The organism is Sinorhizobium psoraleae, assembly GCF_013283645.1.
GTDB lineage: Bacteria > Pseudomonadota > Alphaproteobacteria > Rhizobiales > Rhizobiaceae > Sinorhizobium > Sinorhizobium psoraleae.
Genome location: NZ_JABEKV010000005.1, coordinates 166,241 through 221,512 on the forward strand (window position 1 = coordinate 166,241; position 55,272 = coordinate 221,512).

54 protein-coding genes (2 of these 54 only partly in view) are annotated in these 55,272 nt (G+C 61.3%); 32 read left to right on the forward strand and 22 right to left on the reverse strand.

Features of this window, described 5'->3' with window-relative positions; translation table 11 throughout:
- A protein-coding gene (locus ILFOPFJJ_RS26275) for an ABC transporter ATP-binding protein (RefSeq protein WP_173513500.1) crosses the window boundary here: on the forward strand, positions 1-105 show its end. The gene continues 1,710 nt to the left of window position 1, outside the view; the window shows 105 of its 1,815 coding nt (coding positions 1,711-1,815); its start codon lies off the left edge, out of view; it ends in the stop codon at positions 103-105.
- A 247-nt stretch (positions 106-352) separates the two neighbouring features.
- Here ILFOPFJJ_RS26275 and ILFOPFJJ_RS26280 read toward each other — a convergent pair whose 3' ends face one another.
- Both ILFOPFJJ_RS26280 and ILFOPFJJ_RS26285 read right to left on the reverse strand, forming a co-directional pair.
- Positions 353-730, reverse strand: coding sequence for an Atu4866 domain-containing protein (locus tag ILFOPFJJ_RS26280; RefSeq protein ID WP_173513501.1), 378 nt, complete (start codon positions 728-730; stop codon positions 353-355).
- 23 nt (positions 731-753) lie between these two features.
- The gene (locus ILFOPFJJ_RS26285) at positions 754-1,812 is read right to left on the reverse strand and encodes an aldo/keto reductase (protein WP_210267584.1); all 1,059 of its coding nucleotides are present in this window, start codon (positions 1,810-1,812) and stop codon (positions 754-756) included.
- A 98-nt stretch (positions 1,813-1,910) separates the two neighbouring features.
- Here ILFOPFJJ_RS26285 and ILFOPFJJ_RS26290 point away from each other — a divergent pair, with 98 nt between their 5' ends.
- The 4 genes from ILFOPFJJ_RS26290 to queE all read left to right on the forward strand — a co-directional run bounded on the left by ILFOPFJJ_RS26290 (position 1,911) and on the right by queE (position 4,904).
- A complete protein-coding gene (locus tag ILFOPFJJ_RS26290; RefSeq protein WP_173513503.1) occupies positions 1,911-2,801 on the forward strand; it encodes a LysR family transcriptional regulator in 891 nt (296 codons plus the stop codon).
- Between the two features lie 302 nt (positions 2,802-3,103).
- On the forward strand, positions 3,104-3,814 hold the full coding sequence (gene queC / locus ILFOPFJJ_RS26295) for a 7-cyano-7-deazaguanine synthase QueC (protein WP_173513504.1): 711 nt from the start codon (positions 3,104-3,106) through the stop codon (positions 3,812-3,814).
- Positions 3,814-4,170 carry a 6-carboxytetrahydropterin synthase QueD gene (gene queD / locus ILFOPFJJ_RS26300; RefSeq protein ID WP_173513505.1) on the forward strand — a complete coding sequence of 119 codons (357 nt, stop codon included), beginning with the start codon at positions 3,814-3,816 and terminating at the stop codon, positions 4,168-4,170. The genes queC and queD overlap by 1 nt, the downstream gene beginning before the upstream one ends.
- On the forward strand, positions 4,167-4,904 hold the full coding sequence (queE, locus tag ILFOPFJJ_RS26305) for a 7-carboxy-7-deazaguanine synthase QueE (RefSeq protein WP_173513506.1): 738 nt from the start codon (positions 4,167-4,169) through the stop codon (positions 4,902-4,904). Before queD ends, queE begins: the two co-directional genes overlap by 4 nt.
- A 118-nt stretch (positions 4,905-5,022) precedes the next feature.
- Here queE and ILFOPFJJ_RS26310 read toward each other — a convergent pair whose 3' ends face one another.
- Positions 5,023-6,837: an ABC transporter ATP-binding protein/permease gene (locus ILFOPFJJ_RS26310; RefSeq protein ID WP_173513507.1), complete on the reverse strand. Its 1,815-nt coding sequence runs from the start codon at positions 6,835-6,837 to the stop codon at positions 5,023-5,025.
- A 608-nt stretch (positions 6,838-7,445) separates the two neighbouring features.
- On the opposite strand from ILFOPFJJ_RS26310, the gene ILFOPFJJ_RS26315 reads away from it, so the two are divergent.
- The 14 genes from ILFOPFJJ_RS26315 (at position 7,446) to ILFOPFJJ_RS26380 (ending at position 20,131) form a co-directional block, all read left to right on the forward strand.
- On the forward strand, positions 7,446-7,697 hold the full coding sequence (locus ILFOPFJJ_RS26315; RefSeq protein WP_173513508.1) for a helix-turn-helix domain-containing protein: 252 nt from the start codon (positions 7,446-7,448) through the stop codon (positions 7,695-7,697).
- A 304-nt stretch (positions 7,698-8,001) separates the two neighbouring features.
- Positions 8,002-9,327, forward strand: coding sequence for an ABC transporter substrate-binding protein (locus tag ILFOPFJJ_RS26320; protein WP_173513509.1), 1,326 nt, complete (start codon positions 8,002-8,004; stop codon positions 9,325-9,327).
- 191 nt (positions 9,328-9,518) lie between these two features.
- Positions 9,519-10,487: a carbohydrate ABC transporter permease gene (locus tag ILFOPFJJ_RS26325; protein ID WP_173513510.1), complete on the forward strand. Its 969-nt coding sequence runs from the start codon at positions 9,519-9,521 to the stop codon at positions 10,485-10,487.
- Positions 10,484-11,437 (forward strand): carbohydrate ABC transporter permease, encoded by a 954-nt coding sequence (locus ILFOPFJJ_RS26330; protein ID WP_173513511.1) that lies wholly within the window; start codon positions 10,484-10,486, stop codon positions 11,435-11,437. Before ILFOPFJJ_RS26325 ends, ILFOPFJJ_RS26330 begins: the two co-directional genes overlap by 4 nt.
- Entirely contained in the window at positions 11,434-11,646 is a 213-nt protein-coding gene (locus tag ILFOPFJJ_RS26335; protein ID WP_173513512.1) for a hypothetical protein, read from the forward strand. Before ILFOPFJJ_RS26330 ends, ILFOPFJJ_RS26335 begins: the two co-directional genes overlap by 4 nt.
- A 3-nt stretch (positions 11,647-11,649) precedes the next feature.
- Positions 11,650-12,747, forward strand: coding sequence for an ABC transporter ATP-binding protein (locus ILFOPFJJ_RS26340; protein WP_173513513.1), 1,098 nt, complete (start codon positions 11,650-11,652; stop codon positions 12,745-12,747).
- Positions 12,740-13,747 (forward strand): ABC transporter ATP-binding protein, encoded by a 1,008-nt coding sequence (locus ILFOPFJJ_RS26345; RefSeq protein WP_173513514.1) that lies wholly within the window; start codon positions 12,740-12,742, stop codon positions 13,745-13,747. Before ILFOPFJJ_RS26340 ends, ILFOPFJJ_RS26345 begins: the two co-directional genes overlap by 8 nt.
- Positions 13,748-13,796: 49 nt before the next feature.
- Positions 13,797-15,431 carry a dihydroxyacetone kinase subunit DhaK gene (locus ILFOPFJJ_RS26350; protein ID WP_173513515.1) on the forward strand — a complete coding sequence of 545 codons (1,635 nt, stop codon included), beginning with the start codon at positions 13,797-13,799 and terminating at the stop codon, positions 15,429-15,431.
- Positions 15,432-15,590: 159 nt separating this feature from the next.
- A complete protein-coding gene (gene dhaL / locus ILFOPFJJ_RS26355) occupies positions 15,591-16,214 on the forward strand; it encodes a dihydroxyacetone kinase subunit DhaL (RefSeq protein ID WP_173513516.1) in 624 nt (207 codons plus the stop codon).
- On the forward strand, positions 16,211-16,609 hold the full coding sequence (gene dhaM, locus ILFOPFJJ_RS26360; RefSeq protein WP_173513517.1) for a dihydroxyacetone kinase phosphoryl donor subunit DhaM: 399 nt from the start codon (positions 16,211-16,213) through the stop codon (positions 16,607-16,609). Before dhaL ends, dhaM begins: the two co-directional genes overlap by 4 nt.
- On the forward strand, positions 16,609-16,953 hold the full coding sequence (locus tag ILFOPFJJ_RS26365; protein WP_173513518.1) for an HPr family phosphocarrier protein: 345 nt from the start codon (positions 16,609-16,611) through the stop codon (positions 16,951-16,953). The genes dhaM and ILFOPFJJ_RS26365 overlap by 1 nt, the downstream gene beginning before the upstream one ends.
- Complete coding sequence (locus ILFOPFJJ_RS26370) at positions 16,937-18,550, forward strand: putative PEP-binding protein (RefSeq protein ID WP_173513519.1); 1,614 nt, start codon at positions 16,937-16,939, stop codon at positions 18,548-18,550. Before ILFOPFJJ_RS26365 ends, ILFOPFJJ_RS26370 begins: the two co-directional genes overlap by 17 nt.
- Positions 18,551-18,961 carry a hypothetical protein gene (locus ILFOPFJJ_RS26375; RefSeq protein WP_173513520.1) on the forward strand — a complete coding sequence of 137 codons (411 nt, stop codon included), beginning with the start codon at positions 18,551-18,553 and terminating at the stop codon, positions 18,959-18,961. It abuts the gene before it with no gap.
- Between the two features lie 174 nt (positions 18,962-19,135).
- The gene (locus ILFOPFJJ_RS26380; RefSeq protein WP_173513521.1) at positions 19,136-20,131 is read left to right on the forward strand and encodes a dihydroxyacetone kinase subunit DhaK; all 996 of its coding nucleotides are present in this window, start codon (positions 19,136-19,138) and stop codon (positions 20,129-20,131) included.
- Between the two features lie 18 nt (positions 20,132-20,149).
- On the opposite strand, the gene ILFOPFJJ_RS26385 is transcribed toward ILFOPFJJ_RS26380, so the two are convergent.
- Together ILFOPFJJ_RS26385 and ILFOPFJJ_RS26390 are read right to left on the reverse strand one after the other, a co-directional pair.
- On the reverse strand, positions 20,150-20,515 hold the full coding sequence (locus tag ILFOPFJJ_RS26385) for a response regulator (RefSeq protein WP_173513522.1): 366 nt from the start codon (positions 20,513-20,515) through the stop codon (positions 20,150-20,152).
- On the reverse strand, positions 20,512-23,805 hold the full coding sequence (locus ILFOPFJJ_RS26390) for a PAS domain S-box protein (RefSeq protein ID WP_210267575.1): 3,294 nt from the start codon (positions 23,803-23,805) through the stop codon (positions 20,512-20,514). Before ILFOPFJJ_RS26390 ends, ILFOPFJJ_RS26385 begins: the two co-directional genes overlap by 4 nt.
- A gap of 199 nt (positions 23,806-24,004) precedes the next feature.
- Between ILFOPFJJ_RS26390 and eglC the strand changes: the two genes are divergently transcribed.
- Positions 24,005-25,402 (forward strand): endo-1,3-1,4-beta-glycanase EglC, encoded by a 1,398-nt coding sequence (gene eglC / locus ILFOPFJJ_RS26400; protein ID WP_173513523.1) that lies wholly within the window; start codon positions 24,005-24,007, stop codon positions 25,400-25,402.
- 59 nt (positions 25,403-25,461) lie between these two features.
- Here eglC and ILFOPFJJ_RS26405 read toward each other — a convergent pair whose 3' ends face one another.
- Both ILFOPFJJ_RS26405 and ILFOPFJJ_RS26410 read right to left on the reverse strand, forming a co-directional pair.
- Positions 25,462-26,451, reverse strand: coding sequence for a sugar-binding protein (locus tag ILFOPFJJ_RS26405; RefSeq protein WP_173513524.1), 990 nt, complete (start codon positions 26,449-26,451; stop codon positions 25,462-25,464).
- 48 nt (positions 26,452-26,499) lie between these two features.
- Positions 26,500-27,480: an NAD-dependent epimerase/dehydratase family protein gene (locus ILFOPFJJ_RS26410; RefSeq protein WP_173513525.1), complete on the reverse strand. Its 981-nt coding sequence runs from the start codon at positions 27,478-27,480 to the stop codon at positions 26,500-26,502.
- 257 nt (positions 27,481-27,737) lie between these two features.
- On the opposite strand from ILFOPFJJ_RS26410, the gene ILFOPFJJ_RS26415 reads away from it, so the two are divergent.
- Positions 27,738-28,478, forward strand: a complete 741-nt coding sequence (locus tag ILFOPFJJ_RS26415) for an ATP-binding cassette domain-containing protein (RefSeq protein WP_173513526.1) — start codon at positions 27,738-27,740, stop codon at positions 28,476-28,478.
- 64 nt (positions 28,479-28,542) lie between these two features.
- A complete protein-coding gene (locus tag ILFOPFJJ_RS26420) occupies positions 28,543-29,541 on the forward strand; it encodes an ABC transporter permease (RefSeq protein ID WP_173513527.1) in 999 nt (332 codons plus the stop codon).
- Between the two features lie 12 nt (positions 29,542-29,553).
- Here the strand turns inward: ILFOPFJJ_RS26420 and ILFOPFJJ_RS26425 are convergent, their stop codons facing one another.
- A complete protein-coding gene (locus tag ILFOPFJJ_RS26425) occupies positions 29,554-30,798 on the reverse strand; it encodes a S41 family peptidase (protein WP_173513528.1) in 1,245 nt (414 codons plus the stop codon).
- A 217-nt stretch (positions 30,799-31,015) separates the two neighbouring features.
- Between ILFOPFJJ_RS26425 and ILFOPFJJ_RS26430 the strand changes: the two genes are divergently transcribed.
- Entirely contained in the window at positions 31,016-31,501 is a 486-nt protein-coding gene (locus ILFOPFJJ_RS26430) for a DUF1772 domain-containing protein (RefSeq protein WP_173513607.1), read from the forward strand.
- A 227-nt stretch (positions 31,502-31,728) separates the two neighbouring features.
- On the opposite strand, the gene ILFOPFJJ_RS35215 is transcribed toward ILFOPFJJ_RS26430, so the two are convergent.
- From ILFOPFJJ_RS35215 to ILFOPFJJ_RS26450, 4 genes are all read right to left on the reverse strand, one after another.
- Complete coding sequence (locus ILFOPFJJ_RS35215; protein ID WP_246299791.1) at positions 31,729-32,013, reverse strand: hypothetical protein; 285 nt, start codon at positions 32,011-32,013, stop codon at positions 31,729-31,731.
- Positions 32,014-32,089: 76 nt separating this feature from the next.
- Positions 32,090-33,220 carry a site-2 protease family protein gene (locus ILFOPFJJ_RS26440; protein WP_173513529.1) on the reverse strand — a complete coding sequence of 377 codons (1,131 nt, stop codon included), beginning with the start codon at positions 33,218-33,220 and terminating at the stop codon, positions 32,090-32,092.
- A 159-nt stretch (positions 33,221-33,379) separates the two neighbouring features.
- The gene (locus tag ILFOPFJJ_RS26445) at positions 33,380-33,682 is read right to left on the reverse strand and encodes a cupin domain-containing protein (RefSeq protein ID WP_173513530.1); all 303 of its coding nucleotides are present in this window, start codon (positions 33,680-33,682) and stop codon (positions 33,380-33,382) included.
- A 180-nt stretch (positions 33,683-33,862) separates the two neighbouring features.
- Positions 33,863-34,900, reverse strand: coding sequence for a substrate-binding domain-containing protein (locus ILFOPFJJ_RS26450; RefSeq protein ID WP_173513531.1), 1,038 nt, complete (start codon positions 34,898-34,900; stop codon positions 33,863-33,865).
- 134 nt (positions 34,901-35,034) lie between these two features.
- Here ILFOPFJJ_RS26450 and ILFOPFJJ_RS26455 point away from each other — a divergent pair, with 134 nt between their 5' ends.
- The 6 genes from ILFOPFJJ_RS26455 (at position 35,035) to ILFOPFJJ_RS26480 (ending at position 41,256) form a co-directional block, all read left to right on the forward strand.
- On the forward strand, positions 35,035-36,063 hold the full coding sequence (locus tag ILFOPFJJ_RS26455) for a Gfo/Idh/MocA family oxidoreductase (protein ID WP_173513532.1): 1,029 nt from the start codon (positions 35,035-35,037) through the stop codon (positions 36,061-36,063).
- Positions 36,064-36,075: 12 nt separating this feature from the next.
- Complete coding sequence (locus tag ILFOPFJJ_RS26460; protein ID WP_173513533.1) at positions 36,076-36,978, forward strand: sugar phosphate isomerase/epimerase family protein; 903 nt, start codon at positions 36,076-36,078, stop codon at positions 36,976-36,978.
- Positions 36,979-37,036: 58 nt separating this feature from the next.
- Complete coding sequence (locus ILFOPFJJ_RS26465; RefSeq protein ID WP_173513534.1) at positions 37,037-38,266, forward strand: ABC transporter substrate-binding protein; 1,230 nt, start codon at positions 37,037-37,039, stop codon at positions 38,264-38,266.
- A 130-nt stretch (positions 38,267-38,396) separates the two neighbouring features.
- On the forward strand, positions 38,397-39,299 hold the full coding sequence (locus ILFOPFJJ_RS26470) for a carbohydrate ABC transporter permease (RefSeq protein WP_173513535.1): 903 nt from the start codon (positions 38,397-38,399) through the stop codon (positions 39,297-39,299).
- Positions 39,296-40,123: a carbohydrate ABC transporter permease gene (locus ILFOPFJJ_RS26475; RefSeq protein ID WP_173513536.1), complete on the forward strand. Its 828-nt coding sequence runs from the start codon at positions 39,296-39,298 to the stop codon at positions 40,121-40,123. Before ILFOPFJJ_RS26470 ends, ILFOPFJJ_RS26475 begins: the two co-directional genes overlap by 4 nt.
- Complete coding sequence (locus ILFOPFJJ_RS26480) at positions 40,120-41,256, forward strand: ABC transporter ATP-binding protein (RefSeq protein ID WP_173513537.1); 1,137 nt, start codon at positions 40,120-40,122, stop codon at positions 41,254-41,256. The genes ILFOPFJJ_RS26475 and ILFOPFJJ_RS26480 overlap by 4 nt, the downstream gene beginning before the upstream one ends.
- Positions 41,257-41,339: 83 nt before the next feature.
- Here the strand turns inward: ILFOPFJJ_RS26480 and ILFOPFJJ_RS26485 are convergent, their stop codons facing one another.
- The 9 genes from ILFOPFJJ_RS26485 to ILFOPFJJ_RS26525 form a co-directional block, all read right to left on the reverse strand.
- A complete protein-coding gene (locus ILFOPFJJ_RS26485; RefSeq protein WP_173513538.1) occupies positions 41,340-42,095 on the reverse strand; it encodes a FadR/GntR family transcriptional regulator in 756 nt (251 codons plus the stop codon).
- A 20-nt stretch (positions 42,096-42,115) separates the two neighbouring features.
- Positions 42,116-43,084 (reverse strand): galactofuranose ABC transporter, permease protein YjfF, encoded by a 969-nt coding sequence (yjfF, locus tag ILFOPFJJ_RS26490; RefSeq protein WP_173513539.1) that lies wholly within the window; start codon positions 43,082-43,084, stop codon positions 42,116-42,118.
- The gene (locus tag ILFOPFJJ_RS26495) at positions 43,081-44,106 is read right to left on the reverse strand and encodes an ABC transporter permease (protein WP_173513540.1); all 1,026 of its coding nucleotides are present in this window, start codon (positions 44,104-44,106) and stop codon (positions 43,081-43,083) included. Before ILFOPFJJ_RS26495 ends, yjfF begins: the two co-directional genes overlap by 4 nt.
- Positions 44,103-45,620 (reverse strand): galactofuranose ABC transporter, ATP-binding protein YtfR, encoded by a 1,518-nt coding sequence (gene ytfR, locus ILFOPFJJ_RS26500; protein WP_173513541.1) that lies wholly within the window; start codon positions 45,618-45,620, stop codon positions 44,103-44,105. Before ytfR ends, ILFOPFJJ_RS26495 begins: the two co-directional genes overlap by 4 nt.
- Positions 45,621-45,770: 150 nt before the next feature.
- Positions 45,771-46,733 (reverse strand): galactofuranose ABC transporter, galactofuranose-binding protein YtfQ, encoded by a 963-nt coding sequence (ytfQ, locus tag ILFOPFJJ_RS26505; RefSeq protein WP_173513542.1) that lies wholly within the window; start codon positions 46,731-46,733, stop codon positions 45,771-45,773.
- Between the two features lie 136 nt (positions 46,734-46,869).
- Positions 46,870-47,916 carry a glutathione synthase gene (locus ILFOPFJJ_RS26510; RefSeq protein WP_173513543.1) on the reverse strand — a complete coding sequence of 349 codons (1,047 nt, stop codon included), beginning with the start codon at positions 47,914-47,916 and terminating at the stop codon, positions 46,870-46,872.
- A gap of 9 nt (positions 47,917-47,925) precedes the next feature.
- A complete protein-coding gene (locus ILFOPFJJ_RS26515; protein WP_173513544.1) occupies positions 47,926-49,803 on the reverse strand; it encodes a flavohemoglobin expression-modulating QEGLA motif protein in 1,878 nt (625 codons plus the stop codon).
- Complete coding sequence (locus tag ILFOPFJJ_RS26520; protein WP_246299792.1) at positions 49,800-50,624, reverse strand: N-formylglutamate amidohydrolase; 825 nt, start codon at positions 50,622-50,624, stop codon at positions 49,800-49,802. Before ILFOPFJJ_RS26520 ends, ILFOPFJJ_RS26515 begins: the two co-directional genes overlap by 4 nt.
- 155 nt (positions 50,625-50,779) lie before the next feature.
- Positions 50,780-50,992, reverse strand: coding sequence for a hypothetical protein (locus ILFOPFJJ_RS26525; protein ID WP_173513546.1), 213 nt, complete (start codon positions 50,990-50,992; stop codon positions 50,780-50,782).
- 112 nt (positions 50,993-51,104) lie between these two features.
- Between ILFOPFJJ_RS26525 and ILFOPFJJ_RS26530 the strand changes: the two genes are divergently transcribed.
- Complete coding sequence (locus ILFOPFJJ_RS26530) at positions 51,105-51,326, forward strand: carboxymuconolactone decarboxylase family protein (protein WP_173513547.1); 222 nt, start codon at positions 51,105-51,107, stop codon at positions 51,324-51,326.
- A gap of 183 nt (positions 51,327-51,509) precedes the next feature.
- On the opposite strand, the gene ILFOPFJJ_RS26535 is transcribed toward ILFOPFJJ_RS26530, so the two are convergent.
- Positions 51,510-52,736: an MFS transporter gene (locus ILFOPFJJ_RS26535; protein WP_173513548.1), complete on the reverse strand. Its 1,227-nt coding sequence runs from the start codon at positions 52,734-52,736 to the stop codon at positions 51,510-51,512.
- A gap of 131 nt (positions 52,737-52,867) precedes the next feature.
- Here ILFOPFJJ_RS26535 and ILFOPFJJ_RS26540 point away from each other — a divergent pair, with 131 nt between their 5' ends.
- Positions 52,868-53,458 (forward strand): TetR/AcrR family transcriptional regulator, encoded by a 591-nt coding sequence (locus ILFOPFJJ_RS26540; protein WP_173513549.1) that lies wholly within the window; start codon positions 52,868-52,870, stop codon positions 53,456-53,458.
- A 768-nt stretch (positions 53,459-54,226) separates the two neighbouring features.
- Positions 54,227-55,272 carry the 5' portion of a GMC oxidoreductase gene (locus ILFOPFJJ_RS26545; protein ID WP_173513550.1) on the forward strand. The gene runs 397 nt beyond the window's last position, so the window shows 1,046 of its 1,443 coding nt (coding positions 1-1,046); its start codon is at positions 54,227-54,229; the stop codon falls past the right edge of the window.

A 55,272-nucleotide genomic window follows, 5' to 3' on the forward strand; every position in this document is an offset into this window, starting at 1 on the left:
GGCGATCATGACACGCTCATTCGACTGAAAGGCGGCATTTACCGCGGCCTCTTCGAGCGCCAGGCGTTGGAGCTCACCAAGGGGCTGGTCCTCAGCGACGGCTAAGTAGCCCTCATTCGCACGAACGGGCCGGCGGTCGCAGCTCCTGCGATCGCGCACTCGTCCGCATCGCCTCACTCACAGGAGTCGAGCGAACATAAGCGAGCGCCATGTTGCGCCCATTCCTTGATCAGGCGCCCGTCCGGCCGCGAGAGCGCGGCCGGACGGGCGAGGGTGCGCCGGTCATGAGCCAGACGGGATCCGCCCATGTCATGCCAGTAACGATATGTCATTCCTGTCGTAGCAGTCGCATTCACTTGCGCCACAAAACCATGCCGCCGTGATGCAGGGTATTTTTGTCAACGAAGTCGCCATCGGCGGTAAAACCCGTATCATCCCAATATTCAATATGGGACCCTGTCACTTCGTAGCGGCCTTCATAGGCGCGTTCGCGTGCACCCCGCGCCTCGACATAGCGCCCGTTCGGTAGAAGTTCATGGCGGATGTAACCGTCTTCTGTGACCCACATGCCTGTGTAAGAGTTCTGTGTCACCTTCTGCTCCTGAGATTGCGATTGGGATGCGGTCGATGCCGGCGCTGCGCTCCGGTTTTGGTCTCGTGTCTGCGCCACGGCCGGGGAGGCAAGTGCAGCCATGGCTGCCGGGATGATTGCAAGTAAACCGATACGCATGTTGGTTTCCTTTGACCGAGGCGTCAGGTGCGGCGAGCCACGGAGGCTCCGCCGAAGATGAGTTGCTGAACCAAGGGGCGCTCGACGAAACGGGCCGGGAATATGGGGTCGGGGGCGCTTACCCGATTCAGTCGATCGAGATGCTCTGGCGACAGCACTAGGTCCAATGCGCCCAGATTGTCCTCGGCCTGGGCGACGGTGCGGGCGCCCATGACGGGCGATACGACCGTGCGGTTCGCAAGTGTCCATGCGAGCGACACCCGGGATGCTGTCGAGCCCATCTCTTCCGCAACGGCGCGAACCTCGTCCGCGATCTCGATCGAGCGCTCGGTGAGATGTCCCGAGGAGGCGATTACGCCCTTACGGGTGGGAGACACGGCTGCCTCCCGTGATTCCTGAACGTCCGATCGGGCGTATTTGCCCGCCAGAACCCCGCCTCCCAACGGCGACCAAGGGAGCACGCCGAGTCCGAGTGCTGCGGCCATCGGCATGAGCTCATGCTCGACAGTGCGCTCCACGAGGCTGTATTCGATCTGCAGCGCCACGAATGGCGACCATCCGCGCAGATCGGCGAGCGTCTGCATTTGAGAGATCCGCCATGCGGGCGTATTGCAGATACCGAGATAAAGAATCTTCCCCGACCGAACGAGGTCGTCGAGGCCCCGCATCACCTCTTCAGGCTGGGTCGTAAAGTCCCATCCGTGCAGGTAGAAAAGCTCGATGCGATCGGTGCCGAGTTGCCGGAGGCTCTGCTCGACGGATCGCATCATGTTGAGGCGATGGTTGCCGCCCGAATTCGGGTTGCCGCGCTCGCGGGCCATCGTGAACTTCGTCGCAATGACGAGCCGCTCACGCTTCTCGCCGATGAATTCTCCGAGGAAGCGTTCGGCGGCACCGTCGGTGTAGTTCACCGAGGTATCGATGAAGTTGCCGCCCCGATCGACGTAGAGATCGAAGATGCGACGGGCTTCGGCTATATCGGCGCCCCACCCCCAATCCGACCCGAAGGTCATGGTGCCGAGGCTCATGGGCGAAACACGCAAGCCCGAGCGTCCTAACAACCTGTAGTTATCGAGTGTCATTCTGGTCATCTCCAAATTCCAACGAGCCGAACGTAGAGACACTCAAAGGAGCGGACAATTTGCCCAATCATGACTATGCTGGTAAGCTGGGATAACCAATGGCTGTCGACCTGACCGGTATTTCTGTTTTTCTGGCCGTCGCGGAGGCGCGAAACTTTCGCGCGGCCGCCGAGCACCTGGGTATCACCCGGTCGGCGGTAAGCCAGACGATCCGACGCCTCGAGGATCGGCTTGGCGTTGCGCTCTTTCAGCGCACAACGCGCAGCGTCAGCCTGACAGAGGCAGGCGAGCAGCTTTACCAGCGCGTGGCACCAGCCATTGCGGAGGTCGGCTCGGCTCTGGGTGCAACCGCGGATCGGGATACCGCCCCGAGCGGCCTCTTGCGACTGGCAGTGTCTTCGATTGCGGAACGTTTCATTTCAGGACCACTGCTGGCGAGCTTTGCGAATGCCTACCCTGCGGTCCAGATCGACGTGACCGTTACCGACGAGGAATTCGACATCGTGGCCGAAGGATACGATGCGGGGGTGCGGCTTGGCGAAGTGATCGACCAGGACATGATCGCTATCCCGGTATCCGGCGAACAACGTCAGACCGCAGTTGCCGCACCCTCCTATATCGAGCGCTTCGGCCGGCCGTCGCATCCATCCGAATTGGCGCAGCATCGCTGTATCGGCTGGCGTCCTGCACCGCAGACTGCGCCTTACCGCTGGGAATTCAGTGAAAACGGACGCGAGTTCGACGTCGCAGTCAATCCTCAGATTACCACCAATGATATGTGGCTGATGATCCGAACGGCCTGTGCAGGGGGAGGCATAACCTTCGGCATGGAGGACACTTTCAGCCCCTATGTCTTGTCCGGGCAACTGGTGCCTCTCCTCCAGGAGTATTGCCCGCCGTTTGCCGGCTTTTTCCTCTATTTTCCCAACCGTCGGAACCTTGCCCCGAAGCTGCGCGCCCTGATCGAACACGTGAGGCGGCGGCGATAGCCCGGCGGTCCGCGGTTCAAGTGGCCACGCATGCTCGCAGACGGCGTGACCGCTGGTAGCGCTGCCTCTTCGGTGGATGCGCCAGGCAGCTACACCGGACGTCATGGATACTGCCATGGTTTGTAGGTTGGGGGTGCGATCCAGCCTCCTGGACACCCAGCTCGAGGCGGCGCCAGAGGCGCTCAGGGCGGGATCGACTTCGCGTCGTCACACAGGTATTCACAAGTCGTCCCGTTTGCCCTAAAAGGCCCGCAGGTAACACTCCGGTCGCAGCCTACCCGGTCAAAACAAGGACACCTGTCATGAAAACCATTGTGATCTGCTCCGGCGGATTGGATTCTGTTTCGCTTGCGTACAAGGTGGCGGCGGAACACGAACTTGTCGGACTGCTGTCGTTCGACTACGGCCAACGGCATCGGAAGGAACTGGATTTCGCTGCCGCCTGCGCCGAACGTCTCGGCGTCTCTCACCAGATCATCGACATCCGCGAGATCGGCCGCTCCTTGAGCGGTTCGGCATTGACCGACGATATCGACGTGCCGGACGGGCACTACGCCGAGGAAACGATGAAGGTGACGGTGGTGCCGAACCGCAACGCCATCATGCTCGCCATCGCCTTCGGCGTTGCTGCCGCCGGCAAGGCAGACGCGGTCGCGACTGCCGTGCATGGCGGAGACCACTTCATCTATCCCGATTGTCGGCCGGGATTCATCAGCGCCTTCCAGACCATGCAGAACCACGCGTTGGAGGGTTATGCCGAGATCAGCCTCTACGCACCGTACGTCAATGTCTCGAAGGCCGAGATCGTCGCCGACGGGGTGAGGAATGGAACGCCATTCGCGGAGACCTGGTCCTGCTACAAGGGCGGCGTGCGCCATTGCGGCCGCTGCGGCACCTGCGTCGAACGGCGCGAGGCCTTTCATCTCGCGGGTTTCAAGGATCCGACCGAATACGACGACCCGGATTTCTGGGCAGCCGCCACCGGCGCCTTCTCCGCCGAGGAGGTGAAATGATGTTCCGCATCACCAAGGAGTTCCATTTTTCCGCCTCGCATCAACTGACGAGCCTACCGGCCGAACATCAGTGCGCTCGGTTGCACGGGCACAACTATGTCGTCGAGGTCGAGCTTTCGGCGGAAACCTTGAACGAACATGGTTTCGTCCGCGACTATCATGAGCTCGCGCCGTTGAAGCACTACATCGACGAGACCTTCGATCACCGGCATCTCAACGACGTTCTCGGCCACGACCGGGTGACCGCGGAATGCCTGGCGCAGCACTTCTACGACTGGTGCAAGGCGCGGCTTCCGGAGACGACCGCGGTGCGCGTCAGCGAAACTGCCAAGACCTGGGCGGAATACCGGCCATGACCTCCGACAGATCCGCCGAGATCCGCGTCAGCGAGATTTTCGGGCCGACGATACAGGGCGAGGGCGTGCTGATCGGCCTGCCGACGGTCTTTGTCAGGACCGGTGGGTGCGATTATCGCTGTTCCTGGTGCGACAGTCTGCACGCGGTCGACAGCCGCTACCGCGACGAATGGCGCGCGATGTCCGCCGAAGAGGTCTGGCGGGAGATTACGCGGCTCTCCGGCGGCAAATCGGTGATGGTTTCGCTCTCCGGCGGAAACCCGGCAATCCAGCCACTTGGCGAACTCATCGCTCGCGGCCATAGCGAAGGCTATCGTTTTGCGCTCGAAACGCAGGGGTCGGTTGCCCGGGCCTGGTTTGCCGATCTCGACGTGCTGGTGCTGAGCCCGAAACCGCCGTCAAGCTCGATGGAAACGGACTGGCAGGCGTTCGACGCTTGTCTCCGGATGTCTGAGGGCAGGCCGCAAACGGTGCTGAAGATCGTCATCTTCGACGAGGCGGATTATGCCTATGCCAGAGCGACGGCCGAACGCTATCCGCATCTGCCCGTCTATCTCCAGCCCGGCAATCACACGCCGCCGCCTGCCGATGACGACGACGCGACCATCGACATTGATGGCGTGATGGAGCGCATGCGCTGGCTGGTCGCCAAGATCACCGAAGACCGCTGGTTCGAGGCGCGCGTCCTGCCGCAACTGCACGTGCTGCTCTGGGGCAACAAGCGCGGCGTCTAGACCATTTCACTTGTTTCGTTGAAACAGCGAAATGATCGAACCCTTTGAAACGACGCGGTTCCGGACTGAGAACCGCTACGCGCTTTCCTGGCTTTGCATGAACCCGACGGAGTGTCCGTCAAGGCGCACCGCTGGCCGCCACCTCCTTCTCGTGCGCGCTGCCACCAAAGCGAATAGGCTTGAGAACCGGTCCTTCGGGATCCTTCACGAGATGAATGACGCGGGAGAAGAGGGCGCCGTTCCGCGGTGTGCGGCCTATCTTGACGACGGCAGTCTCACGGAGGTCGTCTTCGAAGATGGATAGGGCCAGCTTCATTGCCTCCCCATCCATCGTCTCGAGCGCTTCGTCGAGAATCACCCATCGCGGCCGATGGAGGATAAGCCGTGCGAAGGCGAGCGAACGTTGTTCGTCATCGCTGAGTTCGCGCTCCCAACGCGCTTCGCGATCGAGCAGCGTGGTCAGCTGATCGAGTCCGACTTTGGAAAGCGCTGCAACGAGGCTCGCGTCCGAGAAGGCACCGGCTCGCGGATAGGAAAGCGCGTCACGCAGCTTGCCGCGCGGGAAATAGGGCGAGCGCGGGATGAATGCCACCATCTCGCCGGCCGGCATACCGACGCGCCCGCCTCCCCATGGCCAAAGCCGTGCAAGGGCCCGGAACAGCAGCGTTTTTCCCGCGCGGGGATCGCCACTGATGATCACGCGCTGACCCGCGCCGATCTCGATATGCGATTCGGCAAGCCTGGTGCTTCCGCTCGACGACGCGACCTCGAGATTGTCGAAGGTCAGCTTGTTTGTGTCATTCTCGACGAACTCGATCCGTTTTTCCGCATCATGCAGGACGTCCGTCATGATCAAGGCGCGGCGAAAGGCGGCAACGCGCAGAAGCGTCGCCCGCCAGTCGGCGATGGCGCTGATATTGGCGACGAACCATTTGAGCGACGTATGAACCTGGTTGAAGGCGCCGACGGCCATCATCAGGCCGCCGAAGCTGATTTCGCCGGCGAAATAGACGGGCGCGGCGACCAGGATAGGCGCGACGACCGTGACCCACCCATAGCCGTCCTGGACCCATGCAAGATTGATCTGGGCACGGTAGATGTTGCGCATGGCCCCGAGCACGGTCGCAAGGTCGAGCTCCAGACGCCGCCGTTCGCCGGTCTCGCCTCCAGCAAGCGATATGGCGTCGATATGTTCGCTGGCATGCATCAGCGAGAAACGCAATTCCGCCTCGCGCGCGTAGCGGTCGCCATTCAAGGTGATCAGCGGCCGCCCGACAAGCCAACTCAGCCAAGATGCCGAGCCAGCGTAGAGAATCGCTGCCCAGACCATATAGCCCGGAATCTCGAGCGAGTAGCCGCCGATGTGGAAAACGAAGCCTGCTGAAAGCGCCCAGAGAACGCTCACGAACGACGTGAGCAGGATGGACGACTGGAGAAGCCCGAAACCGAGGTCCGTGGTGAGATCGGCAAGATGGCCGGCGTCTTCCTGCATTCTCTGGTCCGGATTGATGCCCATTGCGCCGGAGTTGGCAAGCCGGAAGGCGCGCAGCGGCCGCATCCATTCGTTGATCAGGTCGAGCGTCAGTCCCTCGCGCAGCTTCAATCGCACCATCTGGTTAAGCCATTGCTGCGTGACGTTGAGCACCAGCAGGCCACCGGCGATGCCGACAAACAACAGGAGCTGATAAAAAAAAGCGTCGAGATCGCGCCGCTCGATCGCGTCAAAAAACGGCCGGTTCCAGCGGTTGAGGATGATCTGTCCGATCGCTGTCGCGATGATGATCACGAAGCTGCCGGCCGTGAGCCACAGGATTGTCTTCAGCAGCGGGGACGCCATGAAGGCGTGGCGCATCATGGCGAACTGGTCTCGGAGGGTCGTGCCCTCCGCTCCCGGGGGCTTGGGTGCTACGCTCGCTCCGGCTTGGTTCGTCATCTTCATTCCTTCCCTTCAGAAGGGCAGCCCATCAAAGCCGTTCAGTTATTCCAGGCCAGGCCATTGCCCAGCTTGGGCACCGCCATCGTGTTGAAGGATCTTGCGGTCGCGCTGGCCCCGGTGAGGGAGACAATTCCGTCGGATGCCGTGTCAAACCGGCGGCGCCGGTTTCAGGAGGCAGCGGCTGTCTATTCCGCGGAGCACCGGGAAATTCGCTGCCGTCGCGATATCGCGTTTCAGCGTCGAGCAGCAGCCTATGCAATGCAAATACGCCACTGAAGATCTTGAGGTGCTGAAATGCAGCGAAACTAAAAACGATCATGCTTCCAGTTTATGGCCAACGGCGCGTGCAGGGAACAGGGTTTTGCTGGGCGGGGAGTGGATCTCTCGCCCTGTGGATAAAGCAAATCCCGTGAGCGTGCCCCCGGCGAGCTACAAGCGTTCGATTTGATCGAAGCGAGGCGAAGCCGTTGAGGTACGTTTCGCCGTATGGTGGCTTGTCTATGTTACAGTGATGACATAAAACGTTACCGCCGTCGCCAAGGCGCCTGTCGCCCCCCCTCAACATCGAATTTACAAAAATTCAATGCCAAGAGAAGGAGACATTTATGTCCATTTCACTCTCCAGTTTTGACAACAAGCAAGCCGCTGCCGTCGTCGGCAACGACGTTGCCGCCCGCGTCAGGGCCGCTCGTGAGGCCGTCGGCTACAGCATCGAAGATCTTGCTGTCACCTGTGGCCTTGCCAACGTCGAAATCAGTGAAATCGAAAGTGGCTTGGATAAGAATCCAGCAAAATTAAAGCGTATCGCATCTGCATTGCAGCTGCCGTTATCGGACTTTCTGACCGTAGAAATTTGACGGACAAGCCGACCGGTCTCGCCGTGCGGGCCGGTCGGAAAGTCTCGCGTCCTCTCTGCGCAACCTATAGTCGCCCGTCTCCAAACTTCCTTTTTCCTTCACCAGGCTCAGCGGTACGCCGCCGGGGCGCCTCCCTCGCGCGACTATGGTGCGCCGCAGCGACGAATTAAGCTTGCCATGTTTAGTAGAATGTATTTCACTCAACATATTGCTCAACATGAGGGAGTGACCGTGCTGGGCATTCATCGAAGGGAGAATTTTCCGAAATCGGCTTCTCGCCGGTTCCTGCATCTGGGAGGAATACATGCGGAAGATGATGAAGGCCCTGATGGGCATGTCGTCGGCACTCGTGCTGTCGGCGGCGCTACCGGGAATGGCGAAGGCGGATGAATTGACGCTTTGCTGGGCGGCCTGGGATCCGGCAAATGCGCTGGTGGAATTGTCCAAGGACTTTACCGCCGCAACCGGCACGACGATGAAGTTCGAGTTCGTGCCGTGGCCGAACTTCGCGGACCGGGTACTTAACGAACTCAACTCCGGCGGCAAACTCTGCGACGTGCTGATCGGAGACAGCCAGTGGATCGGCGGTTCGGCCGAAAACGGCTATTACGTGAAGCTCAACGATTTCTTCGACAAGGAAGGAATCAAGATGAGCGATTTCGCAGAGGCCGCGGTCAATGCCTATTCCACCTGGCCGAAGGGTACGCCGAACTATTGGGCGCTGCCGGCGATGGGCGACGCCAATGGCTGGTTCTATCGCAAGGACTGGTTTGCCAAGCCCGAACTGCAAGCGGAGTTCAAGCAAAAACATGGCCGCGATCTCGGTCCGCCTCAGACCTGGGACGAGTTGAAGCAGGTTGCGGAATTCTTCACCGGCCGGGAGATCGACGGCCAGAAGGTCTATGGCACAGCGATCTTCACGGAGCGCGCCTCCGAGGGCATCGCCATGGGCGCGACGTCCGCGCTCTATTCCTATGGCTTCAAATACGAAAGCACCGCCGGCAAATATGACATGGAGGGCGCCGTCAATTCAGCGGATGCCGTCGCAGGTCTCGAAGCCTACAAGGCGCTTTACAAGTGCTGCCAGCCGCCGGGATACACCGACAGCTACATGACCGAGGGCCTCGACGCCTTCAAATCCGGTCAGGTCGCAATGGCCATGAACTGGTTTGCCTTCTTCCCCGGTCTCTACAAGGACGAGAAGGTCGGCGGAGACAAGATCGGCTTCTTCGTCAATCCTAAGCAGAAGGTTGCGGCATCGACTCTCGGCGGTCAGGGAATGTCCGTCGTTGCCAATACCGACAACATGGACGGCGCGCTCGCCTACATCAAATGGTTCGCTCAGCCAGACGTCCAGAAGAAGTGGTGGTCGCTCGGCGGCTATGCCGTTCACAATGCGGTGCTGAACGATCCGTCCTTCAAGGACAGCCAACCCTTTGCTGCCGACTTCCTGCTCGCCATGAACCAGGTACAGGATTTCTGGCAGGAGCCGTCATACGCCATCCTCTTGCAGGCCATGCAGAAGCGACTGCACGACTATGTGGTCGCTGATCAAGGTACGGCACAGGAGGCCCTGGATGCTTTGGTCAGTGACTGGAAGGAAATCTTCGAGGACGAAGGCAAGCTCTAGATCACGCAAAATCGCAATACGTGATTGATTTTAGTGAGTTAGAGCGGGATGCTGGCCGAAAACCGCACACACTTTCCCTCATCTCGCTTTGAGTTTGCGATGAAATGGTTCTCCCAGGAAGGTGGCCCGGACGTCGTCGTTCGGGCCGCCATGACCGGCGCCCGACCCCTTGCTTCATTCAGGTGATTTCTGTGACTGATGCCCCTTCCACCATCGCGGAGCGATCAGCCGAGGTTCTTGCCCGCTCCACACCCATAGTGATCGCAAGACGCGTTCGCGGCCTTTCGGACCGCGCCATCGCCTGGCTGTTCATAACGCCAACGATTGCACTGCTGCTCGCGATAAACATCTTTCCGCTGATCTGGGCAGTCTACCTGTCCTTTACGAATTTCCGCGCGAACCGGCCGAATGCGGAAATCACAGGCGTCGGCCTGCGCAACTATCAGCGCGTGTTGAATGATCCCGATATCTGGATCGCGATGCAGACGACGGCACATTTCGTCTTCTGGACCATTCTGCTGCAGACGGTCATCGGGTTCTCACTGGCCTATCTCATCGACCGCAAGTTCCGCGGCCATGCTTTCTGGACGACGGTGATCCTGATTCCGATGATGCTGTCGCCCGCCGTCGTCGGCAATTTCTGGCGGTTCCTGTACCAGCCGCAGATCGGGCTCTTTAATTATATCGTCTCGTACTTCTCGGGTATTCCGCCGTCATCCTTCGAGATGCTCGGCTCTGTCTTGCTGGCACCATGGGCGATCATCATCGTCGATACGTGGATGTGGACGCCCTACGTCATGCTGATCTGTCTCGCCGGTCTCAGATCGATACCGGACTATATCTACGAGGCGGCGGAGGTCGACCGCGCCTCGGCCTGGCGGCAATTCTGGTCGATCACCGTGCCGATGGCCTTGCCCTTTATCATGCTCGCGGTGCTTTTTCGCGGCATCGAGAATTTCAAGATGTTCGACATGGTCATGCTTCTGACCGGCGGCGGGCCTGGTTCGACCACCGAGGTCGCGTCGATCACGCTGAAACGGGAGGCGTTCGAAAGCTGGCTGACCGGACGCTCCTCCGCTTTCGCGATCATCCTTTTCGTCGCGGTGTTCGGCCTTGCCAACATCTATGTCAAAGCCCTGAACAAGGTGAAGCAGAGATGAGTTCCGTCAACGCAGCCCATTCCGTGGTCGAGCCGACACCGACCAGCAAGCGCATCGCCGGCGCGATCGTCATCCTCTATGCGCTGGTGACGATGGTCCCGCTCGCCTGGATCTTCCTCACGAGCATAAAGTCGCCGCCGGACTCGATCAGCTATCCGCCGAAGATCGTCTTTAGCCCGACGCTCGAGGGTTATTGCAACCTCTTCACCACGCGCACCCGGCAGACGCCGGACTATATCCAGTCGCTTCCGCCGCCGACCGGCACCTGCGACGAGATCACCCGCAGCCGCAACATGGTCATTGCGGGGCCTTCGAACTACTGGCCGCGCTTTGGCAATTCGTTGGTCATCGCCTTCGGCTCGACCTTCCTTGCCGTCTTGCTCGGGACCTTTGCAGCCTATGGCTTCTCGCGGTTTCGCGTGCCCCTTGCCGACGACCTCCTGTTCTTCATTCTCTCGACCCGGATGATGCCGCCGATCGCGGTCGCGATCCCGATCTACCTGATGTACCGCCAGTTCGGCCTTTCCGACACGGCGCTCGGGATGATCCTGCTCTACACCGCCGTCAACGTCTCGCTCGCCGTCTGGCTTCTCAAGGGGTTCATCGATGAAATCCCCCGCGAATACGAGGAAGCCGCAATGATCGACGGCTACACGCGCCTACAGGCCTTCTGGAAGGTTGTCCTGCCGCAGGCCACCACCGGAATCGCGGCGACGGCGATCTTCTGCCTGATCTTTGCGTGGAACGAATATGCGTTCGCGGTGCTGCTGACCTCGGGCTCCGCCCAGACGGCGCCGTCCTTCATTCCCACCATTATCGGCGAGGGCGGGCAGGACTGGCCGGCGGTTGCCGCGGGCACGACGATCTTCCTGATGCCGATCCTTGTCTTCACCATCATCCTGCGCAAGCAGTTGCTGCGCGGCATTACTTTCGGAGCGGTCCGCAAATGACGAACCACCGGCAAACCACCAGTCCGTCCCAGCAGAAGCGACCGTTCTTCATACGGCGCGGCCCGATGGAGAATATCGCGACGGTGCTGATCTCCGCGGGGTTTCTGATGCTCTTTCAGCCATTCCTGCTGGTGCTTTACACCTATTCGCTTGCGGCCCTGCTCGCCGGCACGGTGATGTTCATCATCGTTTCGAAGTTCCCGGAGTGAACGATGGCCGAGATCAGAATTGTGAATCTTCGCAAGCAGTTCGGCGAGTTTGCTGCAGTAGAGGATTCGAGCTTCACGGTGGCGGATGGCGAATTTCTGGCGCTGCTCGGCCCCTCGGGGTGCGGTAAGACGACCACGCTCAGAATGATTGCCGGGCTCGAACTCCCAACCAGCGGCAAGATCTTTCTTGATGGCGAGGACGTCACATTCAACCGCGCCAGTGCGCGCGACATCGCCTTCGTGTTTCAGCTCTTCGCGCTCTACCCGCACATGAACGTGCGCAGGAACATAGGCTTTCCGCTCCTTTCCCAAGGTCTGCCCAGGGCAGAAATCCGCGCCCGCGTCGAGGAGACCGCAAGGCTGTTGCGCATCGACCATATTCTCGACCGGTCGGTCTCGGGTCTCGCCGGCGGCGACCGGCAGCGCGTCGCGCTCGGAAGGGCGATCATCCGTCGGCCCAAATGCTTCCTGATGGACGAACCTCTCGGGACGCTCGACGCCGAGTTCCGCGAGGTTATGGTCCATGAGTTGCGCGAACTGCACAATCGTATTCATGCGACAACGGTCTATGTCACCCACGATCAGCACGAGGCCATGGCCATGGCCGACAAGATCGCTGTGATGAACCACGGGGTGATCGAACAGTTCGGCACTCCACAGCAGATCTACAACCGGCCGGCATCCATGTATGTCGCCGATTTCATCGGCTCGCCGCCGATGAATTTCATGCGTTTTACCTCCGGGCTGCAACGGGGCATGCGATCGGTGGTCCTGAACGGCGTCGATGTCGCCGTGCCAGAAGTGGCTGAGGACGTGTCGCCGGGCGAGTTGGCCCTCGGCGTCCGTCCGGAACATATCCGCTTCAGCGACGCCTCTCGTCTTCGCGGCGCGGTCTATGGCAGCGAGTATCTCGGCACGAACCAGATCGTCGCGGTCGAAACCGCCTCCGGCATCGTCAAGGCGCGCGTCTCGGCGGACCGCAGCTTCAGGCTCGGCGAAACCGTGGGCCTGGAATTCAATCCCGCAAAACTTGCCGTTTTCGACTGCCGATCGGGCAGGGCGATAGCGTCATCCCTCTACGCGGAGGCCCGCAATGGCTGAAGTCATCCTTCAAGGCATCGCCAAGACGTTCGGCGACGCGGCCGCTGTCGACGATCTTTCGCTTACCATCAAAGACGGCGAGTTCGTCGTGCTGCTTGGGCCGACGGGGGCGGGGAAGACGACGGCGCTCCGCCTGATTGCCGGTCTCGAGCGGCCTGACAAGGGGCGGGTGACGATTGCCGGCGCGGACGTCGGCCGGCAATCGCCGGCCGAGCGCGACGTCGCCTTCGTCTTCCAGCAATATTCGCTCTATCCGCATTTAAGCGTCTACGACAATCTCGCCTTTCCGCTGCGCTCTCCCGCCCGTCGTCTGAGTAGCGACGAGGTGGACCGCCGGGTGCGCGAGGTGGCGCGCATGGTCCGCATCGACCACAAGCTCGAAAACCGCTCGACGAGGCTATCGGGCGGCGAGATGCAGCGCGTCGCGATCGGCCGCGCACTTGTGCGCCGGCCCGCCATCTACCTGATGGACGAGCCGCTTTCGTCGCTCGACGCGAAGCTTCGCGCCGAACTGCGGCTGGAACTGAAGCGAATCCAGAAAGAGTTGAACTCCACGCTTCTCTACGTCACTCACGACCAGGTCGAGGCGATGACGATGGCGGATCGTATCGGCATTCTTTCGGAGGGCCGTCTCATTCAGGTCGGCACGCCCAGGGAGATCTACGCGGATCCCGCCAACCTGCACGTGGCAGCACGCCTTGGCCAGCCACACATCAACCTGCTGCCCGTCGATCTGCTGCCCGGGGCCTCGGCGCCGACCGGTGCGCGAACGGTCGGCGCCCGGACCGAGCACCTGGAGATCGCAACAGCCGGGGCGGCAAACGCGGAAGTGGACTGGATCGAGCATCTCGGCGATCAGAACCACCTCCACATCCGCGTCGAGGGCCACAAGATCGTGACGCTCGCCGACCCGTACCTTTCGGTTAAGCCGGGAGATCGCGTCAATCTCACACTGAAGCAGCCGCTTTATTTCGGGACCGATGGCGAGCGGCTCCGATGAACTTAAAGAACGACATGAACATTCAAGGCGAACAGGCGGGAAAAAAACAATGAAGCACTTTTTCAACCGAAGGGAAAACATCGTTACCGAAGCGCTGGATGGTCTTTTGCAGACGGCGCCGGTCGGAAGTCTCGCCCGTCTCGATACCTATCCCGACATCAAGGTCATCCTGCGCGGAGATTGGAATAAGGATCGTGTCGCGGTGTTATCGGGCGGCGGCGCCGGTCATGAACCATCCCATGCCGGATTCGTCGGCCGCGGCATGCTGACGGCTGCCGTGTCGGGCGAAATTTTCGCGTCTCCGAGCGTCGACGCCGTCTTGACGGCGATCCGAGCGGTGACGGGGCCGATGGGCTGCCTTCTGATCGTCAAGAACTATACCGGTGACCGGCTAAACTTCGGACTGGCGGCCGAGAAGGCGCGCGTCGAAGGCTTCCGCGTCGAAATGGTGATCGTCGCCGACGATATCGCGCTTCCCGATCTTGCCCAGCCGCGCGGAGTCGCCGGAACGCTCTTCGTTCACAAGATCGCGGGATATCTCTCCGAAGGAGGCGCCGATCTCGAGACGATCGCGGCCGCTGCCCGTTCGGCGGCCGACAGCATTGTTTCCCTCGGCGTTTCGCTCTCATCCTGCTCCATACCCGGTCAGGCCCATTCCGAGCGGCTGGGCGCGGATGAGGGCGAACTCGGTCTCGGCATCCACGGCGAGCCGGGTGCCGAGCGCATTGCGCTACAAGAGGCGCGGAGCATCGTCTCCACGATGTCAGAGCGGCTTTCTGCCGCGCTTCCGGGCGACGGCGACTATGCGCTGCTCATCAACAATCTCGGCTCGGTGCCGCCGATCGAAATGGGATTGATCGCCCACACCGTTCTCGCCTCCTCGCTTGCCGAGCGCGTAAAATTGACGATCGGTCCGGCGCCGTTGATGACCGCACTCAACATGAACGGCTTCTCGCTGTCGCTGATCCGGCTCGACGCCGAGCGGGAAGCGGCGCTCAGATCCCCGGTCGCACTGCATGCCTGGGTCCCCGCCGTCGAGCGGCATGAGGTGGTCGTCGTGCCGGCGGTTGCCGTGCCGGGCGCCCAACTGGCGGAGGCGAGCCACGATTCTGCCGCAGACCGACTGATCGCCGCGATCTGCGACCATCTCCTTTCGCTGGAAGCGGAATTGAACAGCCTCGACGCGCGAGCCGGCGATGGCGATACAGGTTCGACCGTGGCAACGGGATCGCGCAGCGTGTTGGCCCAGATCGCGCGCCTGCCACTGACGGATATCGCTGCGACGCTCTCTTCGATCGGCAGCATCCTCAGCACGAGCATGGGTGGCTCCAGCGGCGTGCTGTTGTCGATCTTCTTCACGGCGGCCGCCAAGGAATATTCCGATACGAGAGATATGGCGAGCGCGTTGCTTGCCGGCCTCGACCGGATGACGTTCTACGGCGGAGCGGGCGTCGGCGACCGGACAATGGTGGATGCTCTGGACCCGGCATTGCGGGCGTTGAAGGCCGGCGGACTGGCAGCGGCGGCCTCCGCTGCGCGCGCCGGCGCGGACGCGACCAGGACGATGAAGAAGGCGAGAGCGGGACGGGCATCCTACATCGGAGAGCGAGATCTGGAGGGTGTGCCCGATCCGGGGGCGATGGCGGTGGCCGCCGTGTTCGAGGTTGCCGCAGGTCTGCGCTAGCGCGAGTCCGGGAAAGTGTATACGTCCGGAATTGTGTGGTTTCAAAGCGTTAGATCAATTCGTTGTTTCAGTAAATGAGCGAAACGATCTATGCTGCGACGAGAAAGGCGGCAGCGGCTTCCATCCATGCCGCTACAGCAAGCGACGGGAAGAACCGCGATGTTCGTCGAGCCGAGAAAACAGGCGCTGATAGGTGGGCTGATCGACGTCTGCCGCGCCGTGATCACGGTGAATGCCGATCATCTGTCGGAACTCGACAGGGCGATCGGCGATGGTGATCACGGCACGAACATGCGTCGCGGCTGCGAGGCGGTCTACGCCGAGCGCGACCGGATCATGGCTCTTCCCCTGCCGCAGGCGCTGGAGCAGATCGGCTTCACTCTCGTCATGAATATCGGCGGCGCGGCCGGTCCTCTCTACGGGACGCTGTTGATCGAGATCGGTCGTCAGATGGGAAAGAACGGTGAGCAGGCGGATTTTCCGAGCGTTCTGGAGTACGCGGTTGATGCCGTCGCGCGACGCGGACGGGCGGCGGCCGGCGACAAGACCTTGCTCGACGTGCTTTACCCGGTTTACACCGAAGTGCTAAGGCGCTCGGATCTGGCAGGCATTGCCGAAGAGGCGGAAAGGTCGGCGAAGCTCACATTCGGCATGAAGGCGATGCGTGGCCGTGCCTCGTTTCTTGGCGACCGATCGATCGGTCACGTGGATCCCGGCGCGATGAGTTGTGCACTCTTGACGGCGGCGGTCTGCCGTTTCTTGAAGGAGCAAGGTTCGGCATGAACCCGAAGTCTGCAAATGTCGGTATCGTCATCGTGTCGCACTCGCCGCTGGTCGCCCAAGGCGCGGCCGACATGGTGCGGCAGATGGTTGGCGATTGCGTGCCGCTTGCCTGGTCCGGGGGCAACGCCGAGGGCGGGCTTGGCACCAATGCGGCCGGCATACTGGCGGCAATCGAACAGGCCTGGTCGGAAGCCGGTGTCGCCGTTTTCGTTGATCTCGGCGGAGCGGAGACCAACAGCGAAATGGCGATCGAATTGCTCGGGGAGCCCCGCTCGAAACGCGTGGTGATCTGCGATGCGCCGTTGGTCGAGGGAGCCGTGATCGCCGCGGCCGAGGCTTCCGGCGGCGCCGCCCTCAGTCGTGTCATCGCGACCGCGGAGGAACTCTCGCCTTGATGGACAACAGGCCGCGAAAGGAAACGAAGGAGGTGGTGGAGGTGCATGGCTACTGCCAGACGGAGATCGAGGTAACGCACGGTTTCGGGCTGCATGCACGTCCATCCGTTACCTTCACCCGGCTGGCGAAGTCGTTCCCGTGCACGGTCGAGATCGAGGTCAATGGCAGTGACGTCTGGCTCAACGGCAAGAGCATCGTCAAGATCATGGGAGCGAAGATCCGGCGGGGCTCGGTCCTGAAAATCCGTGCACACGGGTTGCGCGCCGCCGAAGCCATCGTCGCGCTGAAGGCGCTGATCGAGCGCAATTTCGACGAAGAAAAGAAGCATGGCCGAACCGCTTGAAATCGCGGGAATTTCTGCCTCTCCGGGTGTCGCTGTCGGGCCGGCTCATCTCTGCGCCCAGATGGCGCCAGTCGCCGTCGAGCCCCCCAACACGTCCGCAGTAGAGCGTCAGGACCTGCAGGGGGCCATAGCGGCGGCCATTGCGGAGCTGTCAGCTCTCGCCGAACGCTCGGACGAGGAAAGCGCCGGCATTCTCGATTTTCAGATAGAAATGCTGCTTGATCCGGCACTGATGGAAATGGCGGAGGAGCGGCTGGCCGCCGGAGACAGCGCAGCGCTTGCCTGGGTCGGAGCGCTGGACCTCTATATCGCCGGGATCGCCGAGGCGCCCGACGAGCAGGTGCGGGCACGCGCAGTCGACGTCATCGATATTCGCAATCGGGTTCTGGGTGCACTCACGGGCAGACCGATCGGGGATTTTCCTCCGGGATCCGTTTTTGTCGGAAAGGACCTGGAGCCCAGTCTTTTTCTTGCCCACGACTGGACGGACGGCGGCGGCGTCGTGCTTTTCGATGGCAGTGTGTCCAGTCACGTTGCCATGCTGGCCCGGACACGTTCGATACCGATGGTGGTGGCAACGGGGCCGTTCGAGATCGATAGAGGCGAACGGGTGCTCGTGGATGCCACCGCCGCGACCGTAATTGTCGCCCCCGACGACACGCACATTCGCAAGACGGAAGCGAGGGCGGGGTCCACAGGAGCAGCCGTAAAGCTCGATGCCGGCGGATTGGCACGAACCATCGATGGCGCCGAGATCCGCCTGTCGGCGATCATCAACGACCCGGCGGAGCTCGCCGTCGTCGATGCATCGTCGTTCGCGGGCATCGGGCTGATGCGCACGGAGTTTCTGGTGGGTTCGCCGGCCGATGCCCTCAACGAGGAAAGGCATTACGCCATCTACCGTGAGGCGTTGCGCTGGGCCGGCGCTGCACCGGTGACGATCCGCATGCTGGACCTTGGCGGTGACAAGACATTGCCTGGAATCGGCGGCAAAAGCAGCGATTCTTTCATGGGCCTCAGGGGTGTTCGGCTGTTGCTGGCGCGGCCGGAACTCGCTCGCGTGCAGGCGCGCGCATTGCTGCGCGCCGCCGCTCACGGCAATCTCGAGGTCCTGTTGCCGATGATCACGGTTCCGGACGAAATCGATGCCCTGCGTGTGATCTTCAAAGAAGAAGCGGCCGATCTCCTGCGTCGAGGGATGCAAACACGCATGCCGGAGATCGGCATGATGGTGGAGGTTCCGGCGGCAGCCTTGACGCTCGATGGCTTCTCGAACGCGGCCTTCTTTTCCTTCGGAACCAACGATCTGGCGCAGTACGTAATGGCGGCGGCAAGGGGGAGTTCGGCAGTTGCCGGGCTTTATGATGCGGCTGCCCCGGTGGTCTGCCGCCTGATTGCGCAATGTGTGGAACGCGCCAAGGCTATGAAAAAGCCGATCGGCATCTGCGGCGAAATGGCTTCCGACCCGCGCCACCTTCCGGCTCTGCTGGCCGCGGGGCTTCGCCACTTTTCCGTGGCGCCGAACTGTATCGCCGACGTAAGGTCGGCAATCGCCGGCTTGCGGTCGGACGGCCTGCCGGCGGCGGAGAGAAACTGAATGTCTCGTGAGACGGTCGAAGACGCCATGACGGCTTATAAGACGATCCTGGCGCAGATCATCGACAACCGCCCGTCGGGAACCCGTCAGCGGTTGGCCGCAGCTCTCGGCAAGCATCGAAGCTTCGTGACGCAAATAACGAGCCCCGCCTATCCGACGCCGCTGCCCGCACGGCACCTCGCGACCATCTTTCGGGTTTGCCACTTCAGTCCCGGCGAGCAGGAACGTTTCCTTGAGGCCTATCAATCCGCCCATCCCGGCAAGTTGCCGGATTTCGGAAGCACCGAGAAGCTACGCCAGCTTTCGCTGATTGTTCCCGACTTCGGAGATGAAGCCAAAAACCGCCTGTTCGACGCGGCGATCGAGGAACTCGTCCGCAATATGGCAAAGCTGGTCGGAACGGTGGATTAGCGACGTGCGATATGGTTGAGTGTGTCGCTGCCGGGAGCGGTTCCACGAGGCGCCTCGCATGGAAGTACGCGGGCACGCTTCCCTCGGCTGGAACAAGCCGAAAGGGAATGATGCCAAAATTTCAGAGTGTTGCGGTGGCCGCGTCTGAGGGGACGGGCGCCGTTGGAGGGCACGATGAAGAAGTTCATGAATAGCGCCGAGACGCTCGTTGCCGAGAGCCTGGCGGGCTTCGTCGCGGCTCATGAGCGCCTGGTGGCTTTTGGCGCCGACGGCAAGTTCGTCCGACGCCGGACTCTTCGTCCCGGCAAGGTCGCTGTCATTTCAGGAGGCGGGGCCGGGCACGAGCCGATGCATGTCGGCTTCGTTGGACTGGGCATGCTTGATGCCGCATGCACGGGCCATGTCTTCACGTCGCCGACGCCCGATCAGATCGTCTCGGCGATCCGCGAAACGGACGGCGGCGCCGGATGCCTGCTGGTCGTCAAGAATTACGATGGCGACGTCATGAATTTCGAGATGGCGGCAGAGCTCGCCGCTGCCGATCACCAGGTTGCCACTGTGATCGTCCGCGACGATATCAATCCGGACGGATTCCGTCGCAGCCAGGGCAGGAGAGGGGTCGCCGGAACCCTCGTCGTCGAAAAATTGCTTGGCGCAGCGGCGGAGGCGGGCTGGCCGCTCGATGATCTCAAGCTGCTCGGCGAGGACTTGGACGGGCGCATCCGCACGATGGGGGTCTCGTTGCGCGGCGTTAGGGTGCCCGACACTCAACGCGAAACCTTTGCGCTCGCGGAAGATGAAATGGAAATGGGCGTCGGCATTCACGGAGAATCGGGGCGTGCGCGCGCCAAATTCGCAACGGCAACCGAGATCGTCGCGATGATCCTGGAGGCGATCAGGTTGGATCTTTCACCGGAAAGGAACGACCGCCTTCTGCTTTTCGTCAACGGCTTTGGCGGCACACCGGTGTCGGAGCTCTATCTTGCGTACAATATCGCTCGGTCGCTCTGCGCCGATTTTGGCCTGGCTGTGGCCAGATCGCTGGTCGGGACCTACGTGACGTCGCTGGACATGGCCGGGCTTTCGGTGACGATTGCGCGCCTCGACGGGCGTGAGCTGTCGCTTTGGGACGCTCCCGTCGATACGGCTGCGCTACGCTGGGGGCCGTAGTTGCGGCATGGCGGCGGGTCACTTCGCAGCCAAAAGGTTTTCAACCTGCCTGATCAATTCAGGGCCGTTGAACGGTTTTGCCAGGCGAGGCAAGGCGCGAAACCGCTCCGGCAGATCCGACGCCGTATAGCCCGTCAGCAGCAGGACGGGCACCCCGCGCGCCAGCAACTCATCAACAAGCGGATAGACGAACTCGCCGCGCAAATTCAGGTCCAGTGTGGCGATTTCGAAGTTCTGTTCGCGTGAAGCATCGATCGATCCCTGTAGCGTCGTGAACGGGCCCACGACGACGTAGCCGGCCGCGATGAGGTCATCCTCGATCTGCAATGCCACCAGAAATTCGTCTTCGACGACGAAGACCCGGCATCCCTCGGCTCCAGTCATTCGGTTCCCCCGGGATAGGGCACGTCGATCGCGCAGTTCAGTCCCTGCGACGCGAATTCGAGGCGGACATCGCCGCCCAGATCGGAAGCGAGGACACGTTCGAGAAGCAAACGGCCAAAGCCGTTTCGGGTCGGCACCGAGACGGAAGGACCACCCGTCTCAATCCAGCGGATGCGAAGCCGCTTCTCCGTCGGATCGACGACCCAATCAACGCTTACGCGGCCGGCCTTCACGGACAGCGCCCCATGCTTGGCCGCGTTGGTGGCGAGTTCATGTGCTGCCATACCAAGCGTAAGGGCATGTTTGGGGGGCAGCGTCGTTGGCGGACCATCGAGAGAGATGTTGTCCACGTTCTCGTTTCGATAGGGAGCCAGCTCGTCGGAGAATATGGTTTGAAGAGAGACGCCCGACCATCGCGATTCCGCAAGTCGGGTATGCGTCTGTGCCAGCGCCCGGATGCGTGCATCGAACGACCGCTGCGCATCATGCGCATCGGGGTTCGTCGAGAAGGATTGCCGCGCGATCGAGTTGACGGTGGCCAGCGTATTCTTGACGCGGTGGCTGAGTTCGGCAACAAGAAGGTCCCTCTGCGCCTCGGCTTCCTTCCGCTCCGTGATGTCCATGCAAATGCCGGCCAGACGCTCGCCCGTGCCGCCGTCTGCGGGCGAGAACCGGCCGAAAGCCTCCATCCAGCGTATCGTACCGTCTGCGAGGAGAATGCGGTAGGCGACATGGTAGTCCTCCCGCGTCTCCAGCGCCTTCTCTATCGCCTGCTCGACGGCCGCAAGATCGGCGGGATGAATATCGCGCTTGAAGGCGGCGAATGTCCCTTCGAATGTTCCAGGATCGACCCGGTGAAGCTTCTCGAGGCCGGGTGACCAGATTACCCTGCCGGTCTGCAAGTCCCACTCCCAGGCGCCCATCCGCCCGGCATCCAAGGCCATCTTCAGCCGACGCTCGCTTTCCAGCAGCGCTTCCTCTGCCTGTTTGCGCTCGGTAATGTCGACGAAGGCGGCCACGGCGCCGGTCTGTTCCCCAAGCGGGTTGCGCAAGGGGGTGGCGTTGCCGAGCAGATGGCGCGAGGTGCCGTCATCGAAGCGGATCTCCTCTTCGAAGTTTTCGACCTCTTCTCCGCGCGCCGCGCGCTGCACGGGCATTTCATCGGGCGACAGCATCCTGCCCCCCGAAAAAATCCGGAAATGAGAGGGCTGTTCATCAGGCGGGGCCGAAAACGAGAGGTTCGAATCCGGCGGCAGGTGCAGAAGGTCGTATGCACTTTTGTTCCCGTCGATGACACGGCAGTCAGACGTTCGTGTTATCCATATGGGGGTCGGCACGGCTTCCATGATGGCCTGCAGTTCGGCTGCGCGAGCCCTTTCGTTGGCTTCGTTGCATCGCAGCTGCTCTTCCGCGAGCTGCCTCGCCCTTTCGGCTCGGATGCGCTGGATGCTGAAGCCGAGCTGTCGCGCGATCGTCAGCGCGAGGCTGATTTCCGTTTCAACGAACACATGCGGCCTGTCGTAATAGGCCATGAACTTTCCGACTAGCCTTCCCTCCGTAATCAAGGGAATGAACCCGAGCGCGGCAATGCCTTCCGATGCAATTGTCGCCCTGAGTTCGTCGGAAAGCTCGGCTCTCGTGACGTCTTCAACGAAGATGGGGTCCGGGTCCTGCGCTTCCGGGGTCCATGGAGAATGTCCTTCGACGGCGCGACGGTAGTGGTCGGACAATCCCCGCCAGGCCACGAAGCGCATTCTGTCGGACTGGTCGAACAAAAGAATCGACGCGCGACTGCAATTGAGTGCCGCGCGAATGGCATCCAACGCCGCGTCGTAGACCTCTTCGATCCCCTTGGCGCGATGAAGCTGTTCAGTGAGTTGATAGAGCGAAGCCTGCTCGCGCAGGCGCTTTTCCATCGTCTCTTCGGCTTGCTTTCGTTCCGTGATGTTGCGGGCGATCTTCGATGCGCCGATTACGCGGCCTGTGGCATTACGAACGGGCGAAACGGTGAGCGAGATGTCGACAAGGCTCCCATCCTTGCGCTGACGCTTCGTTTCGTAGTGATCGACACGCGCGCCACTGCGGATGCGCTCAAGGATCCGAGGCTCCTCGTTCTCGTGGCCCGGTGGCATGAGAATGGTGATGGGTTTCCCGATCACTTCATCCGCGGTGTACCCGAACAGACGTTCGGCGCCGTTGTTCCAACTGGTGATAATGCTGTTCAGATCCTTGCTGATGATGGCATCGTCGGAGGACTCGACGATCGCTGCGAGATACCGCGAATCCTGTTCGGCCCGTCGATGGCTCTCGGCTTCGCGCTGGCTCACGAGCAGCAGATGGGCGTTGTCGATCGCGATTGCAGCGTGCGCGGCGAGGGCCTCGACGGCATCCTCGGACTCCGTTGAAAACACCCCCGGTTCGTCATGCCCGAGAAACAGCCCGCCCAGCACGTCGCCAGACCGGGAAATGACCGGGACGGCCAGGTAGCTGACGATCGGGAGATGGCCCGGTGGCATCCCGAGGTGAGGCTTGCTCAGACCGTACTGCGGATGTTTGCGGATATCGTCGCTCCTCACGACACCGTGGCCGCGGAAGGTCGCGGCAAAAAGGGCCGTATTGCGTGGTAGCCCCAACCGTTCGAATGCTGCGCGCGGTGCGCCGGATAACGTATAAAGCTGGAAATGCTCGCCGGCTTCATCGGTGACACGGTAAAAGAACGCGCCATATTTCGCGCCGCTCAGCTTTGTAGCGCTGTCCGTGACGGTTTGGATGATGTGTTCCAGATCGAGGTCGCTGGAGAGCGTTTTAGCGATGCGGCCGAGTGCTTCCAGCCGCTCGGTCTTCGTGCGCAGAATAGTTTCGGAGCCTTTGCGTTCGCTGATGTCGACCAGAAGATTGATTGCGCCCGTCAACGTTCCCGACTTGTCAAAGATCGGTGTCGGATACGGAAGGACCGGAATCATCGTTCCATCCGGCCGTACGACAACAAGCTCGTGTCCCCTGATCGCCCGCCCTTCCTTCAGCGTCTGGGCCATCGGACATTGATCATGCGGGAGATTTGAGCCGTCGGTGCGACGCAGTTCCCAACTGATGCACCAACGGTCCTTGCCGAGTCGGGGTTCTCGTCCGGCGAAGTCGGCGGCCGCCTGGTTGAAATAGGTGATGATGCCCTCTCGGTCCGTGGCGTAGACAGGCATCGGCAATGCGTCCAGCACCGCCCGAAAATCAGGCGAATCCAAAGTGCCGATCTTACTCTCCAAACTTTTCGGCAGAGCCTCCGCGCTGCTCATAGGTCCCTCCGCAAGCGCTCGCTGACCCCCAGAAACGCGGCGCGAGCAGGTTTGTTCCGGATCGGCAGTCATCAGCTTGCCGAACCCCCAAGGTCACACGGTAGATCCTCGGCGTACCCGATGTTAGGTTCCCCCGCGGGTGGAGTGACGACTGTCAGGACCCGTGGAGGAGATCGACCAACAAACCGGAGACGTTTTTATGAGCAGAACTGTGCTGAACGCCGTGGGCAAGACGCTGTATTACAGCGGAAACTCAACGGCGTGGTTTTCCGCCACCGGATCGGGACCCACACTCTACGGGACGTCCGGCAACGATTCCATGTGGGGCGACAGTTCCGTCAATGTCACCATGATCGGCGGCAGAGGCGACGACATTTATTATCTCTATTCCGGGATCAATCGCGCCTACGAGGCAGCCGGCGAGGGTGTCGATACGATCAACACCTGGATGAGCTACACGCTCCCGGACAATTTCGAGAACCTGACCGTTACCGGCAATGGACGGTTTGCTCTCGGCAACGATGCCGACAACATCATTACCGGCGGTTCCGGCAGCCAGACGCTCGATGGCGGTGCCGGCAACGACGTGTTGCGAGGCGCGGGCGGCGCCGATATCTTTGCCTTTACGCGCGGCAACGGCAGCGACCTTATCACCGATTTCAATTTCGACGATATCGTCCGCCTCGAGGGCTATGGATTTACATCCTTTGCCCAGGTCCAGGCCAATCTCAGGCAGGAAGGCGCCAATTTGCGGCTCAGCCTCGCCGACGGCGAGAGCCTGGTTTTCGCCAACACTACCGCCGACCAATTGCAGGCGAACCAGTTCAGACTGAGCCTCGATCGCTCCGTGCTGACGCAGACCTTCTCGGACGAGTTCAACACGCTTCAGCTTCGCAGCGGCTCGAGCGGCGTCTGGGACGCGAAATTCTGGTGGGCTCCCGATAAAGGAGCGACGCTCTCCGAGAACGGCGAGCTTCAATGGTATATCAATCCGGCCTATCAGCCGACCGCCGCGGCCAAACCGTTTTCGGTCAACAACGGCGTCCTGACGATCACTGCAGCACCGGCGTCCCCGGCCATCCAGGCCGAAATCAACGGCTATGACTACACCTCGGGCATGCTGACGACCTACTCGTCCTTTGCCCAGACCTACGGCTATTTCGAGATCCGCGCGGACATGCCGGACGACCAGGGCGTTTGGCCGGCCTTCTGGCTCCTCCCGGCCGATGGTTCCTGGCCACCGGAATTGGATGTCGTGGAAATGCGCGGGCAGGATCCGAACACCGTCATCGCTACCGTCCATTCCAACGAAACCGGCTCGCAGACCAGCATTGCCAGCGCCGTCAAGGTTGCCGATACCAGCGGATTTCACAAGTACGGAGTGCTTTGGACGGAAGAGGAGATCGTCTGGTACTTCGATGACGCCGCGATCGCGCGTGCCGACACCCCCTCGGACATGCACGACCCGATGTACATGCTCGTGAATCTCGCCGTCGGGGGCATTGCCGGCACGCCGACCGATGGCCTCGTCGACGGGGCCGAAATGAAGATCGACTATATCAGGGCCTATTCGCTCGACCCCGACTGGCAGATCTGAGCGGCAGAGCCGCATGGGCGGAGACCGGCATGAAAAGCTGCCGGCCTCCGCCGGATGCCCTACTTCTGAATGCAGGTGTCGACGGTATCCTTGGTGCATTCGTCGAGACCGGTGAAGACCGGATCCTCGACCGGCTTGCCGGCGATGAGGTCCAGCATCACCGAGGGCGCCTTGTAGCCCATTTCGAAAGGCCGTTGCCCGACAAGGGCCGTCACCAGGCCCTCGCGGGCGATCGCGACTTCCTCGCCAATGGTGTCTGCGGCGCCAATGACGAACTCGTTCTTGGCGATCTTGTCGGCCATCGGCTTGAAGAGGTCACGATAGGGTTGCGGCGCGCCGAACAACGGCCAACCACCCATGATGCCGAAGGCGTCGAGGTCCGGATTGGCTGCAAGGATATCGGTCATCGCCTGGACGCCCCTGGCGCCGTCGTCATTGGTGAAGACCGGGCAGCCGGCGACTTCGGTCCAGCCGCCTTCGCCCTTCAGTTCTGTAAGCCCCTTCTGTCCGGTCAGCGCGTCCCGCATGCCCTGGGCGCGGCGCAGAATGTTGTCGGCGCCCGGGTTGCCCTCAATCGTGCAGATCTTGCCGCCGTTCGGCTTGGCCTTCTTGATGTACTCGCCGATGCGTGCGCCCATCAGGTAGTTGTCGGTCCCTAAATAGGTCTTGCGTAGCGCCGAATCCTCCTCGGCGAGGTCGGCATCAAGCGTCATCACCGGAACCGACGGGTTGGCGGTTTTCAGTGTCTGGGCGATCAGCTTGGCGTTGGAGGGCGAGATGGCGATGGCGGCCGTTTCGGCCTTGCCCAACATATCCTGGACGATCTGCGCCTCGCCGGCTTCGTCCGACGTCGATGCCGGACCGGTGTAGAAGCACTCATATTCCGAATCCGGGTTTTCCTTGTTCCACTTCTGGCAACCCTGGTTGATCGCCTCAAAGAATGGGTTGTCGAGGCCCTTCACGACGATGACGAGCTGTTTCTTCTGGGCCATGGCCGTTCCGGCGCTGAGTGCCAAGACGGCAACGGCAAGCAATAGTGCCTTCCTCATTCCTTCCTCCCTTGAAACAAACGGACACCCATGTGCCCGCCACACAGATCAACCCGGATACCAGACGATGCGCGGGTCATCCCGTGAGCGCTCGTACTGCCAAGCCGAATCGATAAGCCTTTCCATGTCGTAGTCGGGTCGCCAGTCCAGCAGGTACTTCGCCTTGCTGTTGTCCATCCAGTTCGAGTGAAACTGGCTTGGGATGTCGACGGAAGCGAGGCTGCGGGTGTGGGCGAGATAGGCGGCGACCTCGCCGTAGTCGACGGGCCTATCCATCGAGATATTGAAGAGCTGGCGCATCGCGCGTGGATTGTCGATCGCCGCCAATATGGCGGAGACCAGATCATCGACATGCACGAAATTGCGTTTCAGTGGCCGCCCGTCGGCATCGCGTATGAGTGGTACGGTGCCGTCTTCGGCATAGCGCTTCGCATCGGCTTCGGGAACCAGGTTCTTCCACACCGGGCCGCCGAACACGTCGTCGCCGAAGGACAGCGTGTACTTGAAGTCGTCCTTTTCCATGATCCACGGCGCGCGAAGGCAGCAGCCGTTGAGGCGGTATTGAATGCCGAACTGCTCCAGCATCACCTCTTCCAGCACCTTCGACAGCGCGTAGCACCCGGGATACGCCTGATGGGGTGCCTTCTCGGTAATCGGCCCGTCGTGACGGTAATAGAAATGGCCGATCCCGGCGTCGCCGCCGATGAGGATGAACTGGCGCGCCGCGGCGCTTGTCCGGAATTCCTCAAGCAGCCAGAACAGCCCCTTGACCGTGACGTCGATGATGTCCTCGGGCGTTTCCTTGCAGGTGGCGAGATGCACTACATGGGTGACGTCGGCGAGTGCTTTTGCCACGACGTGCCGATCGGCAATCGATCCACGCAACACCTCGACCCTTTCGGTTTCCGGGCACAGACGATTGTGGCAAAGCGCACGGATGCGCGCCTTGGAAAATCGCGGATCGTCAAGCAGCCCAGCGATGAAGTGCCGCCCGACCTTGCCCGTTGCACCGGTAACAAGGATCAGCATGCTCTTGCTCCCCTTTCTACAGCTAATATCCGCGCGCTTCGCTCGTCAACGAGTATTTGTAATACAAAATGGATTCTTGGCCGGGTGGAGCGAATGAATCGCGGGACAATCGATTGACGCTATCGTAAGGTTTTGCGTAAATTCGCTTGATCGCACGTCCGGGAAGAAATCGGAAAAGCGAGATCGCGACGGCTCCGGATCCAAGGTGGGGTTTCGGAGCGGCCGCAAGCCTGGAGCTAGCGGGAGGATAGAAGGCCGTGGCGGTCCTCGAACTCGCCAACATTTCCAAACATTTCGGCGCCATCCAGGCGGTCAGTGATATTTCGCTTTCGCTCGAAGCGGGAGAAGTGGTCGGCCTCATGGGCGACAACGGCGCCGGCAAGTCCACATTGGTCAAGATGATCGCCGGGAATTTTCGGCCAAGTCACGGCACGATGCACCTGGACGGCGCGGAGCTCGTGCTTCACCGACCCGTGGAGGCGCGCCAGCATGGCATCGAGATCGTTCACCAGGATCTGGCGCTCTGCAACAATCTGACGGCCGCGGCGAATGTCTTCCTCGGACGCGAACTGCGGCGCGGCCTCGGCCCGCTGCGGATCCTCGATCACAAGACGATGTACAAGCGCGCCGGCGAAATTTTCAGGGAGCTGAAATCGGAAACGCGACCGCGTGATCTCGTGAAACAGATGTCGGGCGGTCAACGGCAGGCGGTGGCAATCGCCCGCACCATGCTCTCCGAGGCAAAGATCGTGCTCATGGACGAGCCCACCGCGGCGATTTCGGTTCGGCAGGTGGCGGAAGTTCTGAACCTGATCCGGGAACTGCGCGACCGGGGCATTGCCGTAATCCTGATCAGCCACCGCATGCCGGACGTCTTCGACGTCGCCGACCGTGTCATCGTGATGAGGCGCGGCAGGAAGGTTGCGGACAAGCCGATTGCTGCAAGTTCACCGGAGGAAGTCACCGGGCTCATCACCGGCGCGATCGAACAAGTCTGAACGGGACTACAGCGCCGCGCCTCATCGGACGCGCGGCAGCGGCCAAAAGAAACGAAGGTCGACAATGGCAACGACGCTGGAACGGACGATGGAAGAGAGGCAGCAAACCTGGCCTGCGGCGTTGCTGGCCAGCCAGACTTTCTGGGTGCTGATTGCCGTCATCCTCGCCTGCATATTCCTGTCCTTCGCAACCGACTCCTTTGCGACGGCAAAGAACCTCTACAACATCACCCGCAACGTGACCTTCGTCGCGATCGTCGCCCTCGGAATGACGTTGGTGATCATCACGGGCGGTATCGATCTGTCCGTTGGATCCGTGCTTTGCCTCTGCAGCATGGTGCTGGCCGTGGTCATGCACGCCGGCTACAGCATCGAGGTCGGCATCGCCGCCTCGATCGGGACCGCGCTTCTGATCGGCGCCTTCAACGGCGTCATGATCGCTTATCTGGGATTCCCGCCCTTCGTGATCACGCTCGGCATGCTGTCGATCGCACGCAGCCTGGCGATGGTCGCGTCCAACAATACCGTCGTCTTTCAGTTCGGTCCCGATCATGACGCGCTGCTGGCGCTCGGCGGCGGTGCATGGTTCTTCGGCATCGCCAACCCAGTGCTCTACATGATCGCGCTGGCGCTCCTCACCGGTTTCGTGCTGCGCTGGACGAAATTCGGCCGTTACGTCTTTGCCATCGGTGGCAATGAACACGCGGCTACACTCACGGGCGTACCGGTCAGAAGGATCAAGGTTACCGTTTATATGATCTCTGCGCTCTCGGCCGGGATCGCCGGTATCATTCAGACCGGCTGGCTCGGCGCCGTCACGACCAACATCGGCGCGGGGATGGAGCTCCAGGTCATTGCGGCTGCCGTCATCGGCGGCGCCAATCTCGCCGGCGGCGTCGGCACGGCGTCCGGGGCATTGATCGGTGCGGCGCTCATCGAAGTGATCCGAAACAGTCTCGGCCTGCTCGGCATCAATGCTTTTTGGCAGGGCACCTTTATCGGCGGGGCCACGGTGCTTGCTGTCCTGTTTGACCGGATACGCAACTTCCGACAGAGCGAATAAGCGCTCCTCGCGTCAACCCTTGAGCAGGATGCGCCGCATCTCCTCCATTGCAGCGTCGAACTGAGCATCCCGTCCTGCCGCATAGGGCAGGCTGAATATCACCGGGATATCAGGATCGATGCCGCGGCCTTCGAGCCGCAGACCGTCGTCGATGACGGCATCCGAGACTGCCAGTTCCAACAGGCTGTCGTCGGGCAGCAGATAGGCGCGGCCGGCGAGCAGAGCGCCGGCCGTTCGCGTTCCGACCAGAGGGATCCCGTTCGCCTTCAAGGCATAGGCGAAGAGTTCCAACCCGCTTCTGGCACCTTCATCGATGATCGCGACCACCGGCCGGCGCCAGCGCACATTGGCCGGGGTCTCCTTGCCATTCCGATTGATCAGCCGGAACGTCGGCGTGTCGCCGACGAAAAGCTCCGCCGCGTCGGGCGGACCGCCACCCCAACGGCCGCGCAGATCGACGATCACACCATCGGCGTCCTTGAGGCGTCCGTTGGAAAGCTCGCGGGCGACAATGTCCAGGCCGTCGGGAGCAGAGAGCGTCCATAGTCGAACGTAACCGATCCGCCTTCCATCATGCTCCGTCACCGTTACGCTGTTCTCAATTGCCTTCTCGAATGTCCGCAGCGGCCTCAGCCGTTCGACCATTACCTTGACGGTGATCGGCGCAGCGTCGGCATGCCGCCGCAGCCGCACCTCGACGTTTTGGCCGATCTTGCCTTTAAAGGATCCGATTTCATCATAGGGCGCGCCATCGACTGACAGGACCTCGTCGCCGACGAGAATTCCGGCGCGGTCGGCCGGCGAGCCATCGTAGACGTCGCTGACGAACCGCTGGCCGTTGCCTCGTGCGATCATGCCGATGCCCGCATAGTTAGCGTCGCCCTCCGGGGGGAACAATCGCCGCATGTCGTTGCGGACGGCAAAGCGGAATATGTCGATGAGCTCGTAATAGTCGATGCTATCGCGTTTGAAGCGGGCCGTATGCGAGGCATCGAGGCTGGCGAGGATCGCCTCGACTGCCCTGTCGACCTGCGCCTGTGAACTCTTGGCAGTCACCGGCACGTCTTCTACCGCGCGGCGCACCGTTGCAGCGAACCGGTCAAGCGCCTCCTTATCATGAAAATTGTCGACCACGAGTTGGACGGCGCGGTCGAAGACCGGATGTCCCGACCGTGGTGGGTCAACGCCGAAGGCTTGCCCTGATGTAAGTAGGAGCAAAAGTATGAGAGGGAGGGAGCCGACCGTCCTTGCGCGCATGGGCCGATTTCCGTTTCTGTTTCGACCAGTATCGGCGAAACCGCGGCCGGATTGCGACGTCCGCCAACAACATTCCGTGAGCGCCGCGCCTATGCCGCAACGTTTCGCCGATTATCGCGAGGCGCATTACGGTGCCTTCGCGCGAAACAATCGGCTGGCGGAACAACGCACGGATGGGCACTGTTTCGGTAGCCTGTCGCAACTGGAAGGACGGATCATGATCCTGTATCTGACAGCCCTTGCTTCGCTTTTGCTCACAGCGCTCAGTCTCGGTCCGTCCTTTGCCCATGTGTTGGAGGCGCCACCGCGGCTGACCGTCTGGTCGCCCGAACTTTGGCGTGAGGCGACGGTCTTCAACGGCCAATTCGAACTGTTTGCCAGAATTGGCAGCCCGCTCGACGTCGGGGCAATATTGATGGCGGGTTTGCTGACTTGTCTCCTTGCGAAGGAGCGGCCCGCATTCTGGTTTGCCTTGGCGGGCACCTGCCTGTTGGCGCTTGGCCTCATGGCTTGGTTTACAGTCGTTGCGCCGGCCAATGCCGTATTGGCTTCCTGGACGCCGGGTCCCGTTCCGGCCGACTTCGCGTCCATCCGATTGCGATGGGAGACGGGACACATGGTCGTTGCGGCAGCAAAACTCTTGGCCTTCGCATCGATAAGCATGGCAGTGTTGGCGCCGCGATTTCCTGCTCGGCACACCTGATCCCGATCAGGCTAGAGCGCGACCACCATTGCAAGGAGGACCAGGCTGATCAAGCCGAACGCCGCCCGCGCGACATGAGAGAATTCCCACCGGTCACGCAGATACGTCCAATCCCGGGTTGCGGAATCAGCAACATCATGTGAAGCGCCCAGCGAGAAGAAGTCGGCGCTCATACCCCTCAATTTGACGTCCTTTAGCCAAAAATTGTTCACCGGATGCGTCAGGATCTAATAGATCGCCTGCATGGCCAATAGTCCGATGAAGGCGGCGGCAATCAGCCAGAAAGCCAGCGTCAGGGGAGGCGTCAGGAAGAGGAGAACGGCACTGAGCACGAGGCTCGCAGGCTCGGCCGCGCCACCGATGGTGAAGCCGGGATAGTAGATCGGCTGAACGGCGAAATACTGTTCCTTGCCCAATCTGAGCTTGCCTGGCAATTCAAGCGCGTGCGCGAGCGCAAGCGCCATTGCAATAGCCACCACGGTGATCGTCAGAACCTGTAAGGTGAGGAGCATCGCCGAACCCCATTCGATTTCCGAGGTCGAACGTTTCAGCCCATGTTCGGTTCCGGCGCCAAGTTGCCTGAATGTTTCAAAGATGGGTGTAATCAGACTTGTCCCGGCGCAGGTGGCCAAACCGGAAGCTGCCTGGGGCCGCCGCGCGTACCATCATCATTTCGCCGATCGTCTCATGCGTCATGAGGCCGACGAGATGGTCCGAGCCGTCGACAACTGCAACGGCAGGGGAACTGGCCTGCTGCATCAGCCGCAGGCTCTCCTCGAGGCGCTTGCGATAGTGGATTCTGGGAACGTCACCGCGCATCGCGCTGACAACCGGCGTCTCGGCTCCTCTTTCCTTCAGTGTCCGGATCATGTCATCGCGCGTCAGCAGCCCCTCGAAGCGGCCGGTGGCATCGACCACCGGAAACTCGCGCTGCGTCGTTGCAAGCAGCATCTCGATCGCCTCGTCGATGGTCGCCGACCGGTCAAGCCTTGCGAATTCGGTGACCATGACGTCCGCTATGAGCACGCTCCCGGAAACCGCGCGGATGTGCGCGTTCTGCGCTTCGGCCGTCGCCGCAAGATAGACGAAGATGGCGATGAAGATCAGCAGCGGGTTATAGAACAGCCCTATGAAACCGAAAACGAAGGCGAGACCTTGGCCGATTGCCGCGGCGATCTCGGTCGCCCGCGCCCAGGTGAGGCGCGAGGCGAGGGCGGCGCGCAGCACGCGGCCTCCGTCCATCGGAAAGGCAGGGATCATGTTGAAAAGCACGAGAAAGACGTTGACGCCGGCAAGCCTTGCGAGAAAGCTCCTTCCGGGGTCTTCGACACCTGCCATCTGCTCCATGCCGACCGATCCGCCGAGCGCAAGAAAGATCAGCGCCGCGATCACGACATTGACGAGGGGGCCGGCAATGGCAATTATAAATTCCTCGCGAGGTTCCTCGGGCATGCGTTCGAGACGGGCCACTCCGCCGATCGGCAGCAGCGTGATATCCGGCGTCTTGATTCCGAAATAGCGCGCGGCGGCAATGTGCCCGAACTCGTGCAGCACGACGCAGACGAAGACGGCAATGATGAAGAAGATGCCTTCCCAGGCGGCTGGTGCGCCGCCAATCCGGTAGTGCATCAGCCATATCCAGATGAGCAGGAGCGCGAAGGTGACATGCAGCCGTATGGCCGTGCCGCCAATCGTTCCAATCCTGAGAGACCAACCCATGCGCGTTCCTGCGTGCTGCTGCCGGTAAGCGGCCGTCCTCTTCGATGAACTCGCATATCAGGCCGAGGTTCCGACAATCACTATGATAGTCGATCACCTCGGCATCGCCATGGCGAAAGGGCCAACGGCGGCTGACGGTTGGGCCAGTTCAGAGAATTTTCAATAGGCGCGCGGCGGCACGAACAGGCAAATTGTTTTGCTGCGCTCTTCACCGGCGGCGGAGCACCAGTGGTAATAACCGTCCGGCGAGATGCGCACTCGTCCGTCGGTGTAGGGAAGCACTTCTCCGGTGGCTTCGATGATATAGCCTTGCGGGCGTTCGCTTACTGCCGTCTGGGTAATCTGCCGGCAATCGATATTCGAGCAGCAGGAGTTCGGGTATTTCCATCCGCTGGGGGCGTCATGGGCAAAGGCGGTCGTTGACAGTCCGAGAAGGGCAGGGACAAGGAAAATTCCGCGCATTGAAATCTCCTTTCAGGAGGCGGCCGCCAATCCTCCGACGAGGAGACTGGCCGAAGCCGATGATTGACTTACGTGTTCAAACGCCGGAGTTGCGGAAATGATCCGTTAGGGCCGCCGGCAGGCTCCAAATCCGATGACGATGACGCCAGCCGATCGCGTGCCGCAGGCGTGCCGGGACACTCAGCGCAGGGGGACGCGGAACGTGTCGCTCTCGCCTTCGACAAGCTCCAAGGGCCAGACCTTGTTTGCAGGTGCGTCCGGATAGTGACCCTTGAAGGCGGGCATGGCAGAAAGCAGGGTTTCCGCCAGCGCAATGCCGAGATCACGCAGCGACAGGCGGAAGCAGGTGAGCGGCGGTGAGAGAAAATGCGCGTGCGGGCTGTAGCGCCCGATCACTGCGATGTCGCGCCCCGGCTTGACGCCTGCCTCGGAGAGCGCCTGATAGAAGCCGATCGCGATCGTCTCGTTGATCAGCACGATCGCCGTCGGCGGCTTGTCGAGCGCGAGCAGATCGCGAGCGATCTGGTAGCCACCTGCCTCGTTTGGCGTAGAGCGGAAGATCAGGTTCTCTTCCAGGGGCAGGCCGTGTGCCGCCAGCGCATCGCGGCAGCGATCGACGAAGATATAACCGAGGTTGACGTCGTCATGCGGCCGCGTGACGGCGATGCGGCGATGCCCGCGGGCCACCAGACGATCGATAGCCGCCTGCGCCATGCCCTCGAAATCGAGATCGATCCAGGGCTGGCCGGCATCCGTCAGGCTTCGACCAAGCGTGACGAAGGGAATATTGCGTTCGGCGAGGAATTCGATCCGGGGATCGCGCCTCTGCGTAGACGAAAGGATCAATCCGTCGGCGAAGCCGCGCGCCACGACCCGGCGCAGGTAATCGCTCGGATCCTCCTCCGAGGAGCAGAGCAGGGCGACGAGATCAAGCTTGTGCCTCGCAAAGACGGCCTGCACGCCATCGAAAACGCTCATGAAGAACGTGTCACCCTGGCCGGTAATCTCCGTGCCGGTCTGCATCATGAAGCCGATGATGTTGGTCGTTCCCTGCCTGAGGCTGCGGCCCGACTGGTTCGGGACATAACCCAGTTCGGCGGCTGCCTCGAGCACGCGCTTACGCGTCTCGTCGTTGACGTCAGGCTTGCCGTTGAGTGCCCGCGAGACCGTGCCGATGGAAATATCGAGATGTTGCGCAAGACGCCGAATTCCCTTCATCCCGACCGTGACCCTCCGTCATTCATCCACCGTCTCCGAATCCCTATTGACATGTTTTGGAAACTCCGCATAGTTTCGTAAACGTTTACGGTCGCCAAACCAAGGCGATTTCGTAGACTTACGGGAGGAGAAACGTGATTTTGCGCGCAGTTCTGTGCGGGTGCGGAGCTATGGCCAAGGGTTGGCTCAAGGCGATCGCCGCAAACCGCGAACTTCAATCTTCAATCCGCATCGTCGGGCTCGTCGACGTCAACGCCGATGCAGCCCGCGGCCTCGCGGCGGAGTTCGACATCGCGGGTGCGGTCACCGGCTCCGATCTCGACGCGGTCTTGAGCGAAACCAAGCCAGACGTACTCTTCGACATCGTCGTACCGGCCGCCCGCCACGAGGTGGTCTCCATCGGACTCCGGCACGGGTGCCACGTACTGAGCGAAAAGCCGATGGCCACCTCGCTCGCCGCCGGCCGCGAACTGATCCGCCTTGCGGGCGAGGCCGGCAAGGTTCATGCCGTCGTTCAGAACCGACGGTTCATCTCCGGCGTCCGCCGCATCCGGCGCTTCGTCGAAAGCGGCGCGATCGGCGAGCTGACCGGTCTTCATTGTGACTTCTTCATCGGCGCGCATTTCGGCGGTTTCCGCGAAGAGATGGACAACGTTCTGCTCCTGGACATGGCGATTCATACCTTCGACGCCGCGCGCTTCATCGCCGACAAGACGCCGCTTGCAGTCTATTGCCACGAAAGCAATCCCCGCGGGTCCTGGTATGCGCATGGCGCGGCCGCGAATGCCATCTTCGAACTGTCTGATGGCGTGACCTTCACCTATCGAGGCTCATGGTGCGCGGAGGGGGCGAATACGAGTTGGGAAAGCCAGTGGCGGATCATCGGCACCGGGGGCACGCTGCTCTGGGACGGCGCAGAAAGCTTCCGGGCGAACAGGGTCACCGGCAGCGAAGGGTTCCTGCGCGAACTTGTGCCGCTCGAGGTTCCCGAGCCGGTCGATCAGGCGGAAACGCATGGCCACGCCAGCGTGATCGCCGACTTTCTCGCGGCCATCCGGTCCGGCGGAACGCCGGAGACGGCAAGCGACGACAATATCAACAGCCTTGCCATGGTCTTCGCGGCGATCGAGAGCGCCCGCACCCGGCAGCGCGTGACAATCTGAACGAGGTATCTGATGAGCAATCCAGCCAAATCCATCCGCATCGGTACGATGGTCAGCGCCACCAAAGGCGACGCCGCCAAACGCATCGGCCAGATCGCCGACATGGGCTTCGAAAGCTTCGAGCCGTTCTTCTGGCAGACCACGAACGGCCAGGACCTCGCTGAACTCGGGAAGCGTTGCAAGGACGTTATCGGCGATCGCGACATCACGATCTCGACGATTGGCATGTTCGGCAATCCGCTCGAGGAGACCGACATCGACCTGCAGACGCTGCAAGGTTGGAAGGATTGCATCGACAATGCGCATCACTTCGGCGCAACCTGCGTTGCAGGATTTACCGGCCGCATCCGCAATCGGCCACTTACCGACAGCCTGCCGCGCTACCGGAAGATCTGGCGGGAGCTCGCCGCTCGCGCCGCCGACAAGGGCGTGAAGATCGCTTTCGAGAATTGCGCCATGGACGGCAACTGGGCAACCGGCGACTGGAACATCGCCCACAATCCGGATGCCTGGGAACTCATCTTCAACGAGACCCCGGACGACCATATCGGTCTCGAATGGGAACCTTGCCACCAGATGGTCTATCTGATCGACCCTCTGCCACAGATCCGCAAATGGGCTCAGAAGATCTTCCACGTTCACGGAAAGGACGCGACGATCCGTTGGGACGTGATCCGCGAGCACGGCATCTTCGGCAAGGAGAAGTTCGTCGTCATGCGCACGCCCGGCTTCGGCGACAGCAACTGGACCGACATCATCTCGGAACTGCGCCTTGCCGGCTGGTCCGGTTCGATCGACATCGAAGGCTGGCACGATCCGGTCTATCGCGATGCGCTCGAAATGACCGGCCAGGTCCACGCGCTCAACCACCTGAAAACATGCCGGGGCGGCGATTTCGTCACCGATCCGGTCTGAGGCATGCCTGACCGCCGGCATGGAGGATGCCGGTCGCGGGACAACAAAGGAGGAAATTATGGGCTTCCGCAGATATGCAATTCTGGGCACCGTCGCCCTCGGCACTTCGCTGGCGGCGTTCTCCGCCAGCGCGGAGGATGTGACGATCAGTGTTTGGTCGCTGGATCGAGACATTCAGCCGGCGCCAAATCTGATCAATGATTTCAACAAGCTCAACACCGGAATTAAAGTCGAATATCGCCAGATCCAGTTCGACGACGTGGTCAGCGAGGCGATGCGCGCCTATTCGACGGGGCAGGCACCCGACATCATTGCGGTCGACAATCCGGAGCACGCGCTCTTTTCGTCGCGTGGCGCGTTTCTCGACCTCACCGACATGATCGCGAAATCGTCGGTCGTGAAAATCGAGAATTACTTTCCGGGGCCGCTCGCCTCGGTGACCTGGGACGGAAAATATTACGGGATTCCGAAGGCGACCAACACGATCGCGCTCTACTACAACAAGGACATGTTCAAGGCCAAGGGCCTTGACCCCAACAAGCCGCCGCAGACCTGGGACGAACTGGTAGAGACGGCGCGCAAGCTGACCGACCCGGCCGCGAATGTCTACGGTCTGACTTTCTCGGCCAAGGCCAATGAAGAGGGGACGTTCCAGTTCCTTCCCTGGGCGCAGATGGCCGGCGGCAGTTATGATGCGATCAACTCCGACGGAGCGGTCAAGGCGCTCGACGTCTGGAAGAAGATCATCGACGAGAAGCTGGCGTCGCCGGATACGCTGACGCGAAGCCAATGGGATTCGACCGGTACCTTCAATTCGGGCAATGCGGCGATGGCGATCTCCGGGCCATGGGAACTGGATCGAATGATCGAGGAGGCGAAGTTCGACTGGGGCGTGGCACTCCTGCCCGTGCCCGAACCGGGGGCCGAACGCTCCTCGGCTATGGGCGACTTCAACTGGGCGATATTCGCCAACACCGAGCATCCGGCGGAAGCCTTCAAGGTTCTCGAATATTTCGTGTCGCAGGACAACAGGATGTTCAAGGACTTCGGGCAATTGCCGGCACGCTCTGACATCACCATTCCGCCGACCGGCGAACCGCTGAAGGACGCGGCGCTGAAGGTCTTCGTCGAGCAGCTGAAATACGCCAAGCCCCGCGGTCCGCATCCGGCATGGCCGAAAATCTCCAAGGCGATCCAGGACGCGATCCAGGCGGCTTTGACCGGCCAGATGACTTCCAAGGAAGCGCTTGACCAGGCGGCCGAGAAGATCAAGGCGGTCCAGGGTTGAGACAATGCCGCCGCCCCGGCTTGCGGAGCGGCGGCAGGCATTCACCGGCGGATCGCAATGTCCGCCCGAGTTTCCTCCCGAAAGGCGATCTCCGGCTTCGGCCGGGTCGCCGGCGGGAGAGGGGATCGCCATGAAGAGAATTCTATCCAGTATCACGGACGGCAAGGGCTTCGACATCGGCCTCGTCGCGCTGCCGCTCGCTTTCCTGTTCGTCATGTCCGGGTTGCCGCTCGTCTACAACGTGGTGATGAGTTTCCAGGAAGTGGACATGTTCAGCCTCGGCAGCTTCGCGCGGCCCTTTGTCGGCTTCCGCAACTATGTCGATCTGTTTTCGCAGCCCGAAACCCGGCCGATTCTCTTCAATACGGCGCTCTTCGTGGCGGCCTCTATCGCCGGACAATTTGCGATCGGCTTCGGCCTCGCGCTGTTCTTCTGGACCAATTTTCCCGGCGCCTCGTGGCTGCGCGGCCTCTTTCTCGTCTCCTGGGTAATGCCGGGGCTCGTCGTTGGCGCCATCTGGAACTGGATTCTTTCGGGCGACTTCGGTGTTCTCAATTTCCTCCTGAGGGAAACGGGTGTCATTGACGGCAATATCTTCTGGCGCTCCGATCCGAATTATTCGCTCTGGGCCGTCATCATCGCCAATATCTGGCTCGGCACGTCCTTCAACATGATCCTGCTCTCCGTCGGGCTCTCGGGCATACCGAAGGATCTCTACGAGGCCGCCGAGCTCGATGGCGCCAATGGGCTTCAACGCTTCTGGACGATCACGCTGCCGATGATGCGTTCGACGATCGGCGCGATCATCGCGCTCGGATTGATCTTCACGCTGCAGCAATTCGATCTCTTCGCCGCGATCACATCGGGAGGACCGAACAACACCTCGAACGTCACGCAGTATTGGGCCTGGGATCTCTCCTTCCGCCAATACGACTTTGCCAAGGGCGCAACGATTTCGGTGATCATGATCGTCTTCGTTATGTTCGCCTCAGTCGTCTATGTGCGATCCACCCGTCATGAGGTCAGGGGATGAGCGAACAATTCCGCAATCGACTGATGCTGGCCGTGGCACTGGTGCTCGCCGCCATCTATCTCTTTCCGCTCTACTGGATGTACATCACGGCGTTGAAGTCCGGCTCGGCCATGTTCGCGACACCGCCGAAATTCTGGCCGAGCGAGCCGCAATGGGGCATCTACGGGGATGTCTGGCAAAGCCGCAACATGGGGCGCTATCTCTGGAATTCGCTGGTCATCGCCTTCGGCGCCGTGGCGCTGATTTCGGTGCTCGGCGTCGGCTGCGCCTATGTGCTCGCCCGCTACCGTAATGTCTGGGTCGATATCGGCCTGTTTCTCATCCTCATGCTGCAGGTGCTGCCGGCCTCGCTGATGATCACGCCCATCTTCGTCGGCTTCTCGCAGTTTGGCCTGCTCGACACGCCGCGCTTCGCGGTCATCCTGGCGATCGCCGCCAAGAGCATGCCGTTCTTCGTGGTCCTCGTCAGGGCGACTTTCATGAGCGTGCCGATGGAGCTCGAGGAGGCGGCCCTCGTCGACGGCAATTCGCGTATCGGCGCGTTCTTCAACATCGTCCTGCCGCTGGCGCGCAACGGTATTCTCGTCAGCGCGATCCTCATCTTCATGCAGGCCTTCGGCGAGTTCGTCTATTCGAAGTCGATGATCCAGGACATCGAACTGCAGCCCGCCAGCGTTGGCCTGAATTCCTTCATGGGGCCGAACACCAACGAATGGAACAACATCATGGCCTATGCCACGATCTATGTGACCCCCATTCTCGCAGCCTTCATCCTCTTGCAGCGCCGCATCGTTTCCGGCCTCACTTCGGGAGCCCTCAAATGAACCTCCAGATCGAACTCAACGGCGTCAACAAGTTCTACGGTGCCTTCCACGCGCTGAAGGACATCAATCTCGCGATAGAGGAGGGGACCTTCGTCGCCCTCGTCGGCCCATCCGGCTGCGGCAAGTCCACCCTGCTGCGTTCGCTCGCCGGCCTCGAAAAGATCTCGACCGGCGAGATGAAGATCGCCGGCGCGCTCATGAACGACGTTCCGCCGCGAAAGCGCGATGTCGCCATGGTCTTCCAGTCCTATGCGCTCTATCCGCATATGACGGTCGAGGAGAACCTGACCTACAGCCTGCGCATCCGCGGCGTGAAGAGGGCGGAAGCGCGCAAGGCTGCGGAGGAAGTGGCGGCAACGACCGGGCTCTCGCATCTGATGAAGCGCTATCCGCGCGAACTCTCGGGCGGCCAGCGCCAGCGTGTCGCGATGAGCCGAGCTATCATCCGCCACCCGAAGGCATTCCTGTTCGACGAGCCGCTTTCAAATCTTGACGCCGCCCTTCGCGTCCACATGCGCAAGGAAATCCGCGCTTTGCATGACCGGCTCAACGCAACCTCGGTCTACGTGACGCACGACCAGATCGAGGCGATGACCATGGCCGACCATGTCGTCGTCATGCGCGACGGCATCATCGAGCAGCAGGGCCGGCCGCTTGATCTCTATGACCGCCCGGCCAACAAGTTCGTTGCGGGCTTCATAGGCTCGCCCGCTATGAACTTCATACCGGCGAACGTCGGCGAAGATGGCGCTCATGTCGCTCTCGACTTCGGCAAGACGCAGGCGAAGCTCGCGCTCGGGCGCGGCCTGCCGCCGGGATCCTCCGTCACTGCGGGTATCCGGCCGGAGCACATCAAGGTCGTTGCCGAAGGGCAGGGCGCCTTTGACGTTCCCGTCGGTTTCGTCGAGTCGACCGGTTCGGCCACTTTCATCACCTCGGCAACGCAGCCGGAACTGACGATCGTCGAGACCGGCCGCGGCGGAGTCGGAAGCGGCGATATCATCGGCCTTGCGATAGATCCGGTGCAACTGCACCTTTTCGATACCGCGACAGGCAAGCGGATCGAACCGGAAAATGGGCGCATAGGCATAGAACCGCCGCGGCATCTCCACCTAGCCGGCCATGCGAGCTAGCATCCGGCGAAGAGGGCGGTCATCTCATCTGAGAAAGCCGCCCTAACGCTTTGTTCTTTCGTGCGTCCATGCGCGTCGCGCTTTCACGATCCGCTATGAAGAGGGGCCTTGCCTTCCGCGAGGTTAAGCATGAGCCGATCCTGGCCGACGCGGATCACGTTCTCCATCGCGCTTCGAGCACCATCTTCGTCACGGCGCTGGATCTCCTCGACGATCCGGATATGCGCCATCGCGACGCGATCGATTTCGGCCTCTTCGGGGGGCGGGCTCGTCAGTTTGAATACACCGATCAACGCCGCTTCGATAAGGCTCCCCACGGTCCGCATGAAGGGATTGAGCGAGGCCTCCAGCAGCTGCAGGTGGAATTCAAGGTCGGCATGCACCAGCGTCTGGGCACTGTGCCCGGCATCGCCCATGGCGACGGCAAGCCGCATCATTTGGCTGATGTCCGCGTCCGACGCCCGTCGCGCTGCGAGCCCGGCAGCATAGGGTTCGAGGGCCAGTCTCACCTCGCTGAGGTGATGCAGGAAATCCCGGTCGACGCCGACATTGAAATGCCAGGAGAGGACATCGCTGTCGAACAGGTTCCAGTGCGAGCGCGGCATAACGCGAGTCCCGATGCGGGCACGCGGGAAGACAAGCCCCTTGGCCGCAAGCGTTTTCATCGCTTCACGCAAGACGGTGCGGGATACTCTGAAGCGCGCCGCAAGCTCCGTGTCGCCCGGAAGTATGTCGCCAACGGCAAATTCGCCGCCGACGACAGCCTGGCCCAGTTCGTCGACGACGTGCTGATGGCTCGTCCGCTTTCCCGACTGTTTGACGAAGGTTCCCGGCGGCATCTCAGACGGCCCTCGGCTTCTCACGCGCGTTGCCGGTTGTCGCGCGACAGATGGATGATCCCCTTCTGCAGGAGGATGAAGGCGAAGAGCAGCGCTCCGATCAGGATCTTTGTCCACCAGCTGGAGAGCGATCCGTCGAAGGTTATGTAGGTCTGGATGAGGCCCTGAATGAAGATGCCGACAAGCGTTCCGGCAACGAAGCCCGATCCGCCGGTCAGCAGCGTCCCGCCGATGACGACGGCGGTGATGGCGTCAAGCTCGACGCCGACCGCGGCAAGCGAATAGCCGGCCGACGTATAAAGCGAGAAGACGATCCCCGAGAGACCAGCGAGCAATCCCGAGAGCGCATAGATACTGACGGTCGTGCTTGCAACAGGGACGCCCATGAGCTTCGCCGTCGCCGTGCCGCCGCCGAGCGCATAGACGTTCGTGCCGAAACGGGTCCGGTGAGCGAGGAGGATGCCAACGGCGAAGACGAGCAGCATCAGTCCGCCGATAAGCGTGATCCGCCCTCCGCCCGGCAGCTTGTAATAAAGGCCCTTCAATGTCGCGTAGAACGGATGCTTGATCGGAATGGAATCGATCGAGAGCACGAAGGCCATGCCGCGCGCAAGGAACATTCCGGCAAGCGTCACGATGAAGGCGGGCATTTCGAGATAGTGGATAATTGCCCCCATCAGTGCGCCGAAGAGCGTGGTTGTCATAAGGACCAGCGCGAAGGCGACGAGCGGGTGCATGCTGGTATGCTCCAGCACCACCGCCAGGAAGACCCCAGTGAAAGCGATCACGGAACCGATCGAGAGGTCGATGCCGCCCGAAAGAATGACGAAGGTCATGCCTACGGCCGCGATGCCGAGGAAGGCATTGTCGGTCAAAAGGTTCCCGATCACCCGGGTGGAAAGAATGTTCGGATACTGAGCGGCGCAGAGCGCATAGCTTAAGACGAAGATGAAGATCGTCGCCGTAAGCGGAAGATATTTCTGCTTCATTTCGCCTCCCGCTCGGTCGGTTTGGCTGCTCGTCCAGGGATGGCGAGGAACGCAAAGACGGTGCGAAAGCGCGGCGACTGAAGCACCAGGATAAAGACGATGATTGCCGCCTTGATGATGAGGTTGAACTCAGGCGGAAAACCGGAAAGCAGGATGCCGGTATTGATCGCCTGGATGATGATCGCTCCGAACACCGATGCGGCGATGCTGAAGCGGCCGCCAAGGAGCGAGGTGCCGCCGACCACGACTGCCAGAATGGCGTCGAGCTCCAGCCAGAGTCCTGCATTGTTGGCATCGGCCCCCCTGATGTCGGCGGCAGCGATAATGCCGGCAATCGCGGCGCACAGGCCGGAAAGCACGTAGGCGGCAACCAGAAGCACCGGCGTGAAGACGCCCGACAACGTGCTTGCCTGACGATTGACACCGATCGCTTCGATCAGCATCCCGAGTGCGGTCCGCCTGACGAGCAATGCGACAAGGATTCCGAAGACCAGCCAGACGATCACCGGCATCGGTAGACCGGCGAAAGAACCGCTCCCGATGAAAATGAGGCCAGGATCATTGAAGGTGAGGATCGCGCCCTCGGTGATGAGCTGGGCGATGCCGCGCCCGGCGACCATCAGCACCAGCGTCGCAATGATCGGCTGGATGTCCAGAATGGCGACAAGGATCCCGTTCCAGATGCCGCAAAGGATGCCGACCGCGAGCGTGACGAGGACTGTCTCGGCGAGCGAATGGCCGGAGGTGATGAAGGACGCGGCGACTGCCCCGCAAATCGCCATGACCGCGCCAACGGAAAGGTCGATGCCCTTGGTGGCAATGACGACGGTCATGCCGATGGCAAGCAGAACCACTGGTGCGCCGCGATTGAGGATGTCGATCAGGCTGCCGTAGAGACGGCCATTCTGAATTTCCAGGTTGAGAAAACCGGAAAAGGTCATTGAAATCGCAGCGAGAATGGCGGTGAGCGCGATCAGTTGCGGCAGCAGGCGCGCAAGATAGGTCCTGACGATAGTTGTCACGATGCCCTCCGCTCGTTGGCCGCAGCAATCGCCTCGACGATCTGATCGGCGGTAATTTGCTCGCCGTCGAGTTCGGCCACGTGGGCGCGGTCGCGTAGGACGACGACCCGCGTGCTGTAGGCGACCAGTTCTTCTATTTCCGACGAAATGACGATGAGCGACATACCTTTCTCACGCAGCGTTTCGATGAGCCTGACGATCTCGGCATGTGCGCCGACGTCGATGCCGCGCGTCGGTTCATCGAGTATCAGGAATTCGGGCTCGGTAGCCAGCCAGCGGGCGAGTATTGCCTTCTGCTGGTTGCCGCCGGAAAGCAGTTTGATCGGCTTTTCTCGGTCGGCGGTACGGATATCGAGCGCCCGGATATAAAGGTCGGCCAGCCGGTTCTGCTCTGCGCGCGAGATCGGCCGCGTCCAGCCGCGCCTGGCCTGTAGGGCCAAGACGATGTTCTCGCGCACGGAGAGGTCGCCGACAATGCCGGCGGTCTTGCGATCCTCCGGACAAAAGCCGAATTTCTGGCGGATGGCGGCACGGGGCGACGATAGCTCGACAGGGCGGCCGTCGATTTCTGCCGTGCCACTGTCGGCACGATGGGCGCCGAAGAGGACTTCCGCCGTTTCCGTTCGCCCCGAACCGAGCAGGCCGGCTATGCCGACGACTTCACCCGCCCTGACGTCGAGATCGAACGGTTCGATACGCCCCCGCCGGCCGTAGTTTCTGAACCGGTAGCGCGGCTCGCCGCCTGCAGTGTTCGCGTGGGCCGAATGGATCTCGGCCGCGAGTTCGCGACCGATCATCATCGCGATCAGATCGCGCCGGTCGAGGTCGGCCGCGTCGCGGGTTCCGACGAGGCGGCCGTTGCGCAGCACCGTTATGCGGTCCGAAATTTCGTAGACCTGCTCGAGGAAGTGGGTGATGAAGATGATGCCGAGGCCGCGTGCCTTGAGGCGTCGGACGATGCGAAAGAGCATCGCCACCTCGTGCGCGTCGAGGCTCGCTGTCGGCTCGTCGAGGATCAGCACCTTGCCTGAGAGGTCGACGGCGCGGGCGATGGCGACGACCTGCTGAATGGCGACCGAATAACTCGCAAGCGCACGGGTGACATCGAGCTCAAGCTCGTATTGCGACAGCAGTTCGCGCGCCTTGCGGTTCATCGCCCGGATATCGACCATGCCGAAGCGGCGTGGTTGCCTCCCGAGAAACAGGTTCTCGGCGACGCTGAGGTTCGGCAGCAGGTTCACTTCCTGGTAGACCGTCCCGATCCCCAGCCGCTGGGCATCGAAGGTATCGCGCGGGTCGAGTTCGGCCCCGTCGAGCAAGATGCTGCCGCCGTCCCGGTGATAGGCGCCGGTCAGGCATTTGATGAGCGTCGATTTGCCCGCGCCGTTCTCTCCGAGAAGCGCGTGAACCTCGCCCCGCCGCAGATGAAAGTCGACCTTGTCCAAGGCCTTCGTTCCGGGAAAACCCTTGTCGATCCGGACCGCCGAAAGAATGTTCTCGCTGCTGGTTTGCATGGATTCCGTCTCTGGACTACCGCCTGCTTGGCAATTGGGCGGGGACGCCGCGTCTTGGCGGCGTCCGCTCCTGTCTCAAGCCAAGCGGGTATTCCTCTCCGAAGGCATAGGCGGCCCGCGCGCATCCGTCGTGGCGGGCCGCAAGCGAGATCAGTAGCCGAGGCCCTTTTTCTCCTCGTAGACCTTCATGGGATCGTCAGCCTGGGTATAAAGCTTCGATTCCGTCTGGATCCATTTCGCCGGTTCCTTGCCGTCCTTCAGGTAGGCGGCGAGGGCGTCGAAGGCCGGACCGGCCATGTTCGGGGTGAGCTCGACCGTTGCGTTCGCTTCACCAGCGGCCATCGCCTGGAAGATGTCCGGAACGGCATCGATCGAGACAACGAGAATGTCCGTGCCCGGCTTCAAACCGGCTTCCTTGATGGCCTGGATTGCGCCAACGGCCATGTCGTCGTTATGGGCATAGAGCGCGCAGATGTTCTTGCCGCCGCCTTCCGCCTTCAGGAAGCTTTCCATGACTTCCTTGCCCTTCGTGCGGGTGAAATCACCGGTCTGGCTGCGAATGATCTTCAGGTTGTCGTGGCCGGAGAGCGCCTGTTCGAAGCCCTTCTTGCGATCGATCGCCGGCGACGAGCCGGTCGTGCCCTGAAGCTCGACGACGTTGCAGGGCTTGCCGGCAACCGTATCGGCAAGCCACTTGCCGGCGACGTTGCCTTCATGGACGAGATCGGAGGTCACAGCCGTCAAATAAAGATCGTCCGATGCATCGACGGTCCGGTCGAGCAGGATGACCGGAATTTCCGCATCCTTCGCCTCCTGCAGGACTTCGTCCCATCCGGTGGCGACCACCGGAGCGAGAAGAATGGCGTTCACGCCTTGCGCGATGAAGGAGCGAATAGCCTTGATCTGGTTTTCCTGCTTCTGCTGCGCATCGGCGAATTTGAGGTCGATGCCACGCTGCTCGGCCTGCTGCTTCGTCAGCGTCGTTTCAGCCGCGCGCCAGCCGGACTCAGATCCGATCTGGGAAAAGCCGACGACGAGCTCCGCAGCCGATGCGCTGCCGAAGGTGCAGGCGGCAAGGATCGTTGCACTCGCAAGTGCCTTTGCAAATTTCATGATTTCCTCCCAAAGAAAGCTGCTCTCCATGCAGCTGCAGAGAAAAAATCATATTATATTACTTTTGTAAACTGACGTTTGAAATTATCGAGCGTGTTCGCGCCAAATTCATCGGTTCGTCATGCGCTTGACGTCGTTAAAGCGTTGCCAGCGCGCGGTTCGACAATGTTCCCGAATAGAGCTGTCGGATGCTCAGCTTGTTTTCAAGCGCGATTATGATGTCCTCGCTGAAATCCACGCCGCAAAGCGCGGCGATCTCCGGGAGGGCTCCGGGACTGTAGACATTGATTTCCAGTATCTTGTCGCCGACGATGTCGAGGCCCACCAGGAACATGCCGTCTTCCACCAGTTTCGGACGGAGCTTTTCCGCAAGAGTCAGAATTTCCGGCGTGACCGTTGCCGCTTCCGGCGTGCCGCGGGCATGCATGTTGGAGCGCACATCGCCCTTGGCCGGCACCCGGCGGAGTGCGGCATAAACACCATCGCGCGCCAGTGGCCGCCCGTTCATGAGAAAGAGGCGGACGTCGCCGGCCGTGGCTTCGGGCAGGTAGGTCTGGGCGATAAGGTACCCTTCGCCGCTGGCAACTTCGAATATCTGGTTGAGATTGGCTTCTTCCCTGGAACTGATCTTGAAAACGTTCTTGCCGCCTGATCCTTGTAACGGCTTCAGGATGACGCCGTCGGGATGCGCATCGATGAAGCCCCGAATCTCCTCGATGCTCCGCGAGATCAGCGAGGTGGGGCGAACAACCTCCGGAAAGCCTTGAAAATAGAGCTTGTTCTGCGCGGCCGCCAATCCGGTTGGGTCGTTGACGACGATCACGCCGCGATCAACCGCCAGGCGCCCGAAATTCACGCCGGCATAAGCCGCCCAGGAACGTCGTTCTGCGTCCTCGGACGGATCGTTGCGCAGAAAGAGGACATCGATTTCATTGACGTCAATCGTCCTGATCTTTGCCCGCTCGTCCTTGAGCGCGTTCAGCAATGTTTCCGGCTTCTTCGGCTTCGGACCATGCAAGGTCGTGGCGCGGACCAAAAGGCTGTCGTCGGAGCGCAATACGAAATCCCCTGGCATGACGTAGCAAACGTCGTGCCCACGGGCGAGCGCGGCGAGCGCAAGCCAAGTTGTCGTGTAATAGGTAGCCTCGCCCTCGATGGAATTGACGAAAAAGGCGATGCGCATGTCCGGCTCCTAAGGTTCGACCATGTCGAGTGGCGACATTCCCGCACGCGCTCTGGAGAGGCGTGACGGCGCTTCCGGATAGTCTAGGAATATAGGGTGAACCGCCGGCACACCAAGCAGGCCACGGGCACTCAGTTCCTGCATTACGCCAAAATGCGAAGCGGCGATCTTTCCCATCCAGAAGGGTTCCAGGGCGCCGTCAGCCGCAAGATGGGTGAGGAGTTGCAGAAGGCCGCGCAGGTAAATCGCATCCTTGGCCAAGCCCCCGCCGCGATAGACGCGCAAGACGACGTTGAAGGCATCCGCCCTCAAGAAACCATGGTCCTCGACGAGCAGTCGATAGGTTTCGGGCAGCGACGCGCCATCTAGCATTGCGGCGCAGGCAACGACGCGGGCGGCGATGAGACGCAGCCGCTCACCGCTCATGCCGCTCGTCAGGAATTCCGCAAAGACCGCCAGCCCCTCCTGCATGCCCTCGTATCCGGCAAGGCCTGACCGGAAAAGCCGCAAGCCCTGCGCCGAACCGTTGAAATAGGTCAGCAGGTGCACGCCGATTTCATGGCTCAAGATCGGCTCGACGCGCTCCGCTTCCATGGCGGTGCTGCGTGCAATGAGGAGGTGGCTGCCCGAAACCAGAAGACCGGAGGGAAGATCGTCGCGCACTTCCACGGACGCGTCGAAGCCAGCATAGCGGCGCCGGTATTCGGCAATCATCGCGCGCGCCTGTTGCTCGACGAAATAGCAATCGGCGTGTCGTTCCGTGACGCGTGCCTGGCCGCCTGCACTGGCGCTTCCATCGCCGGCCCGAGCAAGAATGTCCCGCGCTACCCGCAGGAGCTCCGGTTCGACGGGACCATAGAGCGCGCGGCCGAATTCGATGAATTTTGCGGTTTCCCGGGCCGAAAGCAACGAAAGCTGAAGATCCAGTTCCTGCTGCTTTTCGCGGTAGAGCTGGTACAGCACCGGGTCTTCAAGATGGTCGAAGCTGATGGAGAAGAGTTTCTTCTTTGCCGCCTCGACCTGCAGCGTCAGCGGCCGATAGAGAAAGCGCGGCGCTCGCCGGTAGTCGCCTGCGGCAAACTCGCTCCAGGCTGCGTCGGCATTGATCGGGGTCACGGCGAGCAGGAAGTCGAAAGTCGAAGCGACCTCGTCGATGCTGCGGTCGGTGCGGACCACGGCATCGATGAAGGCCTTTCTGCCGAGCGCCCGATGCGTCGAGATATTCACGCTTTTGGTAGCCCCGACGAACGCTGCGAGGGCTTGCAGGCCGGCATCGAAAATGCTTGCGATGAGGCGTTCACGAAGCTGCGGATAGATGTTGCCGGATTCTCGCTGCCGATAGATCGGCGCGAACCGAACGCGAAGATAGGGAAATGGCAGGTCCATCCCATCGGCTTCACGAAGTTCGACACGCGGCGTGCGGAACTTTGCTTCGGTCGCTTCGGCGGCATTGGCAAATGCCTTGGCAGCAATCCGCGCGGGCCCCTCCGGGCTTGCCGTGACCTCGATCTTGAATGGCGGAAGGTACGGTGCGTCGTCGGTCAACAGTTCGTCGCGCGCAAGCTCGCCCATTTCGAGGACCATGAATGCACCGAAACGCCGCTTGAGCAGCGTTCCGATGGCTTCTATGACCGAAATGGCGATCTCGGCCTCTGGTGCAATGAGGTAGGACGCATTCGCTTGCGCAATCTCGCGGGCCACCGGACCTTCGTCGTCGCCGGAGATGTGCAGGCAAAGAAAGGGAAGCGCGCGGTCGATATGCAGTCGGCCGCCATCCGGAAGATCTTTTCGTACGGCCTTGCCGGCCTTGATGCTCGCCAGCGCCTCGGCGAGCCAGTCCGGAGTGTCTCCGGTATCCGTGGAAGCGGGCGCGACGGAGCGTTTCATCGATCTGCACCCAACGTGCTCACAAGCAAAGGCAGCGTCGACGAGACAAGCTTCCTGATCGCGCCAAGCGCCTCCAGGTCCGGCTCGCCCGTCCATTCGTCCATGAAGAATTTCTTGAATTCGACGGCAATCGCGCAGCCCGTATCGGGGTAGCGCTCATGGATGAACCGAGTTTGTTCGCCTCTACCCTGAAACGCGATGTTTTCCCGCACATCGAGCCGTCGCCCCTGGCATTCGGTGGAACGCAATGCCTCGACAAAAGCATCCACCACACGGGCCCATTTCACGCGATCCATCGAAGACGTGCCGATGTTGACCTCCGGCGCGACTTCCGTTTTCGCCGCTTCCGCTTCGGGGCCGTCGCGCCGGTGGTTGTAACTGTGCACGTCGAGAACGACGAATCGTCCATAGCGCCGTTCGATCCCCGCGAGCAGCGCCTCGAGCATGGCATAATATTCGTCATGCATCGCCAATGACGTCTCTACCACCTCGCGTGGCGGCTCGTGGTTCCAGACCTTGAGACCCCATGCCTGCTCCGGCCGCGTGTAGATGGCACCGCTGCGTGGGCGATTGATATCGACTTCGAATCGCGAACGATGAACGATGATCCGGTTCGGGAAATCGCGGATGATGAACTCGGTGAAGGGATCCTCCTCGCGCAGCCGCTCGACGTCCGAAAGGGCAAGGAGGCCTTTGGCCGCACCACGCACGACATGACCATTGTGAATGGCGGTGGCGACGACAGGCGAGTCACCGCGATGCTGCGTCCACCATTCGTGGTAGAGAGGCTCCGTTGACACCCCACTGGGATAATCCGGCATCTTCATCTCTCATCGGTTCCGCGGCCGTATTGCGCGTATCGGTGACGTGCCTACAATTCAAAAACGAACTTTTCTGTTCCCACGTGTGGGCGCAAAAAAAGCGCCGGCGGCGGCGCAGGATGGCGCCGCAAACGAAAAGCAGTACGGCTCACGCCTCATGCGCGATTGATCGTCGGCAGCAGAAGTTGCACCTCGCGCTGTCTTTCCGGCGCAAGTATTTCGACGTTCTTTTTCCAGAACGCCTCGGCGGCGGCCGGCTCTGGCTCCCAGTTCCGGACCGATGTCTGGTTATCATCGATGACCACCCGGCGATGACCGCCGAGGCGCAGATATTCCTCTGCCAATCTGCGAGCGTCTGTCTGTTCCATGGCTCTCACTCCAGGTTGTTCCCGGAAGTCGGCTCGGCGGCGCCTCGCCGGACACTGCCTATCCGTAACGTTCCTGGCGCGCGGACGTTCCCGGAGCGCAGGTCTTCGGCGTATGAGGCGCCAGCCCGCCGAAGTCTATGTATTTATACGCGCTTCCAGTCGTCGATGCGAGAACGAAGGAGTCGAGACCGATCGCGAAGAGCGCTGGAATGCCACCGTCGCCGCGTCGGTCGCAGTCACGGCCATGCATCCGAGCGTCGCCCAAGCGCATGTCGATTACCTGAGGGCGGCGGGGCTGGACGAGCTCGAAATTGCGGATGGTAGCGGGGTTTAGGCCCGCGGCCGCTGCTCGAAGATTTTCTGGCTTGTGGTTGGGCGAATGACGACTGGGAGTCTGAGTTTGTGTCTGAGGCGCTTGAAAAAGGCACGCCGCACTAAGAGGTGCAGCATGCCATTGGCGATGGAGAATGAAAAACAGCGCAGTTGCAAACGGCGGCCCCTGCCGATCACTGCTGGCCTACTCCGCCGGCTGCGGGAGCTCGTCGCTAACATGCTCCGCTCTCTCTGCAGCTAGACTGGGCTGCCCCAAGGCTACCGTCGCCACGGTCGCCGCGCCGGCCGCCACTGATACCCAGAAGCCGTTCTGCGCACCAAAATTGTCCACCACCCATCCGGACACGAATGCGCCGAGCGCCATCCCGATTCCGATGCCAGTCATCACCCAGGTGACACCCTCGGTCAGCATCGAGTCCGGCACGCGGCGCTCGATCAATCCAAAGGCGGTGATGAAGGTTGGCGAGATCGCAATGCCGCTGAGGAATACGGCGAGAGCGAGCGACGGTACGGATATGCCCGCCGCAAGAAGCGGCAAAGACGTGACGGCAAGCACACTGACTGCGATGAGCAACTGGCGGTGCAGCGGCATTTTGGGGTTGAAAGCGCCAAGGATGAGCCCGACCACGAAGGAGCCGACTGCATAGACGCCGATCACCAGACTTGCTGCACTCGGTTGGCCAAGCTCCTTGGTGATCGCCACCGCGCTTACTTCGGCCGTGGCGAAGATCGAGCCGACAAATACAAGCGCCAGCGTGATGATCTGTACGGGGCGCCGACCGATTGCCGAGCCCTGTGCAGTCTGGCCCTGCGCAATCCGCACTTTTGGTTCAGTCGAACGTTGCAGAAGGAAGGCTGCAGTTCCCAAGGCAAGGAAGAGCGTGCTGATCAGCATACCGGCCTCAGGAAAAAGCGCGACCGCCAACCCTACCGAGAGCGATGCTCCCGCAATGTAGACGAGCTCGTCAGCGGCAGATTCGAATGCGAAGGCGGTGTTCAGCTCCGGCCGGTTACGGAAAAGCTCCGTCCAGCGAGCACGTACCATGGCCGGTATGCTCGGCATGCTCGCGGCGAGGAACGCGGCGATGAACATGGTCCACTCCGGCCATTTCTGGTTTGCTGCCAAAATAAGTGCGAGGAATGACAGGGCGGAAATGATCGTGGTCGGCGTGACGACGGCCGCCTGACCAAAGCGATCGACAAGCCTCGATATCTGCGGTGAGACAAGCGCGTTGGCGAGAGCGAAAGTGGCCGAGACGGCCCCTGCGAGCCAATACTCGCCATGGGTTTGAGAGAGCATTGCGACGATCCCGATCGGGGCCATCGCGATCGGCAGTCGTGCGAAGAAGCCCGCGGCCGAAAAGCCTTTGGCGCCCGGCGCGGCGAATATTTTTCTGTATGGATTTGACATGCGACGCTCCTCTAAGGCGCGCCACTTACATACGTGGCGTATGCAAACAGGTAATTGCATACGGCGCGTATGTCAATTAGAATACGCCGCGTATGTAAAAAATATACGCATCGTATCCGAAAAGGACATTTATGGTCAGGCCACGCAAGGAAATGATTGCCGAAACCCGTGCCAAGCTGATTGGAGCGGCGCGCCGGGCATTCGGAACGATCGGATACGCGGACTCGTCAATGGATGATTTCACCGCCGAAGCCGGTCTGACACGCGGTGCGCTCTATCACCATTTCGGAGACAAGAAGGGCCTGCTTCAGGCGGTAATCCAGGAGATAGACGCGGAAATGACGGCGCGATTGAACAAGGTGTCAGCCGACGCGCCGACGCGGTGGCAAGGCTTCGTCGCGGAGAACGTGGCCTATGTCGAGATGGCCCTCGAACCGGAGATCCAGCGCATCATGTTTCGCGACGGCCCTGCCGTTCTCGGCGATCCGTCGATGTGGCCCAACGCCAATGGCTGCATCGCCGCGGTCGCGCGGACTATCAGCGCCCTGAAGGCCGAAGGTTTTATTGTAGACATCGATCCCGAGGCAGGTGCCAGGCTCATTATCGCAGCGAGCAGCGGAGCAGCGCAATGGATCGCCAATTCCGATAATCCAGCGGAAACGTCCAAGAAGGCGGTGGGCGGCTTCCGCGTCCTACTCGAAGGTTTGCGCGCCCCAAAATGACCAGTCTCCGCCGCGCTATATGAGTTCAGGACCAGGACTGCGACCGGCAGCGCTGCGCATCTTGTCAGACGCGCAAAGGTGCAGGTTCCATTCCTTCACAGCACCAGGCTCCGGCTTGGGCTGTCCCACGATCTGCTGCGGCCGCTTCGGGTCGACTTCAGCCGTGCCTCGCATCGAGGATAGGCAACTCATCGATATTCCACCCGCCTCGATGCCGGGGGTCAAGGCGAGATGATGCGCGTCGACAACGATGTTGCTGCCCTGCGCAAAAGCCTTTTTCTCGAAAGGAAGGAGGGCCTGGGAAACAAGAGTTCGCGCAGACATAAGCCTCACGATTCCAGAAAACCTTCCCGTGCATGTTGCCATGCGGTCGTATTTTGTTAAGGTTTGTAGTTCGGTTCACCACCGCTGAGGTTGTGAAAAATGAGAGGTTTGGCCTCGTCGAACCGCCGGACTTGTGAACGGGTTAGCGTGGTCCTTCTCGGCGGACACGTGAAGCGCGGGTTCGACATTGGGGCCGCTGCATTGGGGCTCATCTTCATCAGCCCATTATTCCTGCTGGTTGCCTGCCTTGGCAGATTTGCAGACGGCGAGCCGGCCTTTCAAACCCATCCGCGAATTGCCCGACGCGATAGCCTCGCCAAATGCCAGGCTTGCCGCGCGACGTCCGGGTGCGTCGGCCGCTTGCCGGCGATCGACCTGACGGGCAGGGCTATGCAGCAGTCGTTGAGGCCGCGTCCCCATCCACTCTGTTTAAAAGGCTAGCGAATGGTCCTGGACCTCCGCCCCGAACAGGTAGCTGGAGAGCATTTCGATGTCGTCGTGATCGGCTCAGGCTTTGGCTCAGCCTTTTTTCTTCATGGCTTTTTGAAAAGCCGCAAAGCTCGGGTCCTCCTGCTCGAATGGGGCCGCCACAACTCGCATGCGTGGCAACTTGAACATGGGGCCAATACCGACCTCAAGGATGAGCAGACCTACAGGAGCAATTCGACAAAGCCGTGGAACTACACGATCGGTCTCGGGGGCGGAACGAACTGCTGGTTTGCGCAAACGCCCCGGTTCCACCCGAATGACTTCAGGCTGAAGAGCCTCTATGGGATCGGCCAGGATTGGCCGATCAGCTACGATGATCTCGAGCCTTTCTACTGCCAGGCGGAAACAGTGATGTCCATCTCGGGAGATCCGGATATGGACGCGCTCATGCCGCGTTCGATGCCTTTCCCGCAGCCGCCGCATCGCATGTCGACGCCCGACCGCATGATGAAAACGGCGCAGCCCGATCGGCATTTCGTCATGCCGACGGCACGGGCGCGGGTGGCGACGGAACAGCGTCCGGCATGCTGCGCATCGCTTCGATGCTGGCTCTGTCCCGCGGATGCTAAATTCACCGCAAACAACGGCCTGATGCATGTGTTCGAACACCCGGACGTGTCCGTTTGCCTCGGCGCGGAGGTCCGCCGGCTGGACCACGCCGCCGGCGCGATCAGCGGGCTGACATTCCGCCATGACGGTAAGGAGCATGTCGTCACCGGCGACCTGTTCGTCCTCGGAGCCAACGGAATCCAGAGTGCGGCCATCATGCTCAGATCCGGTCTCGATGGCGAATTCGTGGGGCGCGGTCTTCATGAGTCCTACGGCTGGAACTTCGAAGCCTATCTTGACGGCATCGACAATTTCGATGGCAGCACAATAACGACGGGACTGAATTACGGCCTCTATGACGGAGAGCACAGGTCGGAGCAGGCCGCGGCGCTCGTCTATTTCGAAAATCGTTGGCAGCACGGCTTGCGGCCGGAGAAGGGGCGCCTGCGGCA

Bases quoted from the DNA above. Each gene is read 5' to 3' on its own strand.
- ILFOPFJJ_RS26330 (WP_173513511.1), top strand. From the start codon at position 10,484: ATGAGTTCCGTCAACGCAGCCCATTCCGTGGTCGAGCCGACACCGACC.
- queD (WP_173513505.1), top strand. From the start codon at position 3,814: ATGTTCCGCATCACCAAGGAGTTCCATTTTTCCGCCTCGCATCAACTG.
- ILFOPFJJ_RS26450 (WP_173513531.1), bottom strand. From the start codon at position 34,900: ATGAAGGGAATTCGGCGTCTTGCGCAACATCTCGATATTTCCATCGGC.
- ILFOPFJJ_RS26510 (WP_173513543.1), bottom strand. From the start codon at position 47,916: ATGCGCATCGCCTTTTTCGTCAATTCCATCGAGGGCGAGGCTACCTAT.
- ILFOPFJJ_RS26410 (WP_173513525.1), bottom strand. From the start codon at position 27,480: ATGCTGATCCTTGTTACCGGTGCAACGGGCAAGGTCGGGCGGCACTTC.
- ILFOPFJJ_RS26445 (WP_173513530.1), bottom strand. From the start codon at position 33,682: ATGCGCGGAATTTTCCTTGTCCCTGCCCTTCTCGGACTGTCAACGACC.
- ytfR (WP_173513541.1), bottom strand. From the start codon at position 45,620: ATGCAAACCAGCAGCGAGAACATTCTTTCGGCGGTCCGGATCGACAAG.
- queC (WP_173513504.1), top strand. From the start codon at position 3,104: ATGAAAACCATTGTGATCTGCTCCGGCGGATTGGATTCTGTTTCGCTT.
- ILFOPFJJ_RS26375 (WP_173513520.1), top strand. From the start codon at position 18,551: ATGTCTCGTGAGACGGTCGAAGACGCCATGACGGCTTATAAGACGATC.
- ILFOPFJJ_RS26525 (WP_173513546.1), bottom strand. From the start codon at position 50,992: ATGGAACAGACAGACGCTCGCAGATTGGCAGAGGAATATCTGCGCCTC.
- ILFOPFJJ_RS26430 (WP_173513607.1), top strand. From the start codon at position 31,016: ATGATCCTGTATCTGACAGCCCTTGCTTCGCTTTTGCTCACAGCGCTC.
- dhaM (WP_173513517.1), top strand. From the start codon at position 16,211: ATGAACCCGAAGTCTGCAAATGTCGGTATCGTCATCGTGTCGCACTCG.
- ILFOPFJJ_RS26465 (WP_173513534.1), top strand. From the start codon at position 37,037: ATGGGCTTCCGCAGATATGCAATTCTGGGCACCGTCGCCCTCGGCACT.
- ILFOPFJJ_RS26480 (WP_173513537.1), top strand. From the start codon at position 40,120: ATGAACCTCCAGATCGAACTCAACGGCGTCAACAAGTTCTACGGTGCC.
- ILFOPFJJ_RS26370 (WP_173513519.1), top strand. From the start codon at position 16,937: ATGGCCGAACCGCTTGAAATCGCGGGAATTTCTGCCTCTCCGGGTGTC.
- ILFOPFJJ_RS26530 (WP_173513547.1), top strand. From the start codon at position 51,105: ATGAGGCGCCAGCCCGCCGAAGTCTATGTATTTATACGCGCTTCCAGT.
- ILFOPFJJ_RS26280 (WP_173513501.1), bottom strand. From the start codon at position 730: ATGCGTATCGGTTTACTTGCAATCATCCCGGCAGCCATGGCTGCACTT.
- queE (WP_173513506.1), top strand. From the start codon at position 4,167: ATGACCTCCGACAGATCCGCCGAGATCCGCGTCAGCGAGATTTTCGGG.
- ILFOPFJJ_RS26475 (WP_173513536.1), top strand. From the start codon at position 39,296: ATGAGCGAACAATTCCGCAATCGACTGATGCTGGCCGTGGCACTGGTG.
- ILFOPFJJ_RS26405 (WP_173513524.1), bottom strand. From the start codon at position 26,451: ATGAGGAAGGCACTATTGCTTGCCGTTGCCGTCTTGGCACTCAGCGCC.
- ILFOPFJJ_RS26535 (WP_173513548.1), bottom strand. From the start codon at position 52,736: ATGTCAAATCCATACAGAAAAATATTCGCCGCGCCGGGCGCCAAAGGC.
- ILFOPFJJ_RS26335 (WP_173513512.1), top strand. From the start codon at position 11,434: ATGACGAACCACCGGCAAACCACCAGTCCGTCCCAGCAGAAGCGACCG.
- ILFOPFJJ_RS26540 (WP_173513549.1), top strand. From the start codon at position 52,868: ATGGTCAGGCCACGCAAGGAAATGATTGCCGAAACCCGTGCCAAGCTG.
- ILFOPFJJ_RS26390 (WP_210267575.1), bottom strand. From the start codon at position 23,805: ATGAGCAGCGCGGAGGCTCTGCCGAAAAGTTTGGAGAGTAAGATCGGC.
- ILFOPFJJ_RS26350 (WP_173513515.1), top strand. From the start codon at position 13,797: ATGAAGCACTTTTTCAACCGAAGGGAAAACATCGTTACCGAAGCGCTG.
- ILFOPFJJ_RS26515 (WP_173513544.1), bottom strand. From the start codon at position 49,803: ATGAAACGCTCCGTCGCGCCCGCTTCCACGGATACCGGAGACACTCCG.
- ILFOPFJJ_RS26310 (WP_173513507.1), bottom strand. From the start codon at position 6,837: ATGACGAACCAAGCCGGAGCGAGCGTAGCACCCAAGCCCCCGGGAGCG.
- ILFOPFJJ_RS26290 (WP_173513503.1), top strand. From the start codon at position 1,911: ATGGCTGTCGACCTGACCGGTATTTCTGTTTTTCTGGCCGTCGCGGAG.
- ILFOPFJJ_RS26365 (WP_173513518.1), top strand. From the start codon at position 16,609: ATGGACAACAGGCCGCGAAAGGAAACGAAGGAGGTGGTGGAGGTGCAT.
- ILFOPFJJ_RS26320 (WP_173513509.1), top strand. From the start codon at position 8,002: ATGCGGAAGATGATGAAGGCCCTGATGGGCATGTCGTCGGCACTCGTG.
- ILFOPFJJ_RS26425 (WP_173513528.1), bottom strand. From the start codon at position 30,798: ATGCGCGCAAGGACGGTCGGCTCCCTCCCTCTCATACTTTTGCTCCTA.
- ILFOPFJJ_RS26440 (WP_173513529.1), bottom strand. From the start codon at position 33,220: ATGGGTTGGTCTCTCAGGATTGGAACGATTGGCGGCACGGCCATACGG.
- ILFOPFJJ_RS26285 (WP_210267584.1), bottom strand. From the start codon at position 1,812: ATGACACTCGATAACTACAGGTTGTTAGGACGCTCGGGCTTGCGTGTT.
- ILFOPFJJ_RS26420 (WP_173513527.1), top strand. From the start codon at position 28,543: ATGGCAACGACGCTGGAACGGACGATGGAAGAGAGGCAGCAAACCTGG.
- ILFOPFJJ_RS26460 (WP_173513533.1), top strand. From the start codon at position 36,076: ATGAGCAATCCAGCCAAATCCATCCGCATCGGTACGATGGTCAGCGCC.
- dhaL (WP_173513516.1), top strand. From the start codon at position 15,591: ATGTTCGTCGAGCCGAGAAAACAGGCGCTGATAGGTGGGCTGATCGAC.
- ILFOPFJJ_RS26345 (WP_173513514.1), top strand. From the start codon at position 12,740: ATGGCTGAAGTCATCCTTCAAGGCATCGCCAAGACGTTCGGCGACGCG.
- ILFOPFJJ_RS35215 (WP_246299791.1), bottom strand. From the start codon at position 32,013: ATGCTCCTCACCTTACAGGTTCTGACGATCACCGTGGTGGCTATTGCA.
- ytfQ (WP_173513542.1), bottom strand. From the start codon at position 46,733: ATGAAATTTGCAAAGGCACTTGCGAGTGCAACGATCCTTGCCGCCTGC.
- ILFOPFJJ_RS26485 (WP_173513538.1), bottom strand. From the start codon at position 42,095: ATGCCGCCGGGAACCTTCGTCAAACAGTCGGGAAAGCGGACGAGCCAT.
- ILFOPFJJ_RS26470 (WP_173513535.1), top strand. From the start codon at position 38,397: ATGAAGAGAATTCTATCCAGTATCACGGACGGCAAGGGCTTCGACATC.
- ILFOPFJJ_RS26520 (WP_246299792.1), bottom strand. From the start codon at position 50,624: ATGCCGGATTATCCCAGTGGGGTGTCAACGGAGCCTCTCTACCACGAA.
- yjfF (WP_173513539.1), bottom strand. From the start codon at position 43,084: ATGAAGCAGAAATATCTTCCGCTTACGGCGACGATCTTCATCTTCGTC.
- eglC (WP_173513523.1), top strand. From the start codon at position 24,005: ATGAGCAGAACTGTGCTGAACGCCGTGGGCAAGACGCTGTATTACAGC.
- ILFOPFJJ_RS26385 (WP_173513522.1), bottom strand. From the start codon at position 20,515: ATGACTGGAGCCGAGGGATGCCGGGTCTTCGTCGTCGAAGACGAATTT.
- ILFOPFJJ_RS26380 (WP_173513521.1), top strand. From the start codon at position 19,136: ATGAAGAAGTTCATGAATAGCGCCGAGACGCTCGTTGCCGAGAGCCTG.
- ILFOPFJJ_RS26340 (WP_173513513.1), top strand. From the start codon at position 11,650: ATGGCCGAGATCAGAATTGTGAATCTTCGCAAGCAGTTCGGCGAGTTT.
- ILFOPFJJ_RS26315 (WP_173513508.1), top strand. From the start codon at position 7,446: ATGTCCATTTCACTCTCCAGTTTTGACAACAAGCAAGCCGCTGCCGTC.